A 55721-nucleotide genomic window follows, 5' to 3' on the forward strand; every position below is an offset into this window, starting at 1 on the left:
TGCATGGGTTGAGGCAATGAAGCCCGTATGGGAGCAGTTTGCAGGCGATGTTGGCCAAGAAAACATCGACTTTGCACAGGAAATCAACGCCAAGCACTAAGGCGTGACAGGGCGCGCAGCCAAGGGTTTGCGCGCCCTTATTCCATTCAAAAACAGAGGGGCGAGGGACCATGCATCCACCTATGGGCGCCACCCGTATGGACAGGATCGAGGAGACGCTAATCGCGATCATCCTCGGATCAATGACACTGATAACTTTTGCGAATGTTTTCGTACGCAAGGCCTTTAACGGCAACATCCTCTGGGCGCTTGAGGCTACGGTATTCCTCTTTGCCTGGCTGGTGCTTCTTGGGGCGTCTTATGCGGTGAAGAAAGGGAGCCACCTTGGCGTTGATGCGATTATCAACATCCTTTCTCCGTCGGCACGGCGGATAATGGGGCTTATCTCGGTAAGTGTCTGTATTGTATTCTCTTTTCTCCTACTCAAGGGCGCTTGGGACTACTGGGCGAACTTTGCCAATCTGCCACAGACGGAAGGACGCTGGTTCCCGCTCGGTTTCCAAGAAGATTACCGTCACAACGGCTGGTTCGAGACCAATGACATTCCGCATCCATTTTTCCTGAATTGGATGGCTGATGTGTTCAACGAGGGCGAAGCGTACGAAAAGTTGCCGCGAATGGTGCCCTATATGGTTCTACCTCTGTCGATGCTTCTTTTGCTAATCCGTTTCATTCAGGCCGGTATCGCCATTTGGCGCGGCGAGACGGACCGCATCGTTGCCAGCCACGAAGTTGAAGATGAAATCGCGGAAGTGCGCGAACGCCTTGGGGAGCACGACTGATGGAAGTAATTCTGCTATTTGTAATGGTCATCGGTTTGATGATGATCGGCGTGCCAATTGCGGTTTCGCTAGGGATGAGTTCAATGCTCTTCCTGCTCTGGTTCTCCGACAGTTCTGTGGCCTCGGTTGCGCAAACCCTGTTCAGCGCATTTGAGGGGCACAGCACTTTGCTTGCGATCCCGTTCTTCATTCTCGCCTCTAGCTTTATGTCTACGGGTGGGGTGGCGCTGCGGATAATCCGTTTCTCGATTGCTTGCGTGGGGCATTTGCGCGGTGGACTGGCTATCGCAGGTGTATTCGCCTGTATGATCTTTGCGGCTCTTTCTGGCTCAAGCCCTGCGACCGTTGTTGCCATCGGCTCCATCGTGATCGGTGCGATGGTCAAGGCGGGCTATACCAAGGAGTTCGCTGCTGGTGTGATCTGTAATGCTGGTACGCTCGGTATCCTTATTCCGCCATCTATTGTGATGGTTGTGTATGCAACGGCGGTTGAGGTTTCGGTTGGTCGCATGTTCCTAGCCGGTGTTATTCCCGGGTTGCTTGCTGGTTTGATGCTGATGATCGCGATTTACATAATGGCGCGTATAAAGGGCATGCCCAAAGGGCAGTGGCAAGGCTGGGGCGAAATTGGCGCCAGTTTCCGCGAGGCGGGCTGGGGGTTGATGCTGATCGTGATCATCATGGTTGGAATCTATGGTATCCCTGGTGTTACCGGCGCGTTCTTTACGCCTACCGAAGCGGCGGCTGTGGCATCGATCTATGCCTTTGTGATCGCAAGTTTTGTTTACCGCGACATGGGGCCGCTCAAAACGGGTGACGACACTCGTAACCTGACATTGTTCCAGAAACCGGCCGCTCTGTTGACTGCCTTCATCCACAAGGACACGCGGGATACCCTGTTCGAAGCAGGCAAGCTTACTGTGACGCTGATGTTTGTGATATCCATGGCGTTGATCCTCAAACATGTTCTAACTGACGAGCAAGTCCCGCAGAAGGTAGCAGGCGCAATGCTGGAAGCTGGTTTTGGTCCGGTGATGTTCCTTGTGGCCGTCAACGTGATCCTGCTGATCGGCGGGCAGTTCATGGAACCGTCGGGTCTTCTCGTGATCGTGGCGCCACTGGTGTTCCCTATCGCGCTCGAGCTCGGTATTGATCCGATCCACCTCGGAATCATCATGGTTGTGAACATGGAAATCGGGATGATTACGCCACCAGTAGGCCTCAACCTCTTCGTGACCTCGGGTGTGGCTGGTATGCCGATGATGAATGTTGTCCGTGCCGCGCTTCCGTTCCTCGGCGTGCTGTTCATCTTCTTAATTATGGTGACATATATTCCGTCCATCTCGACCTTCTTGCCCAATATGATGATGGGGCCGGAGATTATGGTGAAATAGCGGAAATAAATAATCCAAACAAAAAAGGCCGCACGGGAAACTGTGCGGCCTTACTTTTAGGAAACTGAAACGTTAGGCTTTGGCGAGTGCCTCAATAATCCCGTTGAAATCATCGGCCTTTAGTGAGGCCCCGCCAACGAGTGCGCCGTCAACATTCGACGTCGCAAAAATTTCAGACGCATTCGAAGGCTTCACAGAACCACCGTACAGAAGCCGGATAGCACCAGCGATGTCTGCGCCAAACCGCGCTGTGAGTTCGGAACGGATAAAATCATGGACTTCGGCGATCTGAACAAGCTCTGGAACCAAGCCGGTGCCGATGGCCCAAACCGGTTCATAGGCGATCACTGTGTTTTCGCCCGTTGCACCGTCTGGCACCGATCCGGCAAGCTGTGTTGCGATCACTTCAAGTGTTTTGCCGCTTTCGCGTTCTGCAAGTGTTTCACCAATGCAAATAACAGCAACAAGCCCACTGTCCCACGCGGCAGTAGATTTCGCGGCGATCGTTGAGTCGCTTTCACCGTGGTCTGTGCGGCGCTCCGAGTGGCCGGTAATCACATAGCTTGCGCCCGCATCGGACAGCATATCAGCAGAGATATCGCCCGTATGCGCGCCGGATTGTGCCGCGTGGCAATCCTGCCCGCCAATTGCGACGGTTTGAGTTTCGGCGGCTTGGGCAACAAGCGTCGCCGGAGGGCAAATCAGAACATCAATGTTTTCAGGTGTTTGGAGTTTGGAAAGCTCTGCCAGGGCAGGGCGCGTTCCGTTCATTTTCCAGTTTCCGGCGGCAAGTTTTCTTCGCATGCGGATCTCCGTGCATGAATTGTTGGGCGCACGGATGGGTAACGTATTCATTACGCCAAGGAAAGGTAGGAATTAAATTGAAAGCCGCCGCAGGTTATTTATCAGCGGCTTCAGGCTCGGCAAACTTGATGGATTCCCCGCATCCGCAGGCGTCAACCACATTCGGGTTGTTGAACTTGAACCCAGACTCAAGCAGTGAGACCTCGTAGTCGATCTCGGTGCCAAAGAGGAACATCTGGGCCATTGGCGCAATCATCACGCGCGCGCCGCCTTCTTCGATCACCTCGTCATGGGGGTTCACTTCGGAGACATACTCCATCGTGTATTCCATGCCTGCGCAACCGCCCTTTTTCACGCCAATGCGCAGCCCCATGGAGTCGTCACGCTCCATTAAGCGGGTGATCTGTTTGATCGCCGCAGGTGTCAGAGACAGGGCTGGTTTGCCGGGAATACCGAACATCAAAATCGTCCTTTGAGCGTGTTTCCCCCTAAAGATGGGGGGGGCGCCAAAATTTCACAAGGTAAATCTGCGAGTTTGCGCGGGCTGGGTTACATAAACCCAAGCTCAAGCCGCGCTTCGTCAGACATCATTTCCATACCCCACGGCGGTTCCCAAGTCAGCTCAACGGCCACTGATTTAACACCGGGCAGAGGTTCAATCGCTTCGGCAACCCAGCCAGGCATCTCGCCGGCCACAGGACAGCCAGGAGCCGTCAGCGACATGATGATAGAAACGTCGCTTTCGTCATTGATTTCAATTGTATAGATCAGGCCGAGATCAAAAATGTTAACCGGAATTTCCGGATCATAAACGGTACGGCAGGCTTCAACAATTGTGTCGTAAAGCGCGTGGTCGTTTGTGCTTGGCTTGATCAAAGGGGCGCCTTCAATCGGGGCTTGCGGTGTGGTGTCCATTGGGGCCTCGTTCAATAGTTGACCAAAGATATAAGGATATGGCGCGGAAACGTCCAGAGCCCCTTAAGCGTCACCTTGTCACTCTGTCGTTATTTTTTGGCCCGTCTGCACGGCATCAAAGGTTGAGGGGCAGGGCTGTGCTTTGTTTTTTCTGGCGCAACACAAAATGCGTGGTTGAAGAACGCACAATCCCGAGCGCCAAGACACGCTGCATCAGAAAGGCCTCAAGGTCTTCGGGGTCTCGGGCGACGATCTTGAGAAGGTAATCATCCGAACCTGTGATGGAACAGCATTCTACAATTTGCTCCTCTTTTGAAACAAACCTGTCAAAGGCAATGATCGTCGTTTCCTTGTGATCAAGCAGCGAGATATGAACGTAAGCCTGAGTTCCTAGTCCGACCTTTTTCGCATCCAGTAGCGCGACATATTTTGAAATTGTGCCGTTTTCTTCAAGTTTTCTAACTCTGCGCCAGCAAGGAGACGTGGACATATTGGCCGCTGTTGCCAAATCCTGAACTGAAGCTTTCCCGTCATTTTGTAGGGTGCGCAAGATGGATCGGTCAAAAGAGTCGAGTGTGCTGTCGGGCATGAATTCTCCAGATTTGCGAGCAAATTAGAATCTCATGCCAACAATCGCACTTCTGCGCCGAAAGTTGAAATAATTTTTCTGAAATCTCGTGGGACCATTCCAATGCAGGACGAATGCCAAAAAGAGGAGGCTTGGTGATGGGAAAACAGAGCGCGTATATCGCGAAACTACCCGATGAAGCGGGGCGGATTTATTACACACCCGAAGAAGACAGCGTTTGGGCCGATCTCTATGCGGCCCAAGAAAGCGGTGTCGCGGCGCATATGTCGCAAGTTTACCTGAACGGCCTCACCAAACTCGACATGCCGAAAACGCGTGTACCGCAATGTTGTGAGATTTCTGAGAGGCTTGGGAAGCTCACTGGCTGGAAGGTTGCGCCTGTACCTGCATTGATTGGTTTTGGTCGGTTTTTTGGGATGCTCGCAGAGAAAACATTTCCAGCAGCTTCGTTTATCCGCAGCCGGAAGGATTTTGACTACATCGAAGAGCCGGATATCTTTCACGAGATATTCGGCCACACACCGCTTCTGACTGACCCACGTATCGCTGCGGTGTCGGAAGCGATTGGTAAGGCTGGGCTGAGGGCCGAGAAAAAGGACTATAGCTGGTTGATCCGGCTTTACTGGTTTTCGGTCGAATTTGGCCTTCTTCGCGAGAATGGCGCGTTAAAAGGGATGGGATCTGGGCTTGCGTCTTCGCCTACTGAACTTCCCCATGCGGTGGTATCTGACGCGCCTGAGCGGCGGGAATTCCGAATTCTGGATGTGCTGCGAACGCCGTATCGCATCGATATCCATCAGCCGATATACTATGTTGTAGATGCGATAGATGATCTGGTTGCGATGTCCGAACGGGACTTGCTCGCCGATGTGCGAGAGGCTCAGGCGCTCGGCCTGTTCGCACCGACCTATCCAGAGAAAACAGATGCGTAAAAGCAGGAGAGAACAATGACCGAAGTTTGCCTATTGGGAGACAAGAATTGCGTGCCCTGCGAAGGGGGCGTTCCGGCACTGACCGAAACCGAAGCAAAGGCGCTGATGAAGCAACTTGATGACGGTTGGGAGCTGTCTGGAGATGCTAAGTTTCTAAAGCGTCGCCTTGAGTTTAAAGGTTTCGCAAAAGCCACCTATACCGCCAACCTCGCCGCGTTTCTTGGCGATCAGCAGGGCCATCATCCCGATATTGCCTTCGGGTGGGGCTATTGCAGCTTGACGTTTACCACCCATGCAATCGACGGGTTGAGCGAAAATGATTTCATTTGCGCGGCCAAGTTCGATGCCATGCTGGCAAAGTAACGCCAACAGGTATTTGCATTTTTCTGGCCGCTGTCGTATGCGGCGGCCATGAGCAAATTTTCCTTTGAACTCGCCGCAACTGACGGCAAGGCCCGCACCGGTTTGATCTCGACCCCGCGCGGGGATATTCGCACGCCCGCGTTTATGCCGGTCGGCACAGCAGCAACTGTTAAGGCAATGCTGCCAGAGAGCGTCGCGGCAACCGGCGCGGATATTTTGCTTGGGAATACCTATCACCTCATGTTGCGCCCAACCGCAGAGCGGATCGACCGCCTTGGTGGGTTGCACAAGTTCATGAACTGGCAAAAGCCGATCCTGACCGACAGTGGCGGGTTTCAGGTTATGAGCCTTGCCGGATTGCGCAAAATGAGTGAGGAGGGCGTTAAGTTTTCCTCGCATATCGACGGCAGCAAACACATGCTGACGCCCGAGCGTTCGATGGAAATTCAGAAGCTTCTTGGTAGCGATATCGTCATGTGTTTTGACGAATGCCCTGCGCTGCCCGCGAGCGAAGAGGAAGTTGCGGCCTCTATGCGGATGTCGATGCGATGGGCGCAGCGCAGCCGTGATGCTTTTGGCGATCGGCCCGGTCATGCGCTCTTTGGCATCCAGCAGGGGGGCGTGACCCAAGAGTTGCGCGCCGAAAGCGCGGACAAGCTGCGCGAGATCGGTTTTGAAGGGTATGCCGTGGGCGGTCTTGCTGTTGGTGAAGGGCAAGAGGCCATGTTTGGCGTGCTGGATTATGCGCCTGATATGCTTCCTGAGGATAAGCCGCGTTACCTTATGGGCGTAGGCAAACCTGATGATATCGTCGGGGCTGTCGCCCGCGGAATCGATATGATGGATTGCGTTTTGCCGAGCCGCTCTGGCCGCACGGGACAACTCTTTACGCGAAAGGGTGTTGTGAACATCAAAAACGCGCGTCACGCAGATGATCCACGACCGCTTGATGAGGCTTGTAGCTGTCCTGCATGTCGGAATTACTCGCGTGCCTACCTGCACCATGTTTTCCGCGCACAAGAGATGATTTCCGGAATGCTCCTGACGTGGCACAACCTGCAATATTATCAAGACTTGATGCAGGGAATGCGCGACGCTATCGCCGCAGGAACATTTGCCGAGTTCCAGAAAACGTTCCATGAGGAACGCGCAAACGGTGATATCGAGCCGCTTTAGGGCGTCCAGATATGGATGGAAATGGGCGCAGTGCCACAAGATATATCCAATATGCGCCGCGTGCTCTTCACGTTTTCGGCATAGAAACCCTGCCGATTCTGCGCGTCAGAACGCCTAAAATCGCCTGAATCTGTGTGCTCGGTAAACAATTACCTCCTCAAGAATGGTTTTGACTCCAAACACTTAACAAACAACACGCGATTACGGGCAAATTTGGGCGATTCCTTCCTTGCTCTCGATGTTTCGGGCAGGCATTGTTACACCCATCCAAACGGCGCGATGGTTGAAAGGCGTGGGACAGGCCCCCACCTATATTTTCCGAGCCGGAGAAGGACATGATTGCCGCCAAGCGGGATCGCTCCTTCTTGCCAAAAACAAGGAAAGAGCATGCACGAGCAACTCAATTCATCTTATCCAGTCCTGCCGCTGCGCGATATTGTGGTTTTCCCCCATATGATCGTGCCGCTGTTTGTGGGCCGTGAAAAATCAGTCCGCGCCCTCGAAGAGGTGATGGCGGATGATAAACATATCCTGCTGTCGAGCCAGATTGACCCGTCTGTAGACGATCCCGAAAGCGATGGCATTTACCGTACTGGCGTTCTTGCCAATGTGCTGCAGCTTTTGAAGTTGCCCGACGGAACCGTGAAGGTGCTTGTCGAAGGCATTCAGCGGGTGCGCATTACCGACTACATCGAAAATGACCAATTCTTCGAAGCCAACGCAGAGCTTCTTGAGGAAACACCGGGGGAGGCCGATCTGATCGAAGCCCTCGTGCGGTCGGTTGGCGAAGAGTTTGAACGCTACGCCAAGATCAAGAAGAACATCCCCGAAGAGGCGCTTGCCGCCGTATCCGAAGCTACGGAAAGCGCCAAACTGGCGGACCTTGTGGCGGGGCATCTGGGGATTGAAGTTGAACAGAAGCAGGAGCTTCTTGAAACGCTTCCTGTCGATGTGCGTCTTGAGAAGGTCTATGGCCTGATGCAGGGCGAAATGTCTGTTCTTCAGGTTGAGAAGAAAATCAAAACCCGCGTCAAAACCCAAATGGAGCGGACGCAGCGCGAGTATTACCTGAATGAGCAAATGAAAGCCATTCAGAAAGAACTCGGCGATGGCGAAGAGGACCAGAACGAGATTCTGGAGCTTGAAGCGCGGATTGCAGAAACCAAGCTTTCAAAAGAAGCGCGCGAAAAGGCCGAGAGCGAGCTGAAAAAGCTCAAGAATATGGGTCCGATGAGCGCTGAAGCCACCGTCGTACGGAACTATCTCGACTGGATGTTGTCCATCCCGTGGGGTGTGCGCAGCCGCGTGAAAAAAGACCTTAGCCGCGCCGAGAAAATCCTCGACGACGATCACTATGGCCTTGAGAAGGTGAAGGAGCGGATTGTCGAGTACCTCGCCGTTCAGCAGCGCAGCAAAAAGCTCAAGGGGCCAATCATGTGCCTCGTTGGACCTCCCGGCGTGGGTAAAACCAGCCTCGGGAAATCGGTTGCCTCTGCGACGGGTCGTGAGTTTATCCGCATCAGCCTCGGTGGTGTGCGCGATGAAAGCGAAATCCGTGGCCACCGCCGGACTTATATCGGTTCGATGCCCGGCAAGATTATTCAGGCTCTGAAAAAGGCGAAAACCACGAACCCGCTCATTCTGCTCGATGAGATCGACAAAATGGGTCAGGACTTCCGTGGCGACCCTGCGTCAGCAATGCTTGAAGTGCTTGATCCAGAACAGAACTCGACCTTCGTGGACCACTATCTTGAAGTGGAATACGATCTGTCGGATGTGATGTTCCTCACCACGTCGAACAGCTATAACATGCCAGGTCCGCTTCTTGACCGGATGGAGATCATTCCGCTCGCAGGTTACACCGAAGACGAGAAAACCGAGATCGCCAAACAGCACTTGATCAACAAACAGATCAAAGCGCATGGCCTCAAGAAGGGCGAGTTCGAGATCACGGACGAGGCGCTCACCGATATCTTGCGGTACTACACCCGCGAAGCAGGTGTGCGGAACCTTGAGCGCGAGTTGGCAAAGCTGGCCCGTAAAGCTGTTACCCAGATCATTCGTAAGAAAGACGATGTGGTACGGATTACCAGCGACAATATTGAGGATTATCTCGGGGTTAAGCGCTTCCGCTATGGACTCGCCGAAGAAGAGGACCAAGTGGGCGTTGTGACCGGCCTTGCATGGACCAGCGTTGGCGGCGATTTGCTGTCGATTGAGGCGCTGAAACTTCCGGGCAAAGGTCGTATGAAAACAACGGGTAAGCTCGGCGATGTGATGAAAGAGAGCATCGACGCCGCCAGCAGCTTTGTTCGTTCGATCAGCCCGGAGATTGGCGTAAAGCCACCTGTCTTTGAAAAGGTCGATATCCACGTTCACGTTCCAGAAGGCGCAACGCCAAAAGATGGGCCGAGTGCCGGTGTTGGAATGGTGACGTCGATTGTATCGGTGCTGACGGGTATTCCCGTTAAGAAAGACATCGCGATGACCGGTGAGGTCACTCTGCGCGGCAATGTACTGGCGATCGGTGGCCTAAAAGAGAAGCTCCTCGCAGCGCTTCGGGGTGGTATCAAGACCGTTCTTATCCCGCATGAGAACGAGAAGGATTTGGCCGATATTCCGGACAACGTGAAAGATGGGCTGACCATCATTCCCGTACGCCATGTGAACGATGTTCTGAAGCACGCTTTGGTGTCCGAGCCTGAAGCTATCGTTTGGGACGAAGAAGCAGAAGAGGCCGCACGCCTCGCTGCGAGCGCTTCAAAAGGTGGCGAAGGTGGCCATGTAACGGCCCACTAAACAGAGTAATTAGAGCGAAAGGGCGTTTCCCGATCCGGGAGGCGCCCTTTTTCTATGCCAAGGCATGGTGAAACGCGGGTCGATGTCCTAACCTGCAGACAACTCCAACAGCCGGACCGGAAAAATGACAACAAAACCCCGCAAGACATCGAAACCCGCAGCCCCAAAAGCTACGGCGCCAGAAGTGCCGGTAGAGAAGGTTTCAGAGGACACTGCTCCAACTGTTGTCTTGAAAAAGAAAGAGTTCATTGAACGCTGTGTTGTGAAATCAGAGCTAAAGAAACGCGATGTGAAGCCGTCGGTGGAAGCGGCTCTGGCTGTTCTAGGCGAAGCTTTGGCCGCTGGCGAAGACCTCAACCTGCAACCTTTCGGCAAGCTTGTTGTGAAGAAGAAGAACGAGCAGCCGAATTCCGACGTTTACGTATGTCGCGTTCGGCAGCCGAAGCATAAACCGGCTTAGGCGGTGCGGGTAGGGTGGCCGCGCAACGGATAAAGCCGAATGATCTTTCCGTCGGGGACTTCGCAAAGCGCGCAGGCGTGCCCGTTTCAACGGTGCATTACTATGAGGCCGAAGGGCTAATCGAGAGCTGGCGGACGGATGCCAACCACAGGCGTTTCAATCGCGGGGAGCTCCGAAAACTTGCTATCGTTCGTGTGGCACAATCGGTTGGTTTGCCCCTGTCGACCATCAAGGAAGTGCTCGGAGGCTTGCCCCAAGATCGCGTGATCAAAGCGGATGATTGGGCGGAGGCTGCGGAGCCATGGAAGGCGCTCCTTACAGAGAAGATTGCCCTGATGGAGAAGCTGCGCGACCAGCTTGATCACTGTATCGGATGTGGATGCCTATCGCTTGAAAACTGCCCGCTCTACAATGCGGACGACGCTCTTGCTGCGCATGGATCAGGTCCGCAGCGGTGGATTGGTGAGCAAAATGATGAGGCATAAAGCAGTCATTCTATGCTTGGAAAGCCATTGAAAACGCCTCCTTTGTTCATTCTTCGCCACGGGCAAACTGAATGGAACCTTGCGGGGCGGCTTCAAGGGGCGTTGGATTCTCCGCTTACGCGACAAGGAATACAGCAAGCGGAAACGCAGGGCAGATTGCTGACCGCGGTGTTTCAGGAGTTTGTGCAGGTCGATGTGTTCGTTAGCCCTCTTGGGCGCGCGCAACAAACCGCGAAGATCGCATTGGCGCCGCATGGCATAGATGCAACCGTAGACGCGCGATTGGCCGAAGTGGATGCTGGTGACTTCCAGGGGAAGGCTCGCAAGGACATCGAAAAAGAGTGGCCTGAAATCGTTAAACGGTGCGCGGATGATTTCAGCTTCTACCTCAACGCCCCGAACGGGGAGGGCGAGGCTCAATTGCGAGGGCGCTGTCTTTCATTTCTGAACTCCCTAACAAAACCGAGCGTTCTGACCACACATGGAATCACGTCCACGATGTTACGCGGATTGGCCTGTAATCTCAGCTTTTTAGAGATGTGCGCACTGCCTCATACACAAGGCTATATCTTCAGAATTTTGGGTGGTGAGGAAGTAATTTTAAAAGAAGCGAAATAATCGCATTTTTGCTCTTGCATCCCCCCGCGTCCCTAGGCTAATTAGCCGCCATCGGGTCGTTAGCTCAGTTGGTAGAGCGCTTCGTTTACACCGAAGATGTCGGGAGTTCGAGCCTCTCACGACCCACCATTTCTTCCCTTGATACACCAGATTTAGATAACGCCGGATCGGCGTGCTACGGATTTTGGCCGTCGAATTTAGCGACTTTTTGTTCGGTTTCTTCGGGTATCGGCTGCTGTGCAAATAAATCTTCATTCAAGCAAAGTTTTCCGTCAAACCGCGCTTGACGGCAGGGGCGCACCACCCTAAAAGCAGCCTCACGCTTGGGCACAGTCCCAGGAGTGCATACGCGGTTGTAGCTCAGTTGGTTAGAGTACCGGCCTGTCACGCCGGGGGTCGCGGGTTCGAGCCCCGTCAACCGCGCCACTGCACTTTTGGAAATTGCCCGGCCTTGCGCGGTTGTAGCTCAGTTGGTTAGAGTACCGGCCTGTCACGCCGGGGGTCGCGGGTTCGAGCCCCGTCAACCGCGCCACTTTCTTCCTAGAAAAACAAGAGTTTGCGCAATTGCGCGTTAAGCCTATGTACCGCAGAAGGTCGCTTGGACAACCTCTTCGGGCTTTGGCGGTTGTACGAGTGTTCGGTCTTCAGGCGTTTCATACGGGGACGAGAGAGCCGTGTGAAGCGCGGCAAAGGGGGCAAGGTCGCCGCCTACCGCCGAGACAATCGCAGCTTCGATTCGGTGATTGCGCGGGATGACCGCTGGGTTTGCGCCGCGCATAATCCCTTGCGGATTAGATTCGCCATCAAGGCGTGATTTCCAAGTGCTATACCATGCATCTAGCTCTTCGATATCTTTCGCTTCAGTGATGCGACCATGAACAGCCAAATCTTTGAAACTATTTGTGAAATCGAGTCGGTTTTTCGCGAGGATATTCAGAAATTCATAGATAAGATCGCGGTCGCTCTGCTTTGCATCTGCAATGCCGAGTTTGCGCCCGAAAACCTCGATCCATGCGCGGAAGAACAACGGGCCAAAACTGTTTACTGCTTCCGTTGCAGCGGCAATCGCGGCTTTTTCTTCTCCCAAGAGGGGCACAAGGCTGCTGGCAAATTGCGCAAGGTTCCATGCGGCGATGTCGGGCTGATTCTGATAGGCATAGCGGCCCATACGGTCGATCGAGGAATAGACCTGTTCGGGATTGAACGCGTCCATGAAGGCGCAAGGTCCGTAATCAATCGTCAATCCGCCAATGTGACAGTTATCGGTGTTCATCACTCCGTGAATGAAGCCAAGCCCTAGCCATTGGGCAATCAGTTTGGCCTGAGACGCGACCGTTGCGTGCAGCAGGCCGAGTGGCCCCTCTGCGTCGGGGTAGTGGCGCTCAATCGCCATATCGACCAGCGCGCTGAGCGCATCCAGATTGCCGCGTTGGGCGAAATATTGAAACGTTCCCACCCGAAGGTGGCTTGTGGCAACGCGCGTTAGAATCGCGCCGGGCAGAGCGGTTTCGCGCTGGACGCGCTCGCCTGTGGCCACGATGGCCAGAGCGCGCGTTGTGGGTACGTTGAGCGCATGCATAGCCTCCGAAACCAGAAACTCGCGCAAGACTGGGCCAAGCCATGCACGGCCATCCCCATTTCGGGAGAACGGTGTGCGGCCCGACCCTTTGAGCACGATATCCTGCCGCTGGCCGTTGCTATCGATCACTTCGCCGAGGAGGTGCGCCCGACCGTCGCCAAGTTGCGGAACGAAGTTGCCGAATTGATGCCCCGCATAGGCCTGCGCAATGGGTTGAGACCCTTTAGCAATGCGATTGCCCGATAGGATTTCAAGCAGTTCGTTGGAATGGAATTCGGAGTCGGATAGGCCAAGTTCCTGCGCGAGCTCTTGGTTCAACGCCAACAGTTCCGGCGCCTCTACAGGTGTCGGTGCTACCTCCGCAAACATATCGGGCGCGAGGCGAGCATAGCTGTTGTCAAAGGCAAACACCGGATCTCTCCTGTTCTATCGCTATAGGCGGGCGATCCGCTCTGTCAGAAGAGCAAAAAAGCCATCCGCATCCAAATCGCCCATGAACATCGCATTCGCTGGGCGGTCTGTAACGCCCCACCAATCTGCAACTGTCATGCCAAGGGTTAACTCGGAGCCGGTTTCAATCTCGACATTGATATGACGGCCTGAAAACAACTCTGGCTGGATGAGATAGGCAACTACGCAAGGGTCATGCAGAGGCGCGCCTGCGGAGCCGTATTTCTCTTTGTCGAAGCGCTCGAAAAAGTCGGTCCATTCCGCAACCATTCGGCCTGGTTCAGTTCCGAGATTGCGAAATGCTTCGACGCGCTCGGCGGTGGTGAGTGCTTTGTGGGTCACGTCGAGCGGCATCACAACAATCGGGACGCCAGACTTGAACACAATATCGGCGGCTTCTGGATCTACATAGATGTTAAATTCCGCCGCTGGAGTTATGTTCCCCACTTCGAAATATGCACCACCCATTAGGACAATCTCCCGCACGCGGTCCACGATATCGGGTGCTTTCGCAAAGGCCGTTGCGATATTGGTTAGCGGGCCGAGCGGGCAAAGAGTGACACTTTTCTCTGGATGGCTTCGTAGGGTTTCAATAATGAAATCAACGGCATGACCATCCGTGAGCGGCATGGTCGGGTCGGGCATGACCGGACCATCAAGGCCCGTTTTGCCGTGAACATGCTCTGCTGTTACCAGTTTGCGTTTCATCGGCGCTTCACAGCCTGCATAGACAGGTACTTCGGTCTTTCCCGCAAGCTCACAGACGATCCGTGCATTCTTTTGGGTGAGGGGGAGCGGAACATTTCCCGCAACCGCAGTGACGCCGAGAACCTCAACGTCCTCTGGGCTCCCCAATGCAAGCAATATAGCTACTGCATCGTCCTGCCCTGGGTCGGTATCAATGATGATTTTGCGTGGGGATTTGTCTTGAGTCATCGGTACGTCCTGTTGTTGGCGAAGGCCGAGAGTGCGACTGTCGCGCGCGAATTGCAAGCCCGATTGTCGGCAAAAAAGAAGCGGCCCCGCAAGTTGCAGGGCCGCCTTAAGAATTTAATTGTGTGAAGTTTTAGCCGTCGAAATCAACTGTTTCTACGAGGCGAAGCGCGTCTGCACGGCGTTTCGCAATTTCCATTAGGTTTGTGTCATCAGCAGTGAATTCGCCCCAGCTTGCAACCAGATCAACAGGAGTTGTGCCTGGCGCGATTGGGTATTCGAAGTTTGCAGCAGCGTAGATTTCCTGAGCTTTCGGCGAAGTCAGGAATTCCATCAGCTTGACAGCGTTTTCTTTGTTCGGTGCGGATTTCACCAGAGCAACACCAGAAATGTTGACGTGTGTGCCTGCGTCTTCAAAGGTTGGGAACACGATGTTAACCGCGTCAGCCCACTCTTTTTGCTCTTCATCGGCGAGCATTTTGCCCATGTAGTAGGTGTTGCCAATGGCGATATCGCACTCACCTGCCCAGATCGCTTTGACCTGTGCGCGGTCGTTGCCCTGTGGCTTGCGCGCAAGGTTAGCCTTTACGCCTTCGAGCCATTCTTTCACTTCTTCTTCGCTGTGATGAACCAGCATCGCAGACGTCAGCGCAACGTTATAAGCGTGTGTACCGGAGCGGGTACAGATGCGGCCTTCCCATTTCGGGTCGGCAAGGTCTTCATAAGTTGTTACTTCGCCGTCAGCGACACGGTCTTTCGATGCATAAACGATACGCGCGCGAGTTGTGAGACCATACCAGTGGCCTTCTGGGTCGCGGTAATTCGCAGGAACAGTGGCCAGCAACGCCTCGCTCTCGACCGGCTGTGTCAGGCCTGCTTCGACAACGCTGTTCAGGCGCGAAATATCAACTGTGAATACGAGGTCGGCAGGGGAGCGATCGCCCTCAGCTTCAAGCTTCTCGACCATACCTTGGTTCAGGAAGGCGACGTTAACTTTGATGCCTGTTTCTTCGGTGAACGCGTCTGTGAGCGGCGCGATCAACTCGGGCTGGCGATAGGAATAGACGTTAACTTCTTCGGCGAGAGCGGGTGCGGCCATGGCAATTGCCGCGACAGTTGTAATCAAGCGCATTGTTATGAACTCCAAGTTTGCGTTTGATCGCGTTAAATCCGAGTAAAATGCTCAGGTCAAGGGGTGCGCGCGAATTTTTGATTAAAAAAGTCGGAATTAGGATGCGTCATTTTCGCGCCCGCTTTTCCGCCTCTTTAACCGCGTTCCAAATAGAGTCCATTTCTTCAAGCGTAGAGTCTTCGGGCCGCCGGCCGCCCTCTGCCAATCGAGCTTCTATTTGTTCGAAGCGCCTTGTAAACTTGCCATTCGCAGCGCGTAGTGCGGCCTCTGGATCAACATTCATGTGACGCGCGACATTCGCCATAACAAATAACAAGTCTCCAAATTCTTCCTCCACCTCCGCTTGGGAGAGCGTGTCTCGCGCTTCGGCCAACTCTTGTGTTTCCTCAACCACCTTATCCAAAACTTGGCTGATATCAGGCCAGTCAAACCCCACACGCGCAGCGCGTTTTTGCAATTTGACGGCCCGCAGCAGCGCCGGAAGCCCGACCGCAACGCCATCCAATGCGCCGCCCTGATCCTTACCTGCACGTTCGGCAGCTTTTATCTTCTCCCAATCGCGCGTCTGTTGTTCTGCGGATTTGTCGCGGGATTCATCGCCAAACACATGGGGGTGGCGGTCAATCATCTTGTCGCTGATGGAGCGGGTGATGCTTTCAAAGTCGAAATGCCCCTTTTCCGATCCCATCTGCGCGTGAAAGACCACCTGAAGCAGCAAATCACCCAATTCACCCTCAAGCTCGTTCATTTCGCCGCGCTCAATCGCATCGGCAACCTCATAGGCTTCCTCGATGGTGTAGGGCGCGATAGTGGCGAAGTCCTGCTCCACATCCCAAGGGCAACCGGTTTCTGGATCACGCAGTCGCGACATTATCTCGAGCAGTCGCGAAATTTCGCCCGTAGAGGAAAGAAGGGGATCAATTGCCATTGCGGGCCTCTCTGCTTTGCGAAACACTCTGTCCGTGGAATCTCTGCGAACGTTCGCGGATATCATCGGTTTGCGACATCTAACGCAAATGCACGAATAGGAGTCCAGTAGCATGGCCATAATTAACCGAATTGGCGACTTTACCGCCGAAATGACAGAATGGCGGCACTGGATGCACCAGCATCCCGAGCTTGGTTTCGAATGCCACGAGACAGCGGCTTTTGTCGCGGAGAAGTTGCGGGCATTTGGCGTGGATGAATTGCACGAAGGTATCGCGGAATCGGGTTTGGTGGCGATCATCAATGGGCAGGGCGAAGGGCCGACCATCGGATTGCGCGCCGATATGGATGCGCTGCCGATTACCGAGGAAACAGGTGCGGACTATGCTTCCTTGGTTGAGGGCAAGATGCACGCCTGTGGTCATGACGGTCATACATCCATGCTGCTGGGTGCGGCGAAATACCTTGCCGAAACGCGAAATTTCACTGGGCGCGTTGCGCTGATCTTTCAACCAGCTGAGGAGGGCGGAGGTGGTGCGCGCGTGATGTGTGAGGAAGGTATTATCGAACGGTTTGATATCTCCTCTGTGTATGCGTTGCATAATGCCACTGAATTGCCGCTTGGGATGTTTGCAACAACCCCCGGACCGATGATGGCGGCGGTTGATGATTTTGATATTCACGTGCGCGGGAGTGGCGGCCATGGTGCCGCGCCGCAAATGACCAAAGATCCGCTGATTGCCGCGGTCGGGCTTGTGCAGGCAATCCAGACGATTGTGAGCCGTAATCACGCGACAACCGATGACCTCGTCGTTTCGGTCACGCAGATCCATAGCGGCAGCGCGGATAATATCATTCCAGACACCGCCTATATCAACGGCACTGTGCGAAGCTTTGACAAAGGCGTGCAGGCGATGGTGATTTCGCGGTTGGAAGCGCTCTGTAAAGGGCATGCGCTGGCTTATGACGTTGATATCGAGCTGAAATACAACAAAGGCTACCCGCCCACGATCAACCACCCCGCAGAGACTGAAAAGGCCGTACAGGTCGCGCAAGAGATCGCCGGTGAAGACTCCGTTGATGGCGATACTCTGCGCGGTATGTGGTCAGAGGACTTTGCCTATATGCTTGAGAAATGCCCCGGCGCCTATCTGAACCTTGGTCAGGACACGCCGATTTCGGTTCACCACCCAGCGTACGATTTTAACGACGAGATTCTTCCAATTGGCGCATCATTTTTTGCGCGGTTGGTGGAGCGGCTGGAGCCAGCAAAGTGATTACCCCTGAGGGGAAGAGACAGCTTCGGTACGCGAGGGCAGGGATGACACAGCGCATCCTTCGCTCTTTTCGCGCCAGATCGGCACATTCAGCGACATTTCACAGCGGGCGGTAAACATCCGTTGCCCTACCTGAAGGCAAGCTGATTGCCCAAGTTCTACGCGTTCACCACCTGTATCTGTACAATAGCACGAAATTTGCGGCAGGGGCGGTGCCGTATCCGCATGTACCATTCCGCCCAACAGGGCGAAAACAATGCTCAAACCCTTCATCCCGCGATTATAGCATGTCGGTGCCTCTTGACCAAATCGTCGCGATAGCCCAACACAGGCGCATGGTTCCTAACGATACACTCATGCAGATCACCCAGCGGTTTGAATTCCTGGAGGCCGCCATGGCCGAGGGCGCAGCAGGCACGGATATTGCCGCGCTGGCCAAGGAATATTCCGACCTGAAACCGGTTGTCGAAGAAATCGCTGCCTATCAACAGCTCGTCGCGGATATCGAAGAAGCAGAGGAAATGCTCTCTGATCCCGAGATGAAAGCGCTGGCCGAAGAAGAGCTTCCGGAGATGCGTGCACGCCTTCCAGAGGTGGAGCAAGCGCTGCGGCTAACGCTTCTGCCCAAGGACGAGGCTGATGCTCGCCCTGCGATGCTCGAAATTCGTCCGGGCACAGGCGGAGATGAGGCGAGCTTGTTTGCTGGTGATCTGATGCGCATGTACCAGCGGTATGCAGAATCGCGGCGCTGGAAGTTCGAGATCATCGAATTCCAAGAGAGCGAGCTTGGCGGCGTGAAAGAGCTTGTTGCGCGGGTTTCCGGCGAAAACGTCTTTGCGCGACTTAAGTTTGAAAGCGGTGTGCATCGCGTGCAGCGGGTTCCGACAACCGAAAGCGGCGGGCGAATCCATACTTCTGCGGCGACCGTGGCGGTTCTTCCTGAAGCGGAAGAGGTGGATTTGGTTATCAACCCCAATGATCTTCGGATCGATACCATGCGTGCTTCTGGTTCTGGTGGGCAGCACGTGAACACAACCGATTCTGCGGTGCGGATTACCCATATCCCAACCGGAATCATCGTGGTGAGTGCGGAGAAATCCCAGCACCGCAACCGTGAAATCGCGATGCAGGTCATGCGTACGCGGCTCTATGATATGGAGCGTCAGAAGCTCCATGACGAACGCTCCGCCGACCGTAAAAGCCAGGTTGGCTCTGGCGACCGGTCCGAACGCATCCGTACCTATAACTTCCCTCAAGGCCGCATGACGGACCACCGTATTAACCTGACGCTTTATAAGCTGGATCAGGTGATGGCAGGCGAATTGGACGAGATAATCGACGCACTCACAGCCGATGCACAGGCCACGATGCTGGCCGAAATGGAAGGATGACGCTGACGGCGCGCCTTGCGGCTGCGACGCGGCGGCTAAAGGAGAGCGGCGTCGTCGATCCGGCGCGAGATGCACGCGTCTTGCTTGCTGCAGCTTTGGGAATTGACCGTACGCGGCTTACTCTGATGGGTGAGGATGATGTCACCGATGCCCAATTTTCCCAATTTGAGCGGATGCTTTCTGCGCGCGAAAAGCGCCAGCCCGTTGCGCAGATCATCGGAAAACGTGAGTTTTTTGGCCTGGAATTCACTGTGACGCCAGATGTTCTTGATCCTCGTCCTGAAACAGAACACCTCGTAGAAATCGCCTTGGAAAAGCCATTCGAGTCCGTGCTTGATATTGGATTAGGTTCGGGTTGTATTCTCTTGACACTGCTGCATAAAACTCCGAATTCGCGTGGTGTCGGCTGTGATGTGTCGCCAGCCGCGCTGAAGGTTGCCGCTGAAAACGCTAAGCGCTTGGGGATCGAAGGCCGCGCAGAGTTTGTCCAAAGCAATTGGCTTGATGCTCTGCCAGAACAGCGTTTTGATCTTATCGTTTCAAATCCACCCTATATTGCAGCAGACGCGATGCAGGAGCTCGCGCCGGAAGTGCGAGATTGGGAACCGGAAATCGCGCTTACCCCCGGGGGGGATGGGCTCGAGCCCTATCGTATCATCACGCAAGCAGCGCCGCGCTGGCTAAATAAAGAAGGTCGGCTGATTGTCGAAATCGGCTTTGATCAGGGCGAGGCGGTCGCGGAAATGTTTGCAAATGAAGGGTTTGTGAACGTGAGAATAAGCAAAGACTACGCTGGGCATGATCGTGTTGTTTCGGGTAATCTTAAGTAATTCGTAGGGTTTTCGCCGCAAATCGGTCAAAAAACGCCAAGGAAACGCGGGAAATGCGAGTTTTGACTTGTTTTCCCCGTGCCATCGTGTTTACTCAGGACTACGCAAGGAGGCGGATGCGAGAGCGGTCCCCCTTGTTTATAAGCCAGAAATCGTCAGGCCCGGTTTAGAAACCCCACGCAAGAGGCGCGGTAGTGGTCCTTACGAATGCCATGAATAGGGCTGGGTAAACAATTTATGAGATCTTCTAAGACACGTTCGCGGGGCAAGAATAATCGCAACCGCAATTCCCAACCGGGCGGAAATATCTCCAACCGAGTATTTGATAGTTCCGGTCCAGAGGGAAAAGTGCGCGGAACCCCGCAGCAAATCATCGATAAATACAACCAGCTTACCCGTGATGCGCAGCTTGCGAACGACCGGGTTGCCGCCGAAAACTTTGCGCAGCACGCCGAACATTACACGCGCCTTCTTGCAGAGAACCAGCGTGAGATGGAAGCAAAGCGCGAGGCACAAGAAGCTCAGAACCGCGAGCGCCAAGCACAACGCGATGCCGAGCGGGCAGAGCGCCTTGAGCGGCAGGAAAACCAGCAGAAATCCGGCCAGCAGCCGTATGCGGATGATCCTGCGAATGCGCCGCAACCTGATGTCATGGATACACAATCCGAAAGCGCATTGGTCGACACACCGGAAACAAAGCCAAGCAAGCCGCAGAACCGTCGGCCACGCAAGCCGCGTAATCCGAAGCCTGTAGATCAAGCGGCACAAGGCGAGCAGCCTGAAGCCGCCGAGGTTCAAAAAGAGCCCGCGCCGAAGAAACCACGTGCACGCAAGAGTAAACCAGCTGAGCCTGAGGCCGCACCAGAAGTGCAGGCCGCTAGCGAAGACTGATCTTTAAGTAGAACATTTAGAAAAGGCGCCAACAGTTTGTTTTGGCGCCTTTTTTGTGTCTTTAATTGTGTTTCGGTATAGAGCGATTAGCCTGCCGCGATGTTGCGTGCCAAAGCACAGAACTGCTCGATTGAAACCTGTTCTGCGCGCTCTGTTGGCTTGATGCCAGAGGCGATTAGTCGGTCTTCGATATCGGGCGCAACGCTTTTCAAGGAAGCGCGCAGCATCTTACGCCGTTGATTAAACCCAGCAGCAACAACCCGCGACAACACCTTGGGATCTGCTTCAAACAACGGTTTATCCCGTTTTTGAAGATGCACGACCGCCGAATGAACTTTAGGTGGCGGAGAAAAGGCTTCTGGCGGCAAGGACATCACTATTCTTGCCTCACAACGCCATTGTGCGAGTATGGCGAGACGGCCATAGGCTTTGCTACCTGGTTCGGCGACAATCCTGTTTGCGACCTCGCGTTGGAACATCAAGGTGAGGCTATCCCAAAACGGCGGCCAGTCCTTTGGTGTGAGCCATCGAACAAGGAGTTCGGTTCCAACGTTATAGGGCAAATTCGCCACGATACGGATCGGAGGTGTCAGCGCCGTCAGCGGGTTCACCTCCAGAGCATCGCCATTGATGACAGTTAGCTGATCTGGATAGGCCGCCGCGATTTCTTCAAGGGCGGGAAGACATCGGCTGTCTTTCTCCACGGCAAGCACGCGACGCGCGCCTTCCGCAAGCAACCCGCGCGTCAAGCCACCGGGACCGGGCCCGACCTCAAGCACATCACACCCTGTTAGATCACCGGCCTGCCGCGCGATCTTGGCAGTTAGATTGAGATCAAGCAGGAAGTTTTGCCCGAGCGACTTCTTGGCGGCAAGCCCATGCGTTTTTATGACTTCTGACAGGGGGGGGAGAGAATCAATAGTTGCCATGGCGCGCTATCCTGTCTTTTTTGTGCGTGCTGCCGCGCGACGGCTCGCCATATGGTGCGCGAGTTTTAGCGCTTCAATCAGGCTTGTGGGGTCGGCTATGCCACGCCCCGCGATGTCAAATGCGGTTCCGTGATCGGGTGAGGTGCGAACAAATGGCAATCCGAGAGTCACATTCACGCCGCGATCAAAATCAAGCGTCTTGATCGGGATCAACGCCTGATCGTGATACATGCAGACCGCAGCGTCATATCCGGCTCGTGCGCGTGCGTGGAACATCGTATCCGCAGGGAGAGGGCCGTCCAGCGTAAAGGAGCCGTTTTCTTGCTGTAGGGCTCTGAGAACGCCTGAAATCATATCCTGTTCTTCCGTCCCCATCGCGCCGCCTTCACCAGCGTGCGGATTTAGACCGGCAACGGAGATACGTGGATTGGAAATGCCAAAATCCGCTCGCAATCCTTCAGCAGTAATTCGAATCGTGTCTTGCAGCAATTCTGCGGTGAGTTGCTTTGGGACGTCTTTCAGAGCGATATGGATGGTTGCTGGAACAACACGCAGCTGCTCGCTCGCAAGCATCATCACAACGCGCTCTACGCCGCCTAGATGCGCAAGAAATTCTGTGTGCCCCGGAAACTCAAACCCGGCTCCGTCTTTGAGCGCTTTCTTGTTGATCGGGTTTGTGCAAACAGCCGAAGCCTCGCCCGACTGAACAAGACTAACTGCGCGCTCAATGACTTCAACAACAGCGCGTGCGTTTGCGGGATCAGCTTTTCCCGCCGTATTGGGTGCAGGAAATTTGTGCGGCAGAACGGGGAGGCCATTTTCAAGAGCGGCGATGGCCTCTGCCGGATGCGCTATCTCGACATATGACTGCTGTTCAGAGAGATGCATGGGATCAGCAATCAGGAAAAATGGGACCGAAGTGCTGAGCGCGGCATAGGCCTTTTCAGCCAGCTCAAGCCCAATGCCAGCCGGTTCGCCACATGTCAGAGCAACAGGCGCGAGGCTCATGGATACCGAATTTGCGAGTTGGCGCGCAGCTCACCAAGATACCCGCTTGCATAAGAGGACAGCCGTTGATTGAACAGTGAGGCACGAATAGCTTCGCGATCGGCATCTTCGGGGAGGGCGGCAGTTCGGCCACATAGCATCAAAACAACCATCGTCTGTCCGTTGTTGCGGCGCAGTCGCGAGGAGGTTTCCCCTTCGTCCAGCAACGCAAGTTCGCGCGCAATATCTGCGGGAACGTCGCGGCTTGCTTGGGAAATGATCTCGAAATTTTCCACGGGCAAATCGCCATATGTGCCGTAAAGGTCTTCGCAAGTATCATTGGTTTCGCGGATGTTCCGCGCGGCGATGATCTCTTTTTCCGGTGAGCTTAGCGGGACGTAAAGGCGGGCATATTCAACCGCAACTTCGGACTCGATTACCGGGCCTGTTTCTTGCAGCCCGCGCAACTGGAAAATCGCGATAGCATCAGGCAACTCGATAGGGTCCGTAATTTCACCTGGAGTCATTGTCAGCAAAATCGGTCGGATTGTTGGCGGTAGATTTGACAGATTAAGCCAATCCAATTGACCGCCATTCTCGCGTGATGGCGATACAGAAACCTGCGCTGCCGCTGCAGAGAAACTCTTTTCCGAAGTGATAAGCGCGATTTCTTTGGCGAGGTCTGCAGCACGTTCTGCGTTTTCGGGCGTATCGGCAGGTAAGATGATTTCCGAGAGCAATACACGGATGCCACCTGTGTTAGAGGACAAGGATAGTGCGCGGTCGATTTCTGCTTCGGTAACCGTTGCTCGAGCCCCAAAGCGGCCGCCAACTACGTTCCGCCAGATAATACCGGCGGTTACAAAATCGCGGAAAGTGGAGGCGTCGATTTCCTCTTTTTCAAGTTCCATGATGAACTCTTGGGGTTCCAGCTCGGCGCGGGCGGCAAATTCTGCCATGCCTTCTTCGATTTCTTCTTGAGTTGGCTCGATACCGTAACGTCGGCCTGCGAGGCGATACAGGCTTTCTTCGATCAAACGGTCCTGCGCTGCTTTTTGGAGATCGCCAGCGTTACCAAGGACTTTCAGAAACTTTTGCCGCTGCTCAACTTCGTAGCGTGTAATGACTTCGTCATTCACATAGATCACAGGATCGAACGGAGACTCGGCCAGTGTTTGGTTTGTTGTGCCGGAGAGGGCAGCGAGACCAAGGCTTGCCATAACAGCCAGATGAGCAAAAAAACGTCGTGCTCTCATATCTGTTTCGTCCTGTTCCTGCTGCAATGGCAGCATATTCGTTACACACGGCAGCGTTTGCTGCGGATTTTGCGACTACTGTTATTGTCTCCAAAGCCAAGAAGCGCAAGAGAGAAGCCAAATCGTGTTGTGGGGTCAACTTCATCATTGAAGGTGAAGCGTCGAGATATTGAAAGATCGACCTCGATACACTCGTTGGTGTAGGTCAAGCTAAGTCCGGCCCGCGCTGGAGATTGGGCTTCGAAGTCATACCGCCACTCAGTCACAGCTTTCCAGTTATCATTCACCCTGTAATCGGCAAGGAAGTTCCATTCAGAAACATTCGTATCGCGGTCGATCGCGGGCTCCGGACGCAGCCAGATATAGCCTGTGGCAAGGCGAAGCGGACCTTTGTCGTATTCGATGAGAGTTTCACTTTGCGTAAAGCGAAAGCCGTCATTGATCAGATTTCGTGACGAGAATGAAAGGTCATTTGGAAGGCTGAGTTCGAGTGCTGCAAGCCAGTCAGAACGAATACCGTCAAGTCCGGAACCTTCGTTGAAAAGGCCGGTGTCTTCCTGCCAAAGCACACGTCCAACCGTCGCTCCAAAGTTCCAACCACTAGCGGTAATTTGCCGATACTTCAGGCCAATGTTTGCCCGGAGGCCGGTTTCGCGACGGTCCACACCGGGGAATCGGGAAAGGGAGAAGAGATTTGCTTCGTCCAGTTGGGCTTCGGTGCTGTCTTCGTTCGGCGGCTCTTCACCGGAAGACGCGGTATAGAGCAGTTGCGCGACCGGTTCGAGCAGGTGGCTCGTACCGCGTGACGTGAACTTCTGCATTGGCAACCGAAACTCGCCGCCTATTGTTGCGTTTGATCGGGAAAGGTTCGGCGGGTAGTTGCTGTCATTGTTGATGCCGTAAAAGTCAAAGGAGGCGTCTGCAACAGCGGTTCCCAATATCCCGCCAAACAACACATCACTGCGTTGCCAATTGCCTTCAAACGATGTGCGTGCAACGTCTCGCCCGACAACGTTCGCATTAGATTTGCGTTCGTGGGCGTGCAGCGTGAATTTAGCATAGGCTTGCCCGCCAACCCCGCTCGGCGCGAAGCGGCGTTCATAAATGGCATCTGCGGATAGGTTGGGTTGTGTGTCGTTGTCGACGGAATCTCGGAGTGAATAGGTGTCGACGATTGTTCCTTCGACATAGTTGTTACGCTTCACGCGACTTAACTTCGCGTCATTCACGAGAATATCGCGGTTAGAAAAATCATAAGACAATAGATAGGCGCGATCAGAAACCAGCTGGATACCGAGCGCCAGCTTATAGTCATTCGGAAGTTTGAAATCACCATCTGCAAACAAATACGCCCGCGTTTCTCCAGGGCGTAGGGTATCTCTAGAAACGGCTCCCTCTGCGGTAATAAACCCATCTCTCAGCGCCTGACGATAGCGGACTGCCAAGGTCGTGGTTTCTGTTGCGATGATCGGTGTGAGCGTCACGTCGCGACTGTCGCCAAGGGTGATGAAGTAGGGGGTAGCAATACCAATTCCGAGGTTTGAGTCCGAAATCGCACGAGGGACGAGGAAGCCGTTGTAGCGCTCTACCGAAGGATCAGGCATCCGAAGGTTCGGGATATAGGCGAGGGGAACCCCCATGAAACGGAATTGCGCGCGCTCGAAATATATCTGTTTTTCGATATTGTCGTGCGTTACGCGGTCCGCGCGGATTTCCCAAAGCGGCGTCGGGTTCCCCAAGCAAGTCTGGCAAGACGACGCAACGGACTTATAGAGTTGGGTATAACGACCGTTTACACGCTGGATCTGCTCGGAGGCAATTTGAACACGTGAGTTCAATACCAATCGAGCACCGGTCAGAATTCCGTTTTCAAAAGCGGAATCAAGTTCGCCTGCTTCTGCAAGAATCCGGATGTTGGTGCCGTCAGATAGCCGGATCGGGCCGGTTATCGAAAGTTTATCGGATTTGGGGGAATAGGTAATCTTGTCGGCTGTTAATTTACGACCTTGGAAAACGACTTCGATATTGCCATCGGCAACCAGAGAGCCATCTTCGTCCACAGTAAGTGAATCAGCAACAAGCGACGCCGCTGCATCGTTGCTGCCTGACGCACCCGAACTTTGGGCAAGCGCAGCAGCCCCCCATACAAAGAGTGCCGCGAAAATTGTCGCAAACTTGGTCATCCATCCTCCATGTGCAACAAGATGGCGACCGCGATGCTGATCGCGACGACTGGTGGGCTCCAAGTTGCAAGCAATACCGGCACCTGACCGTTCTCTCCGAATATCTGAACGAAATCACGGATAAAAAACAGGCTGAACCCAAGCAGAATTGAAAATAGAACCATGGTTCCTGTTCGACCAAAACGCGTATGCCGCATTGTGAAACCGGCACCGATCAAGACCATAGCCACAAACATAATCGGCATGGCAAGTTCACGATTCAGCCAGACGCGGTGCTTTAGCGCAGAAAACCCTGCGCGCTCCAGCGTGTCGATGAAGGCTGGAAGCTCCCAGATCGAAATTGCATTCGGAGTGCCAAAACTATCGCGGATTTGGTCTCGTGTTAGGTCGGTTGGCAAATCCATCCGTTCCAACAATTCCGCGTCGCGTTCTGGGTTGTTGGTGTCTTGTAGGGGCCATTTCTTAATGCCGTAAAGCTCCCAGTAACCGTCCATCAACTTGGCATGAGCCGCTTCGATCCGAACAACAGGGTCGCCGTCGTCGTCAAAATTGATGAAAGTAGTATTCCAGAGCTCTGTTCCGTCAAGATTGGCTTCCGAGGCTCTCACTACGGATTGTTGAGTTTCCGAGACCTGCCGAAGCCACAAGCCCTCTGAACTTACGGACATTGTATTTTGCTGCGTCTGGCGATGCGATTGCGCGACCTTTTCGTACTGCTGCTTTGTTGCCGCAACTATTGGGTTATAGGCCGCAACGCTCACAACGCCGATCAAAAGCGCGACGACCACCGGAGAGGCAAGGCTTCGGATTGCGGAGCGACCGGATGCGCGGATGACCACAAGTTCGCTGCTGCGTGCCAACCCGAGGAAAAGCGCAAGGGTCGCAAGGATCATCACCAGCGGCAGAATGGCATACATTGCCTCTGGAGTTTTCAGGAGTGCGAGATGCAATATTTCGGCGATCGAAACGCCTGTCCCGGAGAACTGGCGTACCTGTTCAACAATATCAAGTAGGAACGCAATGCCATAGAAACCGGCAAATACACCCAGAAATATCTTTAAGAATTTACGCCCGATATAAAGATAAAGCGTCATGCCATTCGCCTTTTCACGCGCTTTACCACATTCGGGTTGGCCGCGATCCACAAATTCAAGAACGCCAGTAAAAGCCCGACAATGACGGTAAGATAAGCCGCCGGCCAATGCCCTGTGGATTGCTGGGCCAAGTCAACTGTCGCTGTCTCGACAACTTTGGTGATGATCAAAAGCGTGATCGCAAGAATAATCTGCGGCCAAAGCCCGAAGCGGCTGTAGTTACCAAGTAGGAGACAGGAGAAGGCCAACAGCACTGTCGAAATCGCTGAGAGCGGCTGAACAATCCTCTGGTGCCCTTGGTATAGCATGCGCGTTGCTTTGCTTCTGGTTTCCTTCTCAAGCTTGGGTGTTGGGTTCAAAAGCTCAAGCGTAGAGAGTTCTTGTATGCGGCGCGTGGAGCGGCGTGGTGAACCAGTAAGATCGGAGATATCAAACACCAGATCGTCAAACCGCGTGGTAAACAGGCGTTGGGCTTCGGCGCGCAAGCTCTGGGCTATCCCATCAAACATAAGAAGTTTTGGCCCTTCATCGTCGTCGACTATCAAGGCTCGTTTAGCCGAATAGGATGTGCGGACTCCAGGCGAACGAGCGTCTGACAAGAACACATCCGAAAGCGCGCCCTCCGGTGAGATATTGCGGATATAAAGCGTTACGCCCTTGGTTGGATGCAGAAAGGTGCCATCAACAAGGATTTTCGCCGTCACGTTTTGCGCCATATCTGCGCGGCGATCATCAAGTTTTCCATGGGCAATCGGAACGAGAAAATTGGCGAGAACGCCCATCATCAATGCGACGATAGCGCCAAAAACAAAAACGGGCCGCGCCATGCGATAGGGGCTATAGCCCGAAGATTGCACCACGACCAACTCGCTTTCCGAACTTAGACGGTTGATCGCATAGAGCGTTCCGACAAATGCCGAGAACGGCAAGACCAGAAGAATCACGCGCGGCAGGGTAAGAGCGGTAAATTCGAGGAACACGCCCGCGGAGGAACCGCTCGCGATAAGTTGGTCAAACAGCGATACAGCGCGGTTTACCCAGTATACAAGGACGAGTACCAACGAGAAAAACCCAAAAAACACAAGCAGTTGGGTCAGAACATATCTGTCGAATCTCGCCACACGCGCTCCAATGGACAAATCAATAATCCAACGAAAGGTATCGGATTCTTATCGGCGGGAAAACTGCTATCTGGTGTTGGTCGGTACAAGAAGCTACCAATGAGCAACAACTGCATCAGGAGTAATATATGACAACGCCCGTTTCCCTCTTTTTTGACGAAACCAATCTTGATGAAATCGCCGAATTTCCGGGGCGTGTTGTCGTTTTTCTGGAACCACAAGGGCGGATGGATCGCTCGGTTCGCAGACTCAACCGCCTGACCAAAGGGGCGCTGGGCCGTCTGCAGGAAAGCGAGCGTTTCGAAAAGCTCAAAGAGGGCGAGGGGCACGAGATGTCTTTCCCGACGGGTCTAAAAGCCGAGGCGGTGCACGTCATTCGCCTTCCACGTCGCCCAAGTGTGGATGCCGCTCGTAAAGCAGGCGCCTTAATCGGTAAATCGCTTGGTGAAGCGGGCGCGCTCGTCTGTGCGGGCAATATTGGCAAGGCCGCAGAGATTTCGCTGGGCATTGCGCTGCGTGCCTATACCTTCGATGCGCATAAAACTGGCGACGGTAAAGATCTGGGAGAGGTACGGTTCCATGTGGCTAAGCCCGAAGAAGTGGCCGCGAAAGCAGCACCGATGGCGGCTGTTGCGGAAGGTGTGTTCTTCACCCGTGATTTGGTGAACGAACCCTCCAACGTACTTACGACGGATGATTTTGCCGCTCGTCTTGCAGCGATGCAGGAACTCGGCCTTGAGGTTGAAATCCTTGAGGAAGCAGAGCTTGAGAAACTTGGCATGGGCGCGCTTCTTGCTGTTGGTCAAGGCAGCGAAAGCCCCTCCAAGGTTGTGGTCATGAAATGGAATGGCGGTGGTGATGAAGCCCCACTCGCACTTGTCGGCAAGGGTGTTGTCTTTGACACGGGCGGTATTTCGATCAAGCCCTCCGCCGGCATGGAAGATATGACCATGGACATGGGCGGCGCGGGCGTTGTCTCGGGTGTTATGCGCACGCTTGCCTTGCGCAAAGCAAAGGCAAATGTTGTTGGCCTCGTTGGTATTGTCGAGAATATGCCGGACGGCAAAGCGATGCGTCCGGGGGATATCATCACCTCTATGAAGGGCGATACGATTGAAGTCCTCAATACCGATGCCGAGGGGCGGCTCGTGCTGTGCGATGTGCTCTGGTATGCGCAGGAAACATTTAAACCTTCCGCGATCGTTGATCTTGCGACGCTCACTGGCGCGATCATCATCGGGCTTGGTCATGACAACGCGGGTGTGTTCTCCAACGACGATAAATTCTGCGATAATTTCCTGAAGGCTGCCAAGCTCGAAGGTGAGGGCGCTTGGCGGATGCCGCTTGGGTCGAGCTATGACAAACTCCTGAAATCGCGTAAGGCAGATATGAAAAATATCGGCGGACGTGCGGCGGGATCGATCACGGCGGCGCAATTCCTGCAACGGTTCATCAAGGACGAAACGCCCTGGATTCACCTCGATATTGCCGGTGTTGCTCAGGTGTCTGGTGAGTCTGCCTTTGCGCCAGCGGGCGCAACGGGCTGGGGCGTTATGGCGCTTGACCGTATGGTCCGCGATAGCTTCGAGACATAGGCGCGACGATGGGCGAGGTTTATTTCTACCACGTCACACAGAAACCTTTGGTTTCAACGCTTTACACTCTGCTTGAAAAATCGCTTCAAGCGGGGTGGCGCGTTGCTGTGCGTGGTCAAGACCCGCAATACCTTTCCCATCTCGATACGGCGCTCTGGAGCGAGCGGAACGACGGATTTCTGCCCCACGGAGTCGTGGGCGGTGATCATGATGCCGATCAGCCGATACTCCTGACGTTTAAAGCAGAGAGCGAAAACGGTGCCACCAGTGTCATTGCTGTTGATGGCGCCGAAGTAACCAAGCAAGACGCCGAAGCGATGCAGCGGGTTAGTATCCTGTTTGATGGCAACAAGCCTGAAGATGTGGACCGCGCGCGCGCCCAGTGGAAATCCCTGACGGGCGAGGGGGTTAAGGCTGTTTATTGGTCCGAAGAAACGGGCTCTTGGGCGAAAAAGGCCGAGAGCAAATAATCGCAACTAGGGCGACAGGATCATGCGGTTTCCTGCGATCTCAATCCGCGAAAACCCTTCAAGATATTCCATTCCCAGAAGCGAAATCGAAAGCGCGCCTTCGTTGACAAATGCGCGGATATCACGGGCATCGTGGGTTTCGAGTTGGACACTGTCAAGGCGGATGCGTGCGGTTTTGACGGAACCATTTGCGGTTTGAGCGCTGCCTAGGAAATGCAAATCCTCGCGCGCAAATCCGAGCTTCTCTGCATCTTGAAGTGTGAGCACAATATCTGTCGCGCCCGTGTCCACGAGAAAGTCTATAGGCATGCCATTTACTTCGGCAGTGGCATAGAAATGCCCGTCTGACTGCCGCGTAAGGGTAACCGTCTCGCCATCAGTTGAGATTTGGGTTTTGTGGTCGTCACGGATCTCTTGAAACAGTCCGATACCCGCCACCACGCCAACGAATATCAGCAGCCAGACAATAGCTTGCTGCATGGTTTTGCTCATGCTCTGGCGGTTTCCCGCGATGAACCAGCTCAGCACGGCTCCCCCGAGAATTATTAGGTAAATCAGGCGTGGAAGATCATCGCTGGACATAGGGCGCTCCAGTCATGTGGTCATAAAACCGTTTCTAGAAAACACTGTGGGTGTAGTTGGTAAACCCGTCGAGGATAAACTGAATAGCCAATGCAGCCAGCAACATCCCGAGCAAGCGGCTGAGAACATTGATGCCAGTTGGGCCAAGCGCGCGTTCAATCGGTACAGATGCCAGAAACATCAGCATGGCACAGAGGATGACCGAGATCATTACCGCATGAACGGCAATAACGCCCATGGCTGTCTCTGCTTGCCCCACCAAAAGGATCATCGTCGCGATCGATCCCGGACCAGCGAGCAACGGGGTCGCCAATGGGAAAATCGAGGGGTCATCATCATCTTCGTCGGCCGTGGCCTCAGCGGCTTGATCGCCGCGCCGTTTGGCGCGCTTGTCAAACAGCATTTCGAGAGCCGTTAGGAATAAAAGGACACCCCCCGCAATGCGGAACGCAGGCATGGAAATGCCGACGAATCCAAGCACGGCTTCGCCAAATAGCCCGAACAGCGTCAGAATTCCGACAGAAGTTACGCAAGCGCGGATCGCAATTTTGCGGCGTTTCTCAACGCGCATGCCACGGGTCATTGTCATGTAGAGCGGTGCGAGCCCGATAGGGTCGATCACCACAAACAGCATGACAAATGCCGTGATTAGAGAACTAATTTCGAGGCTCAACTCTCTGCCTTCTCCAGTTTTTCCAGCGCGCGCATCCACATGGATTCGGCGCGGTCCATCGCGTCACGTACTTCGCCGTATTTCTTTTGCCAGACCTCGGCTTCTCCGGCTTTGCCATCTTCGTAAAGCTCGGGGTCCGCGAGTTTCTTGGCAAGACGGTCGCTCATGTCGTTGAGCTTTGCAACCCGTTCTTCGCAAGTGCGCACCTCAGCGCGCAGCGCCTTGAGTTGGTCACCCGTAGCGCGTTTGGGTTTGTTGGCCGCCTTGGCCGCACGGGCCTTTTTCGGTGTGTCGCTTGTTAAAAGCAGCTTGCGATAGGATTCCAAGTCCTCGTCATAGGGGCGTACCGTGCCGTCTTTGACGAGCCATAGACGGTCCGCGACCATCGAAAGAAGGTGCATATCGTGCGACACAAGGATGACCGCGCCTGAATATTCGGTCAGTGCCTCAACCAGCGCCTCGCGGCTCTCGATATCGAGGTGGTTTGTTGGCTCGTCGAGGATCAGGAGATGCGGCGCATCAATCGTGGCGAGAAGAAGCGAGAGCCGCGCCTTTTGCCCACCAGAAAGCCGCCCAACAAGCGTATCGGCCTGATCAGCACCAAGCCCGAAACCGGCCAGCCGCGCACGGTGGCGCGCCGGAAGTTCAGATGGGCGTACGCGGCGCAGGTGGTCGATCGGCGTTTCGTCGATATGCAGTTCATCCACCTGATGCTGCGCAAAATAGCCGATGCGGAGTTTGTTGTGCCGCGTTACACGTCCACCCATGGCCGGAAGCCGCTCGGACAGCAGCTTTGACAGCGTTGATTTGCCTTCACCGTTTTTGCCCAGCAGCGCAATGCGGTCATCCTGATCAATCCGCAGGTCCATATTCTTGAGGATAACTGTATCGCCATACCCAACGCTTGCGGATTCAAGATTGATGATCGGTGGTGAAAGCTCCTCAGGGGCAGGAAAGGAAAATCGCTTGAGCGCGGATTCCTGCGGCGTGCTGATCGGCTTCATTTTGGCAAGCATCTTCACACGGCTTTGCGCCTGAACGGCTTTGGACGCCTTTGCTTTGAAGCGGTCAACAAAGCTCTGAAGATGCGCGCGGCGGGCTTCTTGCTTCTTGGCTTCGGCGGCGGCAACGGCAAGCTTTGCGGCGCGTTGCTCGGCGAATTTGTCGTAGGGTACCTGATAATAGGTGAGCTTCTTGTCTTCGAGATGCAGGATCGAGCCAACCGCCCGATTGAGCAGCCCGCGGTCGTGCGAGACAATCAATACTGTATGCGGATACTTCTGAAGATAGCTTTCAAGCCAGAGCGCGCCTTCGAGGTCGAGGTAGTTGGTCGGTTCGTCGAGCAGGAGTAAATCTGGCTTGGAAAAGAGAACCGCCGCCAGAGCAACCCGCATCCGCCAACCGCCGGAGAAATCAGAGCAGGGGCGAAGCTGCGCCTCGGCATCAAAACCAAGTCCCTTGAGAATCTGAGCCGCGCGCGCCTCAGCACTCCATGCATCGATGTCGGAAAGGCGAGTCTGAATTTCGGCAATGCGGTTGGGCTCGGTTGCCGTTTCGGCCTCGGCCATAAGGCTCGCGCGCTCGGTGTCTGCGGCCAATACGGTATTGATCAGCGAGACTTCGTTTGAGGGCACTTCCTGAGAAACGCCACCCATACGCGCGCCTTTGGGAATGGAGATCTCGCCGCCCTCAAGCGCCAATTCCCCCCAAATGAGCCGAAACAGTGTGGTTTTTCCGGTGCCGTTGCGGCCAACAATCCCGACCTTATGCCCATTCGGAATCGTGACCGAAGCGTTTTGCAAAAGCGGGCGGCCATCGACCGAATAGGAGATATCAGAAATTTTCAACATGGGCGGGGTTTGCCCCATTGCGGCGGCGCGGTCAATCGCCGCTTTTCAAGCGCGCAAACCCGTGTTAGCAGGGCGGCGATATTTTTTGCCGTGGTCGCTGATGGTGGGCGCGGCGCTGTGTAACCGCCCAATCTTTGCGGGCATCAATCGAAAGACATCAAAATGGCTATCCAACGCACATTCTCGATCATCAAACCAGACGCAACAAAGCGTAACCTCACTGGTCAAATCATCGCCAAGTTCGAAGAAGCCGGCCTGCGCATCGTTGCAAGCAAGCGCATCCAGCTGACACTTGCACAAGCACAGCAGTTTTATGGCGTACACAAAGAGCGCCCCTTCTTTGACGAACTCTGTGAATTCATGATCTCCGAGCCAATCGTTGTTCAGGTTCTTGAGGGTGAAGACGCTATCGCGAAAAACCGCGAAGTTATGGGCGCAACAAACCCAGCAGAAGCCGCTGAAGGCACAATCCGCAAGGAATTCGCTCTGTCCATCGGCGAAAACTCGGTTCACGGTTCCGACGCTCCAGAAACAGCCGCAGAAGAAATCGCATTCTTCTTCTCCGGTCTCGAGCTGGTTGGCTAAGCCATACGGCAGAACTTACGGAAAGGCCCGCGCCAATTGGTGCGGGCTTTTTTGTGCGCGATCGCCGGTTTAGTCAGGCGCGCGCACGCCAATTTCGTTAAGGATTTTCTCAATTCCGGCAAGAGGCGCAGGAGCTGTCTCGGCTTTGATCTTGTCAAACCGCTTGCGCAGGTCATCTTTTTCTTTGCCTTTGCAGTCATTCCATGTGCGTCCCATCAACCCCATGACCAGCGCGTAATAGCCGATGAAATGCGGGCGCGTGCCGGACTTGATTAGCAATCGATATGCCTCATCGGGGCCAAGCTCGCGAAGCTGTTCTGCTGAATGGATACCGGCGCGGGCAAATGACGCATTCGAGGCTTCGCCCAAATTGCGGATAGAGGAAACCGGTTCGGATTTGGTTTGGTCAGACATGTACTCACAATCGGTGAATTCGATGAACAAACCTAGCGCAGGCCGCGAAACCTGAAAAGCCTACTCGGAAAGTAATACCTAAATACTGGCCCAATCCGTGATGCTCTGGGAGTTGTCTCCCTCGTCGCTATCTGCATCAGCGCGAATGTCTTGATGATACTCGGAAGGGGGAGTGGAAGCAGATGCGTCGTTTGACGCGGTTGTATCCGGTGGTTCGTTGTCGCTGTTGTTGCGCTCGCTCTCTGGGGCCATGACGCATACTCCTGCATGGTTACTCGTTAATCATCCCCACGCAGGAAGTGTTGCAAAGGATCGCGAAATCTCAAAGGCCGAATTGTGGGTTTTTCGTGCCGTTTCGTGCAAATTTTCGTGAAAATCACGCATTGTTTCGGTGTGTTACGGAGAGTTGTTGATGTGTGACAGCCTAAGTGCACGCTAATTTGGCTTTTACCTTCTGCGCTGCCGTGATTGGGTGTGCGTGTATCCGAACAAAAAGGAACCCTCCATGCTGACGCCATTCCACCTTGCCTATAACGTCCGAGATTTGGACGAGACCCGCACCTTTTATGGCGATGTTCTGGGCTGCAAAGAAGGGAGATCAACCGACACTTGGGTCGATTTTTCGTTTTTCGGTCACCAGATTTCCATGCATCTTGGCGAGCCGTTCAAAACAGCGCCAACGGGTAAGGTTGGAGATCATATGGTCCAGATGCCGCATCTTGGCGTGGTTCTTCAAATGGACGACTGGAAGGCGATGGCAGAGCGCCTTAAGGCAAACGACGTTGAGTTCGTGATCGAGCCAGTTCTTCGGTTTGAAGGGCAAGAGGGCGAGCAGGCGACCATGTTCTTCTGTGATCCGTCCGGCAATCCGATCGAGATCAAAGGGTTTACAGATCTGGACAAAGTTTTCGCGAGCTAGGCGTTCATTCCATTTCTTGCTCAATTGTCGTGGCGATGGTTTCAAGCTGTGGAGCGAGCGGGTTCGTATGTCGCCAGACCATTCCAATCGTGCGTTTTGGGGCAGGGGATGCAAGGCGAGAGATCGAAACAGGCGAGGCAGCACCATCAATTGAAACAGCCATTTCGGGAATGAGCGTAACGCCAATCCCCGCGCCGACCATTTGCACCAGCGTAGAGAGAGAGCTGCCTTCCATGATGTCCCGCGCTTTGGTGGGCGCAAGGCCGCAAAAACTTAAAGCCTGATCGCGGAAGCAATGCCCTTCTTCCAGCAGGAGTAATCTCATTTCCCGAAGTTGCGAAACATCGGGCACGGGGGATCCTTCTTCGTTTGCAGGGCGCACCAAGACGAACTCTTCTTCGAACAATGCGCGCTCATGGAGTGTGGGCTCTGAAATCGGCAAGGCAACGATCGCTACATCGAGGCGCCCTTGGTTGAGGTCGTCGATCAGCGAACCTGTCATTGCCTCGCGCAATTGCGGTTCGAGGTCCGGGAAACGGCGCGTTAGATGCGCAATGAACCGTGGGAGATAGTATGGCGCGACCGTTGGAATAACTCCAATACGAATGCGACCGTGAAAGGGCCGCCGCGCCGTACGGGCCGATGCTTCGAGCGCTTCGACCTCTTGCAAGATTGCGCGGGCGCGGGCGGCAATGTCTTCGCCAAAAGGGGTGAGGCGGATATTTTTGGAAGAGCGTTCAACCAACGAAACACCAAGCTGTGCCTCAAGCTCCTTGATTTGGATCGAGAGCGCGGGTTGAGATATATTACAGACTTCAGCGGCATGCCCGAAATGTAGATGGCGGGCCAATGCTTCGAAATAGAACAGCTGTTTCATCGAGATTCTTGTCATAAGTTTTTTTAATCATGCGAATAGGTATTTGCAATTTTTTTAAATTGGTTGCTGCTGCTAGTTTAGCGCCAAATCAAAACGCCCGCAGTGCCCCGATACGGGGAATCGACGGCCAGCAAAGAGGAATAAAACATGACGAAACCTTCGGATACTTCAGGCGGCGGATGCCCCGTCATGCACGGTGCACTCACCGAATCGGGTGATACAGTGATGGCGTGGTGGCCCAAGGCGTTGAACCTCGACATTCTTCATCAGCACGACACCAAGACAAACCCGATGGGCGAAGATTTCGACTATCGTGAAGAAGTGAAATCTCTGGATTTCGAAGCGGTCAAAGAAGACATGCGCGCACTTCTGAAGGACAGTCAGGAATGGTGGCCTGCGGACTGGGGGCACTATGGCGGTTTGATGATCCGTTTGGCGTGGCACTCTGCTGGTTCTTATCGTCTTGCCGATGGACGTGGTGGTGCTGGTGGCGGCAACATCCGTTTTGCGCCGTTGAACTCTTGGCCAGATAACGCAAGCCTTGATAAGGCGCGTCGCCTGCTTTGGCCGTTGAAAAAGAAATACGGTAACAAGCTTAGCTGGGCTGATCTGATCGTTCTGTCCGGCACAATCGCTTATGAAGATATGGGCCTTAAAACATTCGGCTTCTCCTTTGGCCGAGAGGATATCTGGCACCCAGAGAAAGACGTGTATTGGGGCGCGGAGAAAGAATGGCTTGCGCCAAGTGACGAGCGTTATGGCGACGTGGGTAAGCCCGATACCATGGAAAACCCACTCGCTGCTGTTCAGATGGGCCTCATCTACGTGAACCCGGAAGGTGTAAACGGAACGCCTGATCCTCTCAAAACAGCCCAGCATATTCGCGAAACCTTTAGCCGTATGGCGATGAACGACGAAGAAACCGCCGCGCTGACTGCGGGTGGTCACACTGTTGGTAAAGCGCACGGCAATGGCGATGCGGAAACGCTCGGTGCAGAGCCGGAAGCCGCTGGCCTTGAAGATCAGGGTATGGGCTGGAGCAACGCCAACCAAAATGGACTGGCGAGCAAGGCTGTAACATCCGGTATCGAAGGCGCATGGACAGCAGAGCCAACCAAGTTTGACATGGGCTTTTTCGAAATGCTGTTCGGCCATGAGTGGGAACTGCGGAAATCTCCCGCGGGCGCGCAACAGTGGGAGCCGGTGGACATTAAGGAAGAAGACAAGCCGCTTGATGCTTCCGATCCATCAAAGCGCCGCAATCCGATGATGACAGATGCGGATATGGCCATGAAAATGGATCCGGGATTCAACGCGATTTGTCAGAAATTCATGGCAGATCCGAAGTACTTCGAAGAGACGTTCGCGCGCGCATGGTTCAAACTTACCCACCGCGATATGGGACCGAACCAACGCTATATCGGGCCGGATGCACCTAAAGAAGATCTGATCTGGCAGGATCCGGTTCCAGCTGGTAGCACAGGATATGATGTAGAGAAGGCCAAGGAAGCAATCGCAAACTCCGGTCTGTCTCTCACTGAGTTGGTTACAACTGCATGGGACAGCGCGCGCACGTTCCGCGGCTCTGACATGCGTGGTGGTGCCAATGGTGCTCGTATCCGCCTTGCGCCACAGAAAGACTGGGTTGCAAACGAGCCAGAGCAGCTTGCCAAAGTGCTTGCGGTTTACGAAGGCCTGAGCGCAGAAACTGGCGCATCGATTGCCGATTTGATCGTTCTGGGCGGTAACCTTGGCGTTGAGCAGGCTGCCAAAGCGGCAGGCTATGACGTGACTGTTCCGTTCGCACCCGGACGTGGCGATGCGAGTGCGGAAATGACCGATGAAGAGTCTTTCGCTCCGCTTGAGCCAAATGCAGATGGGTTCCGCAACTTCACCAAAGCCGATTTCGTTGTGACACCTGAAGAGATGCTGCTTGATCGTGCACAGCTCATGGGGCTGACAGCCAAAGAGATGACTGTACTTGTCGGCGGAATGCGCGTTATGGGCACCAACTACGGCGGCACAGGGCATGGCGTATTCACAAATAAACCCGGCGCGCTAAGCACCGATTTCTTTGTGAACCTCACCGATATGGCGAATAAGTGGGAGCCAGCGAGCAAATCAACCTATAACATCAACGACCGCGCTACTGGTGAAACCAAGTGGACAGCAACGCGCGTTGATCTTGTGTTCGGCTCGAACTCCGTCCTTCGCGCTTATGCCGAGGTGTATGCCCAAGACGACAATGGCGCGAAATTCGTCAATGACTTTGTTGCCGCATGGACCAAGGTCATGAACGCAGATCGGTATGATCTGGCATAAAGCAATGCCCTAGATATCTGCCAAACTGCGGATCAAATGAATAAGGCCCCCACGCACCGCGTCGGGGGCCTTTTTTTAGGGCGGCTGATAATTGGAACCCGATCAGTCTCAGTCGTGCGCTTAGGCCTGTTCCGTTTTCCACTTTTCGAACTTGTCGAGATTTGACTGCGTGTGATCGCCGTTGCTCAATACGCCCTGAATGAATGCGTTATGAATGGCATAATTACTCAGCAGGTTCGGGGGCTCACGTTTTTAGGGTGTCGAGCGTTTACGTCGGAGCAGATGGCCTATCCGTCATGCTCAATCTGCCCAATGATCCCGCCGCTGAAGGTCACGGTGCTCGCAATGAAGCCCGAATTGACGCATGACTTTTCATCACACGACGGCAGACTAACCGCAAAACGAGATGCGTTTGCGTCAGTTTTATATATTTGCGGAAAAATACCCTCAAACCTTTGAGACCTAAGGGGTTAATTGGCTCCGGCGGTAGGGATCGAACCTACGACCAATTGATTAACAGTCAACTGCTCTACCGCTGAGCTACGCCGGACCATGACGGGCGATATAGCAACTCGGTTTTGCGGCGTCCAGAGGGATTTGACAGAAAAATCAAAAAAACAGCTAACTCTTGGTAATTAGCGAATATTGTCCGCGTGTTCCAAGCGGTCCAGAAACTCTTGCAATATTCTTATTATTCAAATCAATGAGATGCGCGAGGGTGTTACGAGAGGCCGCAGGGAGCAGGGCTTTGGGGATGTCGGTATAGATTTTGTGAGTGATCGCGGAGAGAGACTGTGGTTCATCCGTAAGCGCGGCAAGTATCTGCGACTCGCGGTCATTCCGGTGTTTGCGCAGCGCTTGGATCACAGAGTCGGGCTCTGAAACCGCGGGCCCGTGGCCTGGTAGAAGGTACTCGGCACCGGTGCCAAGCAACTTATCAAGTGACGCGCGATATTGGCTTAGGTCGCCGTCTGGCGGTGAGATGAGCGTGCTTGCCCATCCCATTATGTGATCGCCAGAAAACAGGAGATCCCCCCAGCGAAAGCAAAGGTGATTGCAGAAATGACCGGGCGTATGAATTGCTGTAAGGGTGTGTGACCCTACTTTTAGGGTTTGACCATCGGCGAGGCGTTGATCTGGCGCAAAGTCGGTGTCCACGCCTTCGCCGCCTTCAATATCACCTGTCGCCGCGAGCGCGTTCATTTGAGGAGTGCGGCCGTCGGTCGATTTGCCGAACGCATAGATCGGTGCGCCGCATGCCAAAGATAGTTGTCGGGCGAGGGGGGAGTGATCAAGATGACTATGAGTAACAAGGATGGCGCTCACCTCGGAAGTGCCGACAGCTTCTAATATTGCTTTGAGGTGATCTGGATTGTCTGGGCCGGGATCGATGATCGCGATGTTGTCCGTGCCGATGAAATAGGTGTTTGTACCCCAATAGGTCATAGGCGAGGGATTAGGCGCAAGGAGAACACGAAGGCCATCGGCAAGGTCCGTGATCTGTCCGGCTTGTGGCGGCTTGGTTAAGACAGCAATATCTTTTGGCGCGGTCGTCATTATGCGGCTTTCCTAATCGCAAGGGCTTGGGTACGGTTTGGCATGTTCTTTGCCTGGCTAAAGAAATTTACGCCGCGCGGTATTTACGCGCGGGCCTCGCTCATTCTGTTGTTGCCAATTGTGGTAATCCAGATTGTGGTGTCGATCATCTTCGTTCAGCGTCTATATGACGACGTTACAGCGCAAATGACAAACAATCTGTCATATGAACTGCGCTATGTCGTCGAAAGGATCAACGAAGCAGAGAGTGAGGCCGAGGCCGTTGGCGTTGCACAGGACTTGTCACAGGAATTCGGACTGTCGATCTTGTTCCGAGATGATGAGGAAGCGGCAACGTCGCGCAGTTTTGTTGACCTGTCCGGCCGGTCGATTATCGCGACACTGGAGGAGCAATTTCCAGAGGGCGTCGAGGTCAATCTGGCCCGAAGTTGGAGCCGTGTGCTTTTGTGGCTTCCGACCGATCATGGACAAATTCGAGTCGTGTTCCAGCGCTCGCGCGTATCGGCGCGAAATCCACACCAGCTTCTTGTTCTGACGCTTTCAACGTCAATCCTGCTGGCAATTATTTCATTTATTTTCTTGCGCAATCAAATGCGTCCGATCCGACGTCTTGCGAAGGCATCCTCTGCTTTTGGTAAGGGGCGCGTGGTGCCGTATCGCCCATCCGGAGCGCTAGAGGTCCGGGCAGCGGGGCGGGCGTTTCTTGATATGCGGCACCGTATCGAGCGACATATCGAGCAGCGGACCATGATGCTGTCGGGTGTATCGCATGATCTTAGAAGTCCGCTGACTCGCTTTAAGCTTGGGCTTTCGATGCTGGAGCAAAGTGATGATGTGAAAGCGCTCGAAGAAGACGTGAACGAGATGGAGCGGTTGCTTGACGCTTTTCTTGAGTTCGCGCGTTCCGATGTTGGCGAAGAAGCTGTGGAATGCGCACTTCTTCCTTTGGTAACGGCCTCGATTGCTGATTTGCGCCGTGGCGGCGGGGATGTGCAGCTTGTCGAGGTCAGCGGCATTGAAGAAACAGATTTGTTTATGCTGCGTCCGGTTGGGGTGCGTCGTGCTTTGGATAACCTGCTTATGAACGCGCTGCGCTACGGTGGCGCTGCAGAGGTGAGCATCACAGCCACAGAGCGAACATTGCGGATTTCAGTTGAGGACCCTGGCCCTGGCATACCTAAGGCAGATCGGGAAGAAGCGCTTAAACCGTTTTCAAGGCTGGTTCCGGCACGAAATCAGAACAGGGGATCAGGTGTTGGGCTTGGCTTGGCGATTGCTGCTGATGTGGCGCGCACCCATGGTGGAGCGCTGAAACTTGGGCGCAGCGAACGTTTGGGTGGCTTGCAGGCGGATTTGATCCTGGCTCGGTAGCGTTTTTACGAAAATAATCGGAAAACTGGCGGAAATGGTAGGCCCGGAGGGACTTGAACCCCCAACCAAAGCGTTATGAGCGCTCTGCTCTAACCAATTGAGCTACAGGCCCGCCTGACGGGTTGATTACGCAGCTTCGCTAGGGGCGTCAAGCGGCATTGGCTATGGGCGGGCGTTGTTTTCCAATAGGTCACCAATTCGCACAGGTTATTGAGCGTTATCCGTTCGTCTTTGTGGAACAGAATTCTGCATGTCGCGCTAATTTCTGGCTGTCAAACGCGCAATGAAGGTTCCAATTTAACCACCCTTAGGCTAAAGCAGCGCCAACAGCGAGAAAGGTGCTCCGATGACCCAAGGAAAAAACGGCCTGACCTATGCAGACGCAGGCGTGGATATTGACGCAGGCAACGCGCTGATCGACCGGATCAAGCCAGCTGCAAAAAAGACCGCGCGATCTGGTGTGATGGCTGGTCTCGGCGGATTTGGGGCGCTCTTTGACCTTAAGGATGCTGGCTATAAAGACCCAATTCTGGTTGCAGCAACCGATGGTGTCGGCACCAAGCTTCGAATTGCGATTGATACGGGCAATGTGGATACAATCGGCATTGATCTTGTCGCAATGTGCGTAAACGATCTTGTGTGTCAGGGCGCGGAGCCACTGTTTTTCCTTGATTATTTCGCCACAGGCAAACTTGAACTGGATCAGGCCACAGCGATCATCAATGGCATTGCCAAAGGCTGCGAGCTTTCGGGGGCGGCGCTGATCGGTGGCGAAACCGCCGAGATGCCAGGCATGTACCATGACGGCGATTTTGACCTCGCGGGGTTTGCCGTTGGCGCGATGGAACGCGGCGCTGACTTGCCTGCAGACGTCGCTGAAGGCGATGTGCTGCTTGGTTTGGCGAGCGATGGTGTGCATTCCAACGGGTATTCTCTGGTACGAAAAATTGTTGAGGTTTCGGGCCTTGGCTGGGACGCCGACTCGCCCTTTGGAGAGGGTTCGCTTGGCGCGGCACTTCTGGCGCCGACACGCCTCTATGTTAAGCAAACGCTTGCTGCTGTGCGGGCAGGCGGGGTGCATGCTCTTGCCCATATCACAGGTGGCGGTCTCACAGAAAACTTGCCGCGTGTTTTGCCGGAAGGGCTAGGCGCAGATATCGATCTTGGTGCATGGGAGTTGCCGCCGGTATTTAGCTGGCTCGCTGGTGTCGCCAAAATCGAAGAGGCCGAACTGCTCAAGACCTTCAACTCTGGTATCGGTATGGTGCTTTCGGTTGACGCAAGCCGCGCTGAGGCAATTGCTGAATTGCTAAGTGCAGAGGGTGAAACAGTATTTACCATTGGCCGTGTGACCAAGGGCGAAGGCGTTCGCTATACAGGGTCGCTTCTTTGAGCAAACGCGTTGCAATCCTGATCTCAGGGGGGGGCTCCAACATGGTGTCGCTCTGTGAGGATATGGTGGGCGATCATCCCGCACGCCCCTGTTTGGTGCTGTCGAACAACCCTGATGCAGGCGGTCTTGCCAAAGCGGCTGCGCGCGGGATCGAGACTGTCGCGATTGATCACCGTCCGTTCGGCAAAGACCGCGCGGCATTTGATGCTGCTGTGACAGACGCCTTGGAGCGTGCAGAGCCAGATGTGATTTGCCTCGCAGGGTTCATGCGTATCCTGACACCGGAATTCACGGCGCGTTGGGAAGGGCGGATGCTCAATATCCATCCATCGCTGCTTCCGAAATACAAAGGGTTAAACACCCATGCTCGTGCAATCGAAGCAGGCGATGCCGAAGCTGGATGTTCCGTGCATGAAGTGACCGCGGAGCTTGATGGAGGCCCGATTCTCGGCCAAGCGCGGGTGCCAATTCTTGAAGGAGACACGCCCGATGGGCTTGCGGCACGTATCCTTCCTCTTGAACATAAGCTTTATCCGGCGGTGCTGCGTCGGTTTATCAAAGGCGAACGCGAGCTTTTGAACTTGTCCTGACGGGTTCTCTTTCCTTTCTGCAACTCTTTGCCTAAGATCGCAGAAACTGAAAGAACAAGAAAAAGTACAGCGCTATATGATCACCATTACAACGACGGCCGAGTTGGAAGCCTTTTGTCAAAGGGCGGCCACGATGCCCTATGTGACTGTTGATACGGAATTCCTGCGCGAGCGCACCTATTATTCCAAACTTTGCCTCGTGCAATTGGCCGTCAAAGGCGATGCCGAAGAAGACGCAGTTTTGGTCGATCCGCTGGTTGAAGGCCTGTCGCTGGCGCCGCTTTATGAGCTCTTTGCCAACGAAAACGTTGTGAAGGTCTTCCATGCCGCGCGGCAGGATCTCGAGATTTTCTACATAGAGGGCAATGTCCTTCCAAAGCCACTGTTTGACACCCAGATTGCCGCGATGGTTTGTGGGTTCGGCGAGCAGGTTGGCTATGAGACCTTGGTCAAGAAAGTGGCCAAAGCCCAGATTGACAAGACCTCGCGCTTTACCGATTGGTCGCGCCGCCCGCTGACTGATGCGCAAAAGAATTATGCGCTGGCCGATGTGACGCATCTGCGGGTGATCTATGAGTTCCTTGCCGAAGAACTAAAGAAGTCCAATCGGTCTAAATGGGTAGAAGAAGAAATTCAGGTGCTCATGAGCCCCGCGACCTATATCGTCGAACCAGAAAATGCTTGGAAGCGGGTCAAAACCCGCACCAACAGCGCCAAGTTCATGGGCGTGGTTATGGAGCTTGCAAAGTTCCGTGAAAGCTATGCCCAGAGCCGCAACATCCCGCGCAATCGTGTGTTTAAGGATGATGCATTGCTCGAGCTTGCTTCAACCAAACCCAAAACAGGCCAAGACCTTGGCCGTAGCCGCTTGTTGCTACGAGAGGCGCGGCGGGGCGATATTGCAGATGGTATCCTTGCCGCCGTTGAAGCGGGCTTGTCGAAACCGGCTGACAAGTTGCCACGACCGGATCGGTCGCGCGACAAGCTACAGGTCAATCCGGCCTTGGCCGATCTTTTGCGAGTTTTGCTCAAGGCAAAGTGCGAAATTACCGGCGTGGCTCCGAAGCTCATCGCCAATTCCGCAGAGCTTGACCAGATCGCGGCAGGCGAGCGGGATGTTAAATCGCTCTCTGGTTGGCGGGCCGAGGTGTTCGGGCGGGACGCATTGCGCCTATGCCGTGGCGAAGTCGCTTTGGCGCTTAAAGGCCAGACCGTGGATGTGGTTGACGTCTGACCTCTGGGTCAGACTGCCCCGTTGCCGATTAAATTAGCGTTTGCTTTTAGTGCGGCTGTTGTTTGCGCCGACCACGCGAATTTGGCGAATATTCCGAAGCTCTATGTTCGATAGGAAATAGGCAACCCAAACCTCGCGAGAGAGCTCTGTTGAAACGGGCTGTTGTGTCGGCGGTTTCGCGGCACGAAATTCGAGTGTGAGAGTTCCGTTTTCCGGAATGTTATTGGTCGGCGAGATAAGATCGGCGCGATAATACCCTTGGGTTGGTGGCATACCCATAGCAGCGACGACAACGCCGCCCTGTGTCGGTTCAATCCTCAATTCTCGCACATCGGCAATCAGGTTTCGCGGATCCGTAACCGTTACATAGCCTTCTTCGGGCTCGAGCTGCTGGTCCGAGCTATCGCCATCAAACCAGTTAAGCGGATTGTAATTGGAATCCGAAACGCTGCTGCATCCCGCCAGAAAAAGCGCACATGTTGCAAGGGCCAGAGTTTGGTTCTTCATGGCGGGTATTCCTTACGCGACTGAAAACTCATCAATATGTGAAAGGCGTAGCGCACTCTGGGCATTTTGAAAAGGCCGCGAATGGAAAAGCGTCAAACCGCCTCTGGACCTTTAGCGTTCTGACGCCTAACTGTTGGCACGAATTAGCGACGGAGCAGACAATGGCAAGTCAGGCATTTGAGGAAATTGCGGAAACGTTTGAGTTCCTGGACGATTGGGAAGACCGCTATCGGCACGTGATTGAGTTGGGGCAGGAGTTGGATGCGCTTGAGGAAGAATTCCGCGTTCCTGCCACCAAAGTGGACGGTTGTGCGTCGCAAGTGTGGTTGATGCCTGCGGTAAAAGGGCAGGGCGCAGATGCGATTTTCGATTTTCGCGGTGAAAGCGACGCAATGATCGTGCGTGGCCTCGTTGCCGTTTTGCATGCGCTATATTCTGGCCTGACGGTCCGTGAAGTGCTTGAGGTTGATGCGGGCGCTGAGCTTGGTCGTCTGGGACTTGATGAGCATCTATCTTCGCAGCGCTCCAACGGTGTGCGGTCTATGGTCGAGCGTATCCGTCGAATTGCACAAGAGACGCTTTAGTTTGCAGCGTTAGGCGCGCGATAGCTCGCGTTTAAGATCGCCATAGCCCGTAAGCCGCCGTTCAAACGCAAGGCCAAGCCGCTCTGCACAGGCGCGCGCTTTTTCTGTGAGTGCGGGGTTGTCTGTTTGGGCTTGGTACACAAGTTTGGTGTAGTTGCCAAAATAGGCATCTCGAAGCTGGGGATGACGATCAAGGCCCATGGGTTTAATGACAAAGGCATCAAACTGCCGAACCAGAAAGTCGGTTAGGTAAAAGGCGGTGATTTCATCGTCGTGGGCAGCGAAAGCATCGACACCCTCATAAAACGCATAGCAATGCGAGCCGCGTACCATCTCGATGCCTTGTTCTGCGCAATAAGCGGCAAGCTGTCCGCCCGTGCCGCAATCTGCATAGACGACAAAGATACTGTTGAAATTTTCGCGCTCTTCGTTGACAACACGGGCCACCTCGGAGGTGATCTTCTCGGGGAACAGATGCAGCTTTGCCGGAAGGCAACGCAGGGCGAGGTGATCCCAACCATTCAGCTCTTTGAGGGCCAAAATTTCATGTGCAAGCGCGCCGCAGGCGATCAAAAGGGTAGAACCGGACTTCACCGGCGCGATCTCTTGGTCGGTTAGCGTTTGGTCGTTTATCGGTTGATCGCCGGTAGACATGTGAAGCCCCTGAGAGCGAGTTGGAGTTACGTGTCGGTTTGGTCAGCTTCAAAACGGGCTCTGACAACGCGAACCGCGACATAGGCCAATAGCATCAGAGGGCCGATCAACATGCCAACCCACGGTGCAGAGATGCTATCGGCAAGGAAACTGCCGATAAATACGGTCCCTGCGGCCGCAGCGAAAACGGCACTCAGTAGAAGAATGAACTTATTGCGCGGCATGGGCACTCCAATCTTTGCGAAACCTGTGGTCTTTCAATGATATATGGAGCGCCGCATCTAATTTTTAGCCCTGAAGGTGCCGAAACAAGGTTGTCTCTGCTTTGCCTTAAAGCTGGTTGTGCCGCCGAGCTACGAGTTCCTTGGCCGTTTCCACAGCAACTGCCGCGTCACGACAATATGCATCTGCACCGATCGCTTTGCCGAACTCTTCGTTAAGCGGTGCGCCACCAACAAGTACGATGTAGTCGTTGCGGATGCCTTCCTGAACCATCGTATCAATCACGACCTTCATATAGGGCATGGTTGTGGTAAGCAGGGCGGACATTCCAAGGATATCCGCGTCTTCACGTTTAAGCGCATCAAGGTAGTCTTCAACAGGGTTGTTGATGCCGAGGTCGATTATCTCAAAGCCAGCGCCTTCCATCATCATGCCGACGAGGTTTTTGCCGATGTCGTGAATGTCGCCTTTGACTGTACCGATTACCATCTTGCCCATACGCGGCGCCCCGGTTTCGGCCAGAAGCGGTTTCAGGATTGCCATGCCACCCTTCATTGCGCCTGCTGCAAGCAAAACTTCAGGTACAAAGAGAATACCATCGCGGAAGTCGTGTCCCACGATTGTCATCCCCGCAACCAGAGCCTTGGTTAGAATGTCATAAGGAGCCCAGCCACGTTCCAAAAGGATTTCAACGGCTTCTTCGATTTCCTCTTTCATTCCGTCATAGAGATCGTCCTGCATCTGCAGCACGAGTTCATCGTCGGAAAGTTCGCTCAGGATGATGTCTTCGTCGTCAGCCATGGTCTGTCCCTATCAAAAAGGCGCGGGCGCGCGGGGTGGTCCTGTTATTCTTGGTCGGAGCGCTGCGGGTGTGTTTGGTGATTTACGACCAAAGCAGCGGAAATTCCGACCCCGTTGGGGGCAAAGCCCCGAAATTATGTCGTTTCCGCCAGTTTGCCTGCCGGAAGATACGATTTACTTAACCGCGGCGGCGGCGGCGTGTGCGCTCTGGTTTGGCTGCGTCTTCGCCGGTGCCGTCGCCCGCAGAAGAGAAACCGCCGAGGCGCTCTGTAATTGTTTCGAGCGAGGGGCGGGGGCCTTTCTCGCGCGTTTCCAGCGCCTCGCGCATCGCTTTCAAATGCTCAGGCGTGGTGCCGCAGCAGCCGCCGATGATTGTCGCGCCGCTGTCACGAGCAAGGCAGGCATAGTCAGCCATCAACTCGGGCGTGCCGTCATAGTGAATGTGGCCGTCGTGGAATTTCGGGATGCCCGCGTTGCCTTTAGAGATAAGCGGAACAACGGGACCGCGAGCCGAGAAACCTTGGACCGTGCGCAGCAAGTCACTCGCACCAACACCGCAGTTTGCGCCAAAGGCGAGCGGCTGGTTTTCGATCTTGGCAACGAGATCAACCAGATCAGACGAGGTTAGCCCCATCATCGTACGTCCAGCTGTGTCAAAGCTCATGGTACCGCACCAGTCGATATCTGCGAGTTTGAAAGCCTCAGCAGCGGCAAGGAATTCTTCGGCGGCGGAAATGGTTTCAACCCAAACCACATCAACGCCACCCTCTTTAAGAGCGGCGGCTTGCTCGTGGAACATCTCAACCGCAATCGCGTGTGTGAGGCTTCCCATCGGCTCCATGATTTCGCCAGTAGGCCCAACAGAACCAGCGACGATCACTGGGCGATCCTCTGCGTCTGCGATGTCGCGGGCGAGGTGTGCCGCGGCAATGTTCAACTCGCGAACGCGGTTTTGGGCGTCATGCAGCTTGAGGCGGCTGGCGTTGCCGCCGAATGTGTTGGTTAGGAACAGATCGCTGCCAGCATCAACAGCGCCGCTATAGAGCGCCTTGATTTTCTCTGGCTCTTCGACGTTCCAAAGCTCTGGTGCATCACCAGATGACAGCCCCATATTAAAGAGGTTGGTTCCGGTTGCCCCATCAGCGAGAATCCAATCCCTCTCCGAAAGCATGGCTTGCAGCGCGTTGGTCATTGGTTTCGCCTTTCAAAATACAGAAGTGGCCCCATAAACAAGGGCGTTTGCGCACCAGATGCCAGTTTTAGTCGGCAGGTGCAAATTCATAATGGTCATAATGATTGTGAAACTGGCTCAATTGCGGTGCGACTTGGGGTGCTAACATTGAGCATTCAGAAACAAAAAACGCGCCAGCGGTAAGGCTGACGCGTTTTGATAAGGTTTTTCTCGCGCGGATTAGTGCTCTTCGGCGATCTGCGCTTTGGCCTCTTTCATCGAATCTTCCATCTGTGCGCGGATGGTGGCTTCGTCGGCCTTGCCTTCAAGGTCTGCAACCAGCTTGCGCACGACGTCCTCGTGACCAGCTTCTTCGAAATCGGCTTTAACGACCTCTTTGGCGTAAGCTTCTGCAGCCTCACCGGTTTTTCCGAGCAACTCAGCAGCCCAGAGGCCGATAAGCTTGTTGCGGCGGGCGTCTGCTTTGAACTGCATATCCGCGTCATGCGCAAACTTGGCTTCGAATGCGTTTTCGCGATCGTCAAATGTCGTCATGTCTGGTCCTCAGAGGTGTAAGTGGTGTTCATTCTCAATATGTAACTTCGCGCACCGACCTGCAAGAGTGATGGTGATGCTTGCGGCAAAACGGTCCATGCCTTATAGGGCGCGCAAGTGATGTGGACTCGGGGTCTGCGTCTATCCACAGCATCCGAAGATCGGAGACCAGATGGCACGTCGTAAAAAGATCTATGAAGGTAAGGCAAAAACACTCTTTGAGGGGCCGGAACCAGGCACGTTGGTGCAGTATTTCAAGGATGATGCCACCGCATTCAACGCCGAAAAGCGCGATGTAATTGACGGCAAAGGCGTGTTGAACAACCGCTTGAGCGAGTTTTTCATGACGGGCCTGGCCAATATTGGCGTGCCGACTCACTTCATCAAACGCCTCAATATGCGAGAGCAGTTGATCAAGAGCGTCGAAATTGTTCCGCTCGAAGTGATTGTGCGCAACTTTGCCGCCGGATCTTTCTCCAAGCGAATGGGCGTCGAAGAAGGCACCCCGATGCCGCGCCCGATTGTAGAGTTTTCCTATAAGGACGACGCTCTAGGGGATCCGATGGTTCCCGAAGAATATATCATCGCCTTCGGATGGGCGAGCCAGCAGGACCTTGACGATATTATTTCGCTGGCTCTGCGCGTGAATGACTACCTATCTGGTGTTCTTTATGGGGTTGGCATCAAACTCGTAGATTTCAAGATCGAGATTGGTCGTATTTACGAAGGTGACTTCCCACGCCTGATCGTTGCCGATGAGATTAGCCCTGATAGTTGCCGTCTCTGGGATATCGAAACCGGACGCAAGCTCGATAAAGATGTATTCCGGCAGGATCTTGGCGATCTGGCCGATGCTTATACCGAGGTGGCGAAACGGCTTGGCGTCATGCCCAGCAACGTGACCCATACTCCAAAACCTACTCTGATTAACTAAGGACCGACTGCTATGAAAGCCCGCGTGCATGTGATGTTGAAGAATGGTGTTCTTGACCCGCAGGGGGCTGCGGTGCGCCGCGCGCTCGGAACGCTCGGTTTTGAAGGCGTAGAGAAGGTCCGGCAGGGCAAGATCATCGAACTCGACCTTGCCGATGGCACAACCGAAGACACAGTGAAAGACATGTGCGAGAAGCTGCTGGCCAATACAGTGATCGAAAGCTACTCGATCGAACTTGTATAACCCCACGCGTTTTCCCTTATTGGCCGCCAACTGCCTGACTCTGCAAAGGACATTCCCATGAAAGCCGCCGTCATCGTTTTCCCTGGATCAAACTGTGATCGTGATCTCGAAGTGGCGCTGCGCGACAGCGGCGCGGATGTGACCCGCGTTTGGCACAAGGACAGTGAATTACCTTCTGGTCTTGATTTTATCGGTGTGCCGGGCGGGTTTTCCTTTGGTGACTATCTGCGGTGCGGCGCGATTGCAGCGCAAAGCCCGATCTGTAAAGCGGTTGTCGAATTCGGACAAAAGGGCGGTTACGTCTTTGGCGTCTGCAACGGTTTTCAAATCCTGACCGAGACTGGCCTTCTTCCCGGCGCGCTTCTGCGCAATGCGGGTTTGAAGTACATTTGCCGCACGGTTCCGCTTGTGGTTCAAAATGCCGAAACCGCCTATACGCGCGGATATGAGCAGGGGCAGGTGATCAACATTCCAATCGCCCATCATGATGGCAATTATACCGCCGACCCGGACACTTTGGCGAAGCTCAAGGATGAAGGCCGCGTTGCCTTTACCTATGGCGAAAACCCGAACGGTTCCGCGGACGACATTGCCGGTGTACTAAGCGCCAACAAACGCGTTCTTGGTATGATGCCGCATCCTGAGCGTGCGTTCGAAGATGCGCATGGCAATTCCGACGGACAGGCGTTTTTCCGCTCGCTCGTCGAGGAAATGGTTTCCGCCTGATCTCCAGCGCTTGAGCACAGGTCCCTAGCGGCATAAGCTGGGGCATGGCCAACAAAAAATCCACGTCCACCTCTTCGGGTCGGGAACCCTTTGGCAAGACTTGGTTCTTGCCGCGCTCGGGTGGCCGCAGGTCACGTGCCGAGGCACGGGCGCGATTGCGTAGGATGAAGGCCAACCGTGGCGAAATGCGTATGTCATGGTGGCTTCGGCTTGGTGTGGTCTTGGCAATCGTAATCGCGGTGGCGATTGTCTGGTCCACCAATATCCTTTTGACAGACCGCTATACCGAATCCACGCGCAGCCGCGCGCAAGTGCGCCTTGCGCTTTATTCGGGTAATATTATCGCTGAAATTCAACAAAGCGCGGTTGTGCCACAGGTGTTGGCGCGTGATCCAGCGCTCGCCCTTGCGCTGACGTCTGGGGATTACTCGAAATCCAGCCAGCAGCTCATCTCCTATGCCAATGAAATCGGCATTGAGGGGCTCGCCTTAATGGATTCAGAAGGGCGGGTCGTCGCGGCGACAGACCGCAATCTTTTGGGTCAGAATGCGCGATCCTCGGCGGCATTTGTTGCGGCGACGCGCTCTGAGAAGTCGGTCTTTTCTTCCGGTACGAGCGAAGCAGGGCTCTCGCGGTTCTCCTATTCGCAGAAGATATCCTTCAACGGCAATTTCATTGGTGTGATTGTTGTCGAAGTCGATTTGCGCCAGTTCGAGGTCGCGTGGAAAGGGTTTGCCGACGCGGTTATGGTGGCCGATTCCGAAGGGACGATCATCCTGACGACCGAACCGCGGTGGCGCGGGTTGAAAGAAGGCGAAGCCCTCGCGGCGCAATCGCCGTCTACCGCCATTGCCCGCGCGTTCAGTTCCGCGAATGAATGGACCAACTTGCCTGTAGATGCGTATCTACAGGGGGACTCCTTCATGCGGCAGGATGTGCGCATTCCGTTCCAAGGGTGGCGCATGACGAGCTTTACCTCCTATGAATCCGTGCGCGAACGGGTGAACGGGTTCCTTGCGCTCGAAATCATGACCTTTGCCATTCTGCTGGCGCTGGGCTTTTATGTCGTGTCGAGGCGTGCGCGCGTGTCTTCGATGTTTTTCCAAAATGAATCCGAAGAATTGCGGCGCCTGAACCAGCGGCTTCAGAGCGAGATTGCGGAGCGCGAGAAAGCCGAGAAGCACCTGGATATGGCAGAGCAAACCCTTGCTCAGAGCTCTAAACTTGCGGCGTTGGGAGAGATGTCCGCGGCCGTGAGCCACGAATTGAACCAACCGCTTGCCGCCATGAAAACTTATCTGGCGGGGGCCAAGCTACTTCTTCAACGCAAACGACCAGAAGAAGCAGCCGCGAGTTTTCAGCGGATTGACGACCTTATCGAACGCATGGGCGCGATTACAAAACAGCTTAAAAGCTATGCCCGAAAGGGCGGCGAAAGTTTTCAGCCCGTGGATGTTCGCACCGCGCTGTCTTCGGCCCTTGCTATGATGGAGCCGCAACTCAAGAGCCGGCAGGTCGAGGTGACACGTACAATTCCGAACGAACCCGTCTGGGTCATGGCCGACCAAATGCGGCTGGAGCAGGTGATTATCAACTTATTCCGCAACGCGCTCGACGCAACCAAAACGGCAAAATCACCCAAAGTTGATATTCTCCTAACCGCAGGAGAAACAGCGGTTTTGGCTTTGCGGGACAATGGCGACGGGATCGATGATCTCGACTCGCTATTTGAGCCGTTTTATACCACCAAGGCCCCCGGCGATGGGGTCGGACTCGGGCTGGCAATTTCCAGCGGCATCGTCAATGATTTTGGCGGTCGGTTGACCGCACGAAATGCAGAAGCAGGGGGGGCTGTATTTGAAGTTCAACTCCCCATATTAAGCGAAGAGTTTGAAGCAGCCGAATGAGGGCCTCATGGCAAAGGCAATGAAAATTGCAATCGTGGATGATGAAAAGGACATGCGTCAGTCCATCAGTCAATGGTTGGCGTTATCCGGATTTGACACGGAAACATTCGCGAGCGCTGAAGAGGCACTCAAGGTTGTTGGGCCGGATTATCCCGGTATCGTCGTGAGCGACATCCGCATGCCTGGAATGGATGGCATGGCGCTTTTGAAGAAGCTGATGAGCATTGATAGCGGGCTTCCCGTCATCATGATTACGGGTCACGGTGATGTGCCGATGGCTGTGGAGGCGATGCGGGTCGGAGCGTATGACTTCCTTGAAAAGCCGTTTAACCCCGACCAAATGACCCAATTGGCTAAGAAAGCCACCCAATCCCGTCGCCTGACACTCGACAGTCGCGCATTGCGTCGTGAGCTTGGTGATGGTGGCGCAGTGATGAAAAAGCTGATTGGTGCCAGCCCGGTCATGGAGCGGCTGCGCGAGGATATTCTCGATCTGGGGCAGGCGGACGGCCATGTTCTGATTGAAGGCGAAACCGGAACCGGAAAAACGCTTGTGGCCCACGCGTTGCACGCTGTCGGCGCGCGCGCAGGGAAGAAGTTCAAGCTGATCTCCTGCGGTGCGTATGAAGAAGAAGAGCTTGCGCGACGCCTGTTTGGCCCGATTGAGGATGGCGGCAATCAACCACTTGTCGAGGATGCACGCGGCGGAACGCTCGTTCTCGAAGATATCGAAGCTCTAAGTCAGGCACTTCAGGCGCGGCTGCTGACCTTTATCAATGATCAGGGAACCCCCGCAGAAACGCGGATCATTGCGATTTGTAACCTTCAGGAACAGGGCAAAACCTGTGAAGATGCGCTGCGCCCCGATCTATTTTATCGCCTTGCCGCGCTTAAGATCACGCTGCCGCCGCTGCGCCAACGTGGCGAAGATATTTTGTTGCTGTTTACCCGTCTGTCAGAGCAATTCGCTGATGAATACGGCTGTGACGCGCCTGAAGTAAGCGCGCAAGAGGCTGCGCAGCTTTTGCAAGCGCCTTGGCCGGGTAACGTGCGCCAGCTTATTAATATTGCCGAGCGTGCCGTGTTACAAAATCGTCGTGGCACGGGGACGATCGCAAGCTTGTTGATGGCCGATAACGAAGAAGTTGCGCCGACAATGACAACAGAGGGCAAACCGCTCAAGGAATATGTCGAGGCATTTGAGCGTATGTTGATCGACAACACAATGCGCCGCCACAAGGGCAGTATCGTCTCTGTTATGGACGAGCTTTGCCTGCCGCGACGGACATTGAACGAGAAAATGGCGAAATATGCGCTGTCGCGCTCGGATTACCTCTAAGCACTGAAAAGTGACGGGTTGCGGGGCGTTTGACATGGTGTTAACCGCCATCTTTCGCCCCCGTTTCGTGTTGTAGGGTATTTTCCCCATTGTAATTGCCTGTAGAAGCCCATTAGTATCGTGCTACGGTGGGCCGCCCTGATTTTGGGCTGTACCGCACGGAAAGTTTCGCTGCGACCGGCGGGACGGAGCCAAGGCTCTGGCGACGGCGCAGACCGATAGGCCGAAAGGCCACTAATTTGCCCGAGAGGCCGCAAGCCGGCCCGGGCGCATGAACGGGTGCCTCCGCAATTGGACGACGTTGTCGCTAGCTGCAGAGAGCATCGGAGAAGAAACGCGATGAGACGCGCCGGAGATCAGAGGCTGGAGGCAAGAGCGAGCGTAAGCGCCGCCCCTAAAGCCATGCCGCGACTCCTGGACACGCAGTTCGCCCTTATCAGACACCTTGCAATACGCGGATCCCAAACAGGATTGCGCAGCTTGCGAGCGTGCAAAGAGATCACATGGCTAAGAAAATGCTTATCGACGCCACCCACGCAGAGGAAACTCGCGTTGTGGTGGTTGATGGAACCAAGGTTGAGGAATTTGACTTTGAGTCCGAAAACAGACGCCAGCTTGCTGGCAACATCTATCTTGCAAAAGTAACACGGGTTGAGCCGTCGCTTCAGGCGGCCTTTATCGACTATGGCGGAAACCGTCATGGTTTCCTCGCGTTTTCCGAGATTCATCCGGATTACTACCAAATTCCCGTTGCTGACCGCGAAGCGCTGTTGGCCGAGGAACGCGCATATGCGAAATCGCTTGAGGAAGAGGACGAAAAACCTGCCCCCAAGCGCCGCCGTCGTCGCCGTGGTAAAGCCGCTGAGAACAAATCCAACGACGCTGTAGAGACCAAAGAGGTCGAGGAAACGTCTGCATCCAAGTCCGGTCCGTCTGGTATGGATGTGGTTGACCTTGACGAGTCCGAAGAGGGCAGCTCGCCCATGGAGCTCGTCGGCGAAACACCGGTCGAGACACCTGCTGCAACCGAAGGCGAAGCAGAGACAGCTAAGGGTGCGCAAGACGAGAGCACTGCAGACGCTGCTGCTGACGAGAAAACAGAAGCAACCAAAGACGCCGAGACACCTGTTGAGGATGCTTCGAAAGCAAACGCGAAATCTGATGACGCAGGCGAAGATGCTTCTGAAGATGACACTGACGACAACGATGACGACGATGATGATGCGCCGCTAGACGCAACTGAAAAAGACGACCAGATCGAGTCGGTTGCGGACGAGGATGTCACTGAA

The 55721-nt window shown here is 54.5% G+C and carries 57 protein-coding genes and 5 tRNA genes (2 of these 62 cut by a window edge); 33 read left to right on the top strand and 29 right to left on the bottom strand.

Features of this window, described 5'->3' with window-relative positions:
* From OU789_RS05255 to OU789_RS05265, 3 genes are all read left to right on the top strand, one after another.
* A protein-coding gene (locus OU789_RS05255; RefSeq protein ID WP_274653889.1) for a DctP family TRAP transporter solute-binding subunit crosses the window boundary here: on the top strand, positions 1-100 show its 3' end. Its footprint begins 902 nt before the window's first position; only the last 100 of its 1002 coding nucleotides appear in the window; its start codon lies beyond the left edge, outside the window; its stop codon occupies positions 98-100.
* A gap of 70 nt (positions 101-170) precedes the next feature.
* Positions 171-842: a TRAP transporter small permease gene (locus OU789_RS05260; protein ID WP_274653891.1), complete on the top strand. Its 672-nt coding sequence runs from the start codon at positions 171-173 to the stop codon at positions 840-842.
* Positions 842-2236, top strand: a complete 1395-nt coding sequence (locus OU789_RS05265; RefSeq protein WP_274653892.1) for a TRAP transporter large permease — start codon at positions 842-844, stop codon at positions 2234-2236. Before OU789_RS05260 ends, OU789_RS05265 begins: the two co-directional genes overlap by 1 nt.
* 72 nt (positions 2237-2308) lie before the next feature.
* On the opposite strand, the gene tpiA is transcribed toward OU789_RS05265, so the two are convergent.
* The 4 genes from tpiA to OU789_RS05285 all read right to left on the bottom strand — a co-directional run bounded on the left by tpiA (position 2309) and on the right by OU789_RS05285 (position 4544).
* The gene (tpiA, locus tag OU789_RS05270) at positions 2309-3040 is read right to left on the bottom strand and encodes a triose-phosphate isomerase (protein ID WP_274653894.1); all 732 of its coding nucleotides are present in this window, start codon (positions 3038-3040) and stop codon (positions 2309-2311) included.
* Between the two features lie 94 nt (positions 3041-3134).
* Positions 3135-3500, bottom strand: a complete 366-nt coding sequence (locus OU789_RS05275; RefSeq protein WP_263953492.1) for a HesB/IscA family protein — start codon at positions 3498-3500, stop codon at positions 3135-3137.
* Positions 3501-3589: 89 nt separating this feature from the next.
* Positions 3590-3955, bottom strand: a complete 366-nt coding sequence (locus OU789_RS05280; RefSeq protein ID WP_263953491.1) for an SUF system Fe-S cluster assembly protein — start codon at positions 3953-3955, stop codon at positions 3590-3592.
* A 115-nt stretch (positions 3956-4070) separates the two neighbouring features.
* Positions 4071-4544, bottom strand: a complete 474-nt coding sequence (locus OU789_RS05285; RefSeq protein ID WP_263953490.1) for an Lrp/AsnC family transcriptional regulator — start codon at positions 4542-4544, stop codon at positions 4071-4073.
* A 137-nt stretch (positions 4545-4681) separates the two neighbouring features.
* Here OU789_RS05285 and OU789_RS05290 point away from each other — a divergent pair, with 137 nt between their 5' ends.
* From OU789_RS05290 to OU789_RS05335, 10 genes are all read left to right on the top strand, one after another.
* Positions 4682-5476 (top strand): phenylalanine 4-monooxygenase, encoded by a 795-nt coding sequence (locus tag OU789_RS05290; protein ID WP_274653897.1) that lies wholly within the window; start codon positions 4682-4684, stop codon positions 5474-5476.
* A 15-nt stretch (positions 5477-5491) separates the two neighbouring features.
* The gene (locus OU789_RS05295) at positions 5492-5839 is read left to right on the top strand and encodes a 4a-hydroxytetrahydrobiopterin dehydratase (protein ID WP_274653899.1); all 348 of its coding nucleotides are present in this window, start codon (positions 5492-5494) and stop codon (positions 5837-5839) included.
* Between the two features lie 48 nt (positions 5840-5887).
* Complete coding sequence (tgt, locus tag OU789_RS05300) at positions 5888-7015, top strand: tRNA guanosine(34) transglycosylase Tgt (RefSeq protein WP_274653901.1); 1128 nt, start codon at positions 5888-5890, stop codon at positions 7013-7015.
* 387 nt (positions 7016-7402) lie between these two features.
* Positions 7403-9814, top strand: a complete 2412-nt coding sequence (gene lon / locus OU789_RS05305) for an endopeptidase La (protein WP_274653903.1) — start codon at positions 7403-7405, stop codon at positions 9812-9814.
* A 124-nt stretch (positions 9815-9938) separates the two neighbouring features.
* Complete coding sequence (locus tag OU789_RS05310) at positions 9939-10274, top strand: HU family DNA-binding protein (RefSeq protein WP_274653905.1); 336 nt, start codon at positions 9939-9941, stop codon at positions 10272-10274.
* 14 nt (positions 10275-10288) lie between these two features.
* On the top strand, positions 10289-10759 hold the full coding sequence (soxR, locus tag OU789_RS05315; protein WP_263953484.1) for a redox-sensitive transcriptional activator SoxR: 471 nt from the start codon (positions 10289-10291) through the stop codon (positions 10757-10759).
* A 27-nt stretch (positions 10760-10786) separates the two neighbouring features.
* Positions 10787-11377, top strand: coding sequence for a histidine phosphatase family protein (locus OU789_RS05320; RefSeq protein ID WP_274653908.1), 591 nt, complete (start codon positions 10787-10789; stop codon positions 11375-11377).
* 53 nt (positions 11378-11430) lie between these two features.
* Positions 11431-11506 (top strand) — tRNA-Val (locus OU789_RS05325).
* 220 nt (positions 11507-11726) lie between these two features.
* Positions 11727-11803: transfer RNA gene (locus tag OU789_RS05330), tRNA-Asp, on the top strand.
* Positions 11804-11832: 29 nt separating this feature from the next.
* Positions 11833-11909, top strand: a tRNA-Asp gene (locus OU789_RS05335).
* 45 nt (positions 11910-11954) lie between these two features.
* Here OU789_RS05335 and OU789_RS05340 read toward each other — a convergent pair.
* From OU789_RS05340 to mazG, 4 genes are all read right to left on the bottom strand, one after another.
* Positions 11955-13367 (bottom strand): protein adenylyltransferase SelO, encoded by a 1413-nt coding sequence (locus OU789_RS05340; RefSeq protein ID WP_274653910.1) that lies wholly within the window; start codon positions 13365-13367, stop codon positions 11955-11957.
* 21 nt (positions 13368-13388) lie between these two features.
* Entirely contained in the window at positions 13389-14342 is a 954-nt protein-coding gene (locus OU789_RS05345; protein ID WP_274653912.1) for a nucleoside hydrolase, read from the bottom strand.
* Positions 14343-14472: 130 nt separating this feature from the next.
* Positions 14473-15471, bottom strand: a complete 999-nt coding sequence (locus OU789_RS05350) for a Fe(3+) ABC transporter substrate-binding protein (protein WP_263953480.1) — start codon at positions 15469-15471, stop codon at positions 14473-14475.
* A gap of 106 nt (positions 15472-15577) precedes the next feature.
* Positions 15578-16399 carry a nucleoside triphosphate pyrophosphohydrolase gene (gene mazG / locus OU789_RS05355; RefSeq protein ID WP_274653914.1) on the bottom strand — a complete coding sequence of 274 codons (822 nt, stop codon included), beginning with the start codon at positions 16397-16399 and terminating at the stop codon, positions 15578-15580.
* Between the two features lie 112 nt (positions 16400-16511).
* On the opposite strand from mazG, the gene OU789_RS05360 reads away from it, so the two are divergent.
* The 4 genes from OU789_RS05360 (at position 16512) to OU789_RS05380 (ending at position 20787) form a co-directional block, all read left to right on the top strand.
* Complete coding sequence (locus tag OU789_RS05360) at positions 16512-17675, top strand: M20 aminoacylase family protein (RefSeq protein ID WP_274653917.1); 1164 nt, start codon at positions 16512-16514, stop codon at positions 17673-17675.
* A gap of 335 nt (positions 17676-18010) precedes the next feature.
* Entirely contained in the window at positions 18011-19066 is a 1056-nt protein-coding gene (prfA, locus tag OU789_RS05370) for a peptide chain release factor 1 (RefSeq protein WP_274653919.1), read from the top strand.
* Positions 19063-19896 carry a peptide chain release factor N(5)-glutamine methyltransferase gene (gene prmC, locus OU789_RS05375; protein ID WP_274653921.1) on the top strand — a complete coding sequence of 278 codons (834 nt, stop codon included), beginning with the start codon at positions 19063-19065 and terminating at the stop codon, positions 19894-19896. Before prfA ends, prmC begins: the two co-directional genes overlap by 4 nt.
* Positions 19897-20133: 237 nt before the next feature.
* Positions 20134-20787, top strand: a complete 654-nt coding sequence (locus OU789_RS05380; protein ID WP_274653923.1) for a DUF4167 domain-containing protein — start codon at positions 20134-20136, stop codon at positions 20785-20787.
* Between the two features lie 86 nt (positions 20788-20873).
* Here the strand turns inward: OU789_RS05380 and rsmA are convergent, their stop codons facing one another.
* Genes rsmA through lptF form a run of 6 tightly spaced genes read right to left on the bottom strand, consistent with a single transcriptional unit; the run spans position 20874 to position 28357 of the window.
* Entirely contained in the window at positions 20874-21716 is an 843-nt protein-coding gene (gene rsmA, locus OU789_RS05385; RefSeq protein WP_274653925.1) for a 16S rRNA (adenine(1518)-N(6)/adenine(1519)-N(6))-dimethyltransferase RsmA, read from the bottom strand.
* A 6-nt stretch (positions 21717-21722) separates the two neighbouring features.
* Complete coding sequence (pdxA, locus tag OU789_RS05390; RefSeq protein ID WP_274653927.1) at positions 21723-22724, bottom strand: 4-hydroxythreonine-4-phosphate dehydrogenase PdxA; 1002 nt, start codon at positions 22722-22724, stop codon at positions 21723-21725.
* The gene (locus tag OU789_RS05395) at positions 22721-23959 is read right to left on the bottom strand and encodes a peptidylprolyl isomerase (protein ID WP_274653929.1); all 1239 of its coding nucleotides are present in this window, start codon (positions 23957-23959) and stop codon (positions 22721-22723) included. Before OU789_RS05395 ends, pdxA begins: the two co-directional genes overlap by 4 nt.
* A 41-nt stretch (positions 23960-24000) precedes the next feature.
* A complete protein-coding gene (locus OU789_RS05400; protein ID WP_274653931.1) occupies positions 24001-26142 on the bottom strand; it encodes an LPS-assembly protein LptD in 2142 nt (713 codons plus the stop codon).
* Positions 26139-27236: an LPS export ABC transporter permease LptG gene (gene lptG / locus OU789_RS05405; RefSeq protein ID WP_274653933.1), complete on the bottom strand. Its 1098-nt coding sequence runs from the start codon at positions 27234-27236 to the stop codon at positions 26139-26141. The genes OU789_RS05400 and lptG overlap by 4 nt, the downstream gene beginning before the upstream one ends.
* A complete protein-coding gene (gene lptF / locus OU789_RS05410; RefSeq protein ID WP_274653935.1) occupies positions 27233-28357 on the bottom strand; it encodes an LPS export ABC transporter permease LptF in 1125 nt (374 codons plus the stop codon). The genes lptG and lptF overlap by 4 nt, the downstream gene beginning before the upstream one ends.
* Positions 28358-28485: 128 nt before the next feature.
* Here lptF and OU789_RS05415 point away from each other — a divergent pair, with 128 nt between their 5' ends.
* Both OU789_RS05415 and OU789_RS05420 read left to right on the top strand, forming a co-directional pair.
* The gene (locus OU789_RS05415; RefSeq protein WP_274653937.1) at positions 28486-29952 is read left to right on the top strand and encodes a leucyl aminopeptidase; all 1467 of its coding nucleotides are present in this window, start codon (positions 28486-28488) and stop codon (positions 29950-29952) included.
* Between the two features lie 8 nt (positions 29953-29960).
* Positions 29961-30422 carry a DNA polymerase III subunit chi gene (locus OU789_RS05420; protein WP_263953467.1) on the top strand — a complete coding sequence of 154 codons (462 nt, stop codon included), beginning with the start codon at positions 29961-29963 and terminating at the stop codon, positions 30420-30422.
* A 6-nt stretch (positions 30423-30428) separates the two neighbouring features.
* Here OU789_RS05420 and OU789_RS05425 read toward each other — a convergent pair whose 3' ends face one another.
* From OU789_RS05425 to OU789_RS05435, 3 genes are read right to left on the bottom strand one after another with little or no spacing between them, the layout of a single operon-like run.
* The gene (locus tag OU789_RS05425; RefSeq protein WP_274653940.1) at positions 30429-31004 is read right to left on the bottom strand and encodes a retropepsin-like aspartic protease family protein; all 576 of its coding nucleotides are present in this window, start codon (positions 31002-31004) and stop codon (positions 30429-30431) included.
* Between the two features lie 34 nt (positions 31005-31038).
* Positions 31039-31677: a MarC family protein gene (locus OU789_RS05430; protein ID WP_274653942.1), complete on the bottom strand. Its 639-nt coding sequence runs from the start codon at positions 31675-31677 to the stop codon at positions 31039-31041.
* A complete protein-coding gene (locus tag OU789_RS05435; RefSeq protein WP_263953464.1) occupies positions 31674-33527 on the bottom strand; it encodes an ABC-F family ATP-binding cassette domain-containing protein in 1854 nt (617 codons plus the stop codon). Before OU789_RS05435 ends, OU789_RS05430 begins: the two co-directional genes overlap by 4 nt.
* Before the next feature lie 162 nt (positions 33528-33689).
* Between OU789_RS05435 and ndk the strand changes: the two genes are divergently transcribed.
* Positions 33690-34112, top strand: a complete 423-nt coding sequence (gene ndk, locus OU789_RS05440) for a nucleoside-diphosphate kinase (RefSeq protein WP_263953463.1) — start codon at positions 33690-33692, stop codon at positions 34110-34112.
* 69 nt (positions 34113-34181) lie between these two features.
* On the opposite strand, the gene OU789_RS05445 is transcribed toward ndk, so the two are convergent.
* Positions 34182-34526 (bottom strand): TfoX/Sxy family DNA transformation protein, encoded by a 345-nt coding sequence (locus OU789_RS05445; protein ID WP_274653944.1) that lies wholly within the window; start codon positions 34524-34526, stop codon positions 34182-34184.
* 78 nt (positions 34527-34604) lie between these two features.
* Positions 34605-34778 carry a hypothetical protein gene (locus OU789_RS05450; protein ID WP_274653946.1) on the bottom strand — a complete coding sequence of 58 codons (174 nt, stop codon included), beginning with the start codon at positions 34776-34778 and terminating at the stop codon, positions 34605-34607.
* Between the two features lie 253 nt (positions 34779-35031).
* Here OU789_RS05450 and OU789_RS05455 point away from each other — a divergent pair, with 253 nt between their 5' ends.
* Positions 35032-35445: a VOC family protein gene (locus tag OU789_RS05455; RefSeq protein WP_274653948.1), complete on the top strand. Its 414-nt coding sequence runs from the start codon at positions 35032-35034 to the stop codon at positions 35443-35445.
* Positions 35446-35449: 4 nt separating this feature from the next.
* Here the strand turns inward: OU789_RS05455 and OU789_RS05460 are convergent, their stop codons facing one another.
* The gene (locus tag OU789_RS05460) at positions 35450-36337 is read right to left on the bottom strand and encodes a hydrogen peroxide-inducible genes activator (RefSeq protein WP_274653950.1); all 888 of its coding nucleotides are present in this window, start codon (positions 36335-36337) and stop codon (positions 35450-35452) included.
* A 132-nt stretch (positions 36338-36469) separates the two neighbouring features.
* Here OU789_RS05460 and katG point away from each other — a divergent pair, with 132 nt between their 5' ends.
* Entirely contained in the window at positions 36470-38644 is a 2175-nt protein-coding gene (gene katG / locus OU789_RS05465; protein WP_274653952.1) for a catalase/peroxidase HPI, read from the top strand.
* 475 nt (positions 38645-39119) lie between these two features.
* Here the strand turns inward: katG and OU789_RS05470 are convergent.
* Positions 39120-39194: transfer RNA gene (locus OU789_RS05470), tRNA-Asn, on the bottom strand.
* A gap of 71 nt (positions 39195-39265) precedes the next feature.
* Positions 39266-40201: an MBL fold metallo-hydrolase gene (locus tag OU789_RS05475; protein WP_274653954.1), complete on the bottom strand. Its 936-nt coding sequence runs from the start codon at positions 40199-40201 to the stop codon at positions 39266-39268.
* A 42-nt stretch (positions 40202-40243) separates the two neighbouring features.
* On the opposite strand from OU789_RS05475, the gene OU789_RS05480 reads away from it, so the two are divergent.
* A complete protein-coding gene (locus OU789_RS05480) occupies positions 40244-41572 on the top strand; it encodes an ATP-binding protein (protein WP_274653956.1) in 1329 nt (442 codons plus the stop codon).
* A 35-nt stretch (positions 41573-41607) separates the two neighbouring features.
* Here OU789_RS05480 and OU789_RS05485 read toward each other — a convergent pair.
* Positions 41608-41684 (bottom strand) — tRNA-Ile (locus tag OU789_RS05485).
* Positions 41685-41918: 234 nt separating this feature from the next.
* Between OU789_RS05485 and purM the strand changes: the two genes are divergently transcribed.
* From purM to rnd, 3 genes are all read left to right on the top strand, one after another.
* Entirely contained in the window at positions 41919-42965 is a 1047-nt protein-coding gene (purM, locus tag OU789_RS05490) for a phosphoribosylformylglycinamidine cyclo-ligase (RefSeq protein WP_274653958.1), read from the top strand.
* Positions 42962-43555 carry a phosphoribosylglycinamide formyltransferase gene (gene purN / locus OU789_RS05495; RefSeq protein WP_274653960.1) on the top strand — a complete coding sequence of 198 codons (594 nt, stop codon included), beginning with the start codon at positions 42962-42964 and terminating at the stop codon, positions 43553-43555. Before purM ends, purN begins: the two co-directional genes overlap by 4 nt.
* A gap of 76 nt (positions 43556-43631) precedes the next feature.
* A complete protein-coding gene (gene rnd / locus OU789_RS05500) occupies positions 43632-44789 on the top strand; it encodes a ribonuclease D (RefSeq protein WP_274653962.1) in 1158 nt (385 codons plus the stop codon).
* 33 nt (positions 44790-44822) lie between these two features.
* Here rnd and OU789_RS05505 read toward each other — a convergent pair whose 3' ends face one another.
* Positions 44823-45296 (bottom strand): hypothetical protein, encoded by a 474-nt coding sequence (locus OU789_RS05505; protein ID WP_274653964.1) that lies wholly within the window; start codon positions 45294-45296, stop codon positions 44823-44825.
* A 161-nt stretch (positions 45297-45457) separates the two neighbouring features.
* On the opposite strand from OU789_RS05505, the gene OU789_RS05510 reads away from it, so the two are divergent.
* The gene (locus tag OU789_RS05510; RefSeq protein ID WP_274653966.1) at positions 45458-45880 is read left to right on the top strand and encodes a SufE family protein; all 423 of its coding nucleotides are present in this window, start codon (positions 45458-45460) and stop codon (positions 45878-45880) included.
* Between the two features lie 9 nt (positions 45881-45889).
* On the opposite strand, the gene OU789_RS05515 is transcribed toward OU789_RS05510, so the two are convergent.
* From OU789_RS05515 to OU789_RS05535, 5 genes are all read right to left on the bottom strand, one after another.
* Positions 45890-46534: a DUF1638 domain-containing protein gene (locus tag OU789_RS05515; RefSeq protein WP_274653968.1), complete on the bottom strand. Its 645-nt coding sequence runs from the start codon at positions 46532-46534 to the stop codon at positions 45890-45892.
* Positions 46535-46560: 26 nt separating this feature from the next.
* Positions 46561-46758, bottom strand: coding sequence for a hypothetical protein (locus OU789_RS05520; RefSeq protein WP_274653970.1), 198 nt, complete (start codon positions 46756-46758; stop codon positions 46561-46563).
* A gap of 106 nt (positions 46759-46864) precedes the next feature.
* Complete coding sequence (locus OU789_RS05525) at positions 46865-47557, bottom strand: corrinoid protein (RefSeq protein WP_274653971.1); 693 nt, start codon at positions 47555-47557, stop codon at positions 46865-46867.
* 178 nt (positions 47558-47735) lie between these two features.
* On the bottom strand, positions 47736-48749 hold the full coding sequence (bmt, locus tag OU789_RS05530; RefSeq protein ID WP_263953447.1) for a betaine--homocysteine S-methyltransferase: 1014 nt from the start codon (positions 48747-48749) through the stop codon (positions 47736-47738).
* Positions 48750-48968: 219 nt separating this feature from the next.
* Positions 48969-49283 carry a DUF1476 domain-containing protein gene (locus OU789_RS05535; protein ID WP_263953446.1) on the bottom strand — a complete coding sequence of 105 codons (315 nt, stop codon included), beginning with the start codon at positions 49281-49283 and terminating at the stop codon, positions 48969-48971.
* Positions 49284-49455: 172 nt separating this feature from the next.
* On the opposite strand from OU789_RS05535, the gene purC reads away from it, so the two are divergent.
* The 6 genes from purC to OU789_RS05565 all read left to right on the top strand — a co-directional run.
* A complete protein-coding gene (gene purC, locus OU789_RS05540) occupies positions 49456-50217 on the top strand; it encodes a phosphoribosylaminoimidazolesuccinocarboxamide synthase (protein WP_263953445.1) in 762 nt (253 codons plus the stop codon).
* A 12-nt stretch (positions 50218-50229) separates the two neighbouring features.
* Positions 50230-50460, top strand: a complete 231-nt coding sequence (gene purS / locus OU789_RS05545) for a phosphoribosylformylglycinamidine synthase subunit PurS (protein ID WP_263953444.1) — start codon at positions 50230-50232, stop codon at positions 50458-50460.
* A 57-nt stretch (positions 50461-50517) separates the two neighbouring features.
* Positions 50518-51186 (top strand): phosphoribosylformylglycinamidine synthase subunit PurQ, encoded by a 669-nt coding sequence (purQ, locus tag OU789_RS05550; RefSeq protein WP_263953443.1) that lies wholly within the window; start codon positions 50518-50520, stop codon positions 51184-51186.
* A gap of 164 nt (positions 51187-51350) precedes the next feature.
* Entirely contained in the window at positions 51351-53093 is a 1743-nt protein-coding gene (locus OU789_RS05555; RefSeq protein ID WP_394358506.1) for a sensor histidine kinase, read from the top strand.
* A 7-nt stretch (positions 53094-53100) separates the two neighbouring features.
* A complete protein-coding gene (locus OU789_RS05560) occupies positions 53101-54432 on the top strand; it encodes a sigma-54-dependent transcriptional regulator (RefSeq protein WP_263953442.1) in 1332 nt (443 codons plus the stop codon).
* A gap of 503 nt (positions 54433-54935) precedes the next feature.
* On the top strand, positions 54936-55721 hold the start of the coding sequence (locus OU789_RS05565) for an Rne/Rng family ribonuclease (protein WP_274653973.1). Its footprint extends 2130 nt past the window's final position; the window shows 786 of its 2916 coding nt (coding positions 1-786); the start codon lies at positions 54936-54938; the stop codon falls past the right edge of the window.

The organism is Halocynthiibacter sp. C4, assembly GCF_028823805.1.
GTDB lineage: Bacteria > Pseudomonadota > Alphaproteobacteria > Rhodobacterales > Rhodobacteraceae > Falsihalocynthiibacter > Falsihalocynthiibacter halioticoli.

Coding starts and splice junctions, on each gene's coding strand:
- OU789_RS05260 (WP_274653891.1), top strand. CDS start 171: ATGCATCCACCTATGGGCGCCACCCGTATGGACAGGATCGAGGAGACG.
- OU789_RS05265 (WP_274653892.1), top strand. CDS start 842: ATGGAAGTAATTCTGCTATTTGTAATGGTCATCGGTTTGATGATGATC.
- tpiA (WP_274653894.1), bottom strand. CDS start 3,040: ATGCGAAGAAAACTTGCCGCCGGAAACTGGAAAATGAACGGAACGCGC.
- OU789_RS05275 (WP_263953492.1), bottom strand. CDS start 3,500: ATGTTCGGTATTCCCGGCAAACCAGCCCTGTCTCTGACACCTGCGGCG.
- OU789_RS05280 (WP_263953491.1), bottom strand. CDS start 3,955: ATGGACACCACACCGCAAGCCCCGATTGAAGGCGCCCCTTTGATCAAG.
- OU789_RS05285 (WP_263953490.1), bottom strand. CDS start 4,544: ATGCCCGACAGCACACTCGACTCTTTTGACCGATCCATCTTGCGCACC.
- OU789_RS05290 (WP_274653897.1), top strand. CDS start 4,682: ATGGGAAAACAGAGCGCGTATATCGCGAAACTACCCGATGAAGCGGGG.
- OU789_RS05295 (WP_274653899.1), top strand. CDS start 5,492: ATGACCGAAGTTTGCCTATTGGGAGACAAGAATTGCGTGCCCTGCGAA.
- tgt (WP_274653901.1), top strand. CDS start 5,888: ATGAGCAAATTTTCCTTTGAACTCGCCGCAACTGACGGCAAGGCCCGC.
- lon (WP_274653903.1), top strand. CDS start 7,403: ATGCACGAGCAACTCAATTCATCTTATCCAGTCCTGCCGCTGCGCGAT.
- OU789_RS05310 (WP_274653905.1), top strand. CDS start 9,939: ATGACAACAAAACCCCGCAAGACATCGAAACCCGCAGCCCCAAAAGCT.
- OU789_RS05345 (WP_274653912.1), bottom strand. CDS start 14,342: ATGACTCAAGACAAATCCCCACGCAAAATCATCATTGATACCGACCCA.
- OU789_RS05350 (WP_263953480.1), bottom strand. CDS start 15,471: ATGCGCTTGATTACAACTGTCGCGGCAATTGCCATGGCCGCACCCGCT.
- mazG (WP_274653914.1), bottom strand. CDS start 16,399: ATGGCAATTGATCCCCTTCTTTCCTCTACGGGCGAAATTTCGCGACTG.
- OU789_RS05360 (WP_274653917.1), top strand. CDS start 16,512: ATGGCCATAATTAACCGAATTGGCGACTTTACCGCCGAAATGACAGAA.
- prfA (WP_274653919.1), top strand. CDS start 18,011: ATGGTTCCTAACGATACACTCATGCAGATCACCCAGCGGTTTGAATTC.
- prmC (WP_274653921.1), top strand. CDS start 19,063: ATGACGCTGACGGCGCGCCTTGCGGCTGCGACGCGGCGGCTAAAGGAG.
- OU789_RS05380 (WP_274653923.1), top strand. CDS start 20,134: ATGAGATCTTCTAAGACACGTTCGCGGGGCAAGAATAATCGCAACCGC.
- rsmA (WP_274653925.1), bottom strand. CDS start 21,716: ATGGCAACTATTGATTCTCTCCCCCCCCTGTCAGAAGTCATAAAAACG.
- pdxA (WP_274653927.1), bottom strand. CDS start 22,724: ATGAGCCTCGCGCCTGTTGCTCTGACATGTGGCGAACCGGCTGGCATT.
- OU789_RS05395 (WP_274653929.1), bottom strand. CDS start 23,959: ATGAGAGCACGACGTTTTTTTGCTCATCTGGCTGTTATGGCAAGCCTT.
- OU789_RS05400 (WP_274653931.1), bottom strand. CDS start 26,142: ATGACCAAGTTTGCGACAATTTTCGCGGCACTCTTTGTATGGGGGGCT.
- lptG (WP_274653933.1), bottom strand. CDS start 27,236: ATGACGCTTTATCTTTATATCGGGCGTAAATTCTTAAAGATATTTCTG.
- OU789_RS05415 (WP_274653937.1), top strand. CDS start 28,486: ATGACAACGCCCGTTTCCCTCTTTTTTGACGAAACCAATCTTGATGAA.
- OU789_RS05420 (WP_263953467.1), top strand. CDS start 29,961: ATGGGCGAGGTTTATTTCTACCACGTCACACAGAAACCTTTGGTTTCA.
- OU789_RS05425 (WP_274653940.1), bottom strand. CDS start 31,004: ATGTCCAGCGATGATCTTCCACGCCTGATTTACCTAATAATTCTCGGG.
- OU789_RS05435 (WP_263953464.1), bottom strand. CDS start 33,527: ATGTTGAAAATTTCTGATATCTCCTATTCGGTCGATGGCCGCCCGCTT.
- ndk (WP_263953463.1), top strand. CDS start 33,690: ATGGCTATCCAACGCACATTCTCGATCATCAAACCAGACGCAACAAAG.
- OU789_RS05445 (WP_274653944.1), bottom strand. CDS start 34,526: ATGTCTGACCAAACCAAATCCGAACCGGTTTCCTCTATCCGCAATTTG.
- OU789_RS05450 (WP_274653946.1), bottom strand. CDS start 34,778: ATGGCCCCAGAGAGCGAGCGCAACAACAGCGACAACGAACCACCGGAT.
- OU789_RS05455 (WP_274653948.1), top strand. CDS start 35,032: ATGCTGACGCCATTCCACCTTGCCTATAACGTCCGAGATTTGGACGAG.
- OU789_RS05460 (WP_274653950.1), bottom strand. CDS start 36,337: ATGACAAGAATCTCGATGAAACAGCTGTTCTATTTCGAAGCATTGGCC.
- katG (WP_274653952.1), top strand. CDS start 36,470: ATGACGAAACCTTCGGATACTTCAGGCGGCGGATGCCCCGTCATGCAC.
- OU789_RS05475 (WP_274653954.1), bottom strand. CDS start 40,201: ATGACGACCGCGCCAAAAGATATTGCTGTCTTAACCAAGCCGCCACAA.
- OU789_RS05480 (WP_274653956.1), top strand. CDS start 40,244: ATGTTCTTTGCCTGGCTAAAGAAATTTACGCCGCGCGGTATTTACGCG.
- purM (WP_274653958.1), top strand. CDS start 41,919: ATGACCCAAGGAAAAAACGGCCTGACCTATGCAGACGCAGGCGTGGAT.
- rnd (WP_274653962.1), top strand. CDS start 43,632: ATGATCACCATTACAACGACGGCCGAGTTGGAAGCCTTTTGTCAAAGG.
- OU789_RS05505 (WP_274653964.1), bottom strand. CDS start 45,296: ATGAAGAACCAAACTCTGGCCCTTGCAACATGTGCGCTTTTTCTGGCG.
- OU789_RS05510 (WP_274653966.1), top strand. CDS start 45,458: ATGGCAAGTCAGGCATTTGAGGAAATTGCGGAAACGTTTGAGTTCCTG.
- OU789_RS05515 (WP_274653968.1), bottom strand. CDS start 46,534: ATGTCTACCGGCGATCAACCGATAAACGACCAAACGCTAACCGACCAA.
- OU789_RS05520 (WP_274653970.1), bottom strand. CDS start 46,758: ATGCCGCGCAATAAGTTCATTCTTCTACTGAGTGCCGTTTTCGCTGCG.
- OU789_RS05525 (WP_274653971.1), bottom strand. CDS start 47,557: ATGGCTGACGACGAAGACATCATCCTGAGCGAACTTTCCGACGATGAA.
- bmt (WP_263953447.1), bottom strand. CDS start 48,749: ATGACCAACGCGCTGCAAGCCATGCTTTCGGAGAGGGATTGGATTCTC.
- OU789_RS05535 (WP_263953446.1), bottom strand. CDS start 49,283: ATGACGACATTTGACGATCGCGAAAACGCATTCGAAGCCAAGTTTGCG.
- purC (WP_263953445.1), top strand. CDS start 49,456: ATGGCACGTCGTAAAAAGATCTATGAAGGTAAGGCAAAAACACTCTTT.
- purS (WP_263953444.1), top strand. CDS start 50,230: ATGAAAGCCCGCGTGCATGTGATGTTGAAGAATGGTGTTCTTGACCCG.
- purQ (WP_263953443.1), top strand. CDS start 50,518: ATGAAAGCCGCCGTCATCGTTTTCCCTGGATCAAACTGTGATCGTGAT.
- OU789_RS05555 (WP_394358506.1), top strand. CDS start 51,351: ATGAAGGCCAACCGTGGCGAAATGCGTATGTCATGGTGGCTTCGGCTT.
- OU789_RS05560 (WP_263953442.1), top strand. CDS start 53,101: ATGGCAAAGGCAATGAAAATTGCAATCGTGGATGATGAAAAGGACATG.